Genomic DNA, 57,671 nt, shown 5'->3' with positions numbered 1-57,671 from the left:
CCGTTGTAGTCGGTAATACCTGAAACCGCACCGAGCGTGGCACCGGCCGCCGTGCTGCTGGCCGGATCGCTGAAGCTCACGGTCTGGCCCACAGCCGCGCCGCCGAACCGATCCTGCACGCGGACGCGCAGGTCGTTGAAGGCACTGTCGACCGGCGTCGACTGCACGCCGGTGCCGCCATGGGCAACGATCGAAGAAGGCGTGTTGTCGCCGCACAGCGCATTGCCGACCGGATCGGCAGCCAGCGGATCGGCAACGGCCATCGCCGTGCCTGCGGCGCTGGTCGCGCCGTCGTACCAGTTCGATCCGACTTCGACGACATTGGCATTGCCATTCACCAGCGACACACCGGCCAAGATGGCGTTGTGGAACACCCGGGCCTGATGCGTGCCAGCAGCGGAATGGAAGTACACGCCGCGGTTGTTGTCCGCGCCGATGGTGTTGCAGGACACCGCCGCGCCGACGCCCGGATAGATCCGGATCGCCGCCCTGTCCGCCGTGCCACTGGTATCGGCAAGATTCAGCGTATTGCGGTCGATGACGATCGACGTGCCACCACCGATATTGATGCCGCCCTGGGCGGTATTGGCGATGGCGTTGTTGCGCACCTGCGCACCGTTGTTGCTGCCGCCAAGCTGGACACCCTGATAGGCGATGTTGTCGAAGCTGTTGTCGATCATGCTCAGGTTGATCGAGCCCTCGGTCTTGACGCCGTTGTACGAGCCGCCGGCGAGGTTTCCGAAATGGTTCTGCTCCACCAGTACATTGGCGACGCCGCTGGTGCTCAGATAGACGCCATTGCCGTTGATGCCCAGCACCCGGTTGTTGCGCACGATGGCACCCGAACCGGTGATGTTGAATGCCGCGGAATTCGCGTTGGTTGATCCACTGACGCCGCTCACGGTGAAGCCGTTGACCTCGGCACCGGCACCCGCGGCCGGGATCTGGACGCGAACCGGCGCGTCCGGCGCAATGATGGTTTCACCGCCGACGCGCTCGGCAACCGCACCCTTGGCGGACACGTCCGCCTGCGCACCCAACAGACGTACGGCCTTGTCGACCAGCACGGTCTGGGCGAATGTTCCGGCTTCCACCTGCACCACGCCGCCAACGCTTGCGCCGGCAATGCCATTGTTGATCGTCGCTGCTGCGACATCATGGGTGGCGTTGGACGAGTCCGGACCATTCCAGACGTTGCTGATCTGCGCGGACTTCACCAGGATCCGGTCAACGCCGCTCACACCGTCGGCCATCCCCAGCGTCGCTTCCGGTCCCGACAGCGCGACCGGCCAGGTCGCCCCGGCGAAATCATTTCCGGCACCAACCGAGAGCCGGGCATTCCCCGTGAACGTGCTGTCCTCGACATGCAACGCGGTGCCGACGCCACTGAAGCTGACGCCACGGACCACGAAGTCATTGACCGGTCCGGTGAAATAGCCGGCATCGGTAGCCAACACGCCGATGTCGACGTTGCCGACGGTACCACCGCTGATGACGCGCGTGGTCGGCACGGCCGTGCTGGTGATGTTGTTCAGGTAGTAGCCGATGCGCGTGCGGCCCGACAGTCCGCTGCCATCGATTTGATTGTCGATGATCTGGATCTCGCGCGAACCGGTCAGACCCTGGATCCAGACGGCCTGCCAGGGCTCGACCAAGCCGGTTCCGGCAACCGCATGGAAGCTGTTGCCCTCGACCCGATGGCTGGTCGCCACTGCGCCGCCGTTCTGGTTCAGAAACACACCGCGGTACTGGGCATGGAACTCATTGCCGACGATGATCGGCTCCAGCGTGCCGGGATTGGCCAGCTGGAGCAGGTTGCTCTGCACGCCGATTCGTACCGTATCGAACAGATTGTTGCGGATCTGTGCGTACCAGTGGTTGGTGGACAGCACCGCGATACCCCATTCCGAGGGCGCAGGGATATTGCTGAATCGATTGAACTCGACAACGTTATCGCCAACGTGCGCGTAACCGAAAAGGCCGCCCGACTGCATGTTGCGGATGATGTTGTTGCGTACCTGCAGGCCCGCCGAATCGCCGTACGCCAGAATGCCGGACGCGTAATCGATATCGGCACCATTGAGGTCGACGCCCGAAGCCAGCGCCGGATTGTCGCCATCCAGCACAAACCCGTCGATGATCACGCCGGCGGCACCCACGCCGATCAATCGACTGGAGAAGTACGAGGCCATGGAGAGCCCTGCCTGCGTTTCCGGCGGCACCAGCACGGACTCTCCGGTGTCGCTGCTGTCGCTGTTGCGGGTGCGAGCATCGATACCGTGCCGGGCACCGAGCAGGGTGACCGGCTTGTCGATCGTCAAGCGCTCCGCATACACGCCCGGATCGGCAACCAGCACATCGCCGTCGTTGGCCATCGCGATCGCCGAGTTGAGGGTGCAGTAGCGTGTCCCGTTGTTCTGGTTGAGTACGCGCGAGCCGATCATGTCGGCATCGGCAGGGACGCTGCGCTGATCGGCGATGGTGCTGCCCATAATCGCATTCGCATCAACGCCTTCACCCACGCTTGCGCAGGTCAAGGGTGTGTTGCCGCGGTCGAACCAATCGCTGTGGATATCGGGATTTGCATTGCCCGGCAGGGAACCGGGCTGATTGCCCTGCTGGATCTGTAGCCCGACATCATTGCCCGTCAGGATGTTGAGGTAGACCGAAGACCCCATGCCCTCGACCACGATACCGTACGCTTCCGAGCCTGCCGGCACGCCTGCCTGCTTGGTGAAGTCGTTGACCTCGTTGCTGCGCACAACCACGCCACGGGTTACATCGATCTGGCCCTGCGAGGCCCCGCCGTAATAGGCACGGATGACCTGGATGCCGGCCCGGTCGTCCTCCAGCCATGCGCCCTGATTGGTGCCGCCTATGACCGTGTTGTTTTCGACCACGATCGAGCCGTCACCGGATTCCGCGCCGCTGCCGTTGGGGATCATCAGCGCGATACCGAAGCGACCCGGATCGAACACGAAGTTCCCGCGGATCAGGTTGCCGCGACCACTTGGCGAGCCGGAAGTCAGCTGCATTGCGGCAATACCCGTGTCGCCGCCGAGTGAGTGGTCGATCTGATTCCCCGTGACGTGGATACCTGTGGCCGTACCGTCCTCGAACGCGATCGCCGTGGCTCCCACCGGGCCGGTGATCAGGTTGTCGCTGACCGTGATGTCCTTTTTGAAACCGTTCCAAACCACGATGGCGCGGTTGTAGATGTCGTGCAGCTGGTTGTTCCGGATGGTGACGGATGCCAAGCCTCCTGCCCCGCTGGCATTGGCGTAGATACCATGCCGGCCGCAGTGATGGACATGGCTTTCCTCGACCAGCAGGCCGTGGTTGCCACCGACAGCCCGGACACAGTCGGAGGTGAAATTCCGCACTTCGATGCCGCTGACGGCTGCATTGGTCACGCCGCTGGCGATGGTGACGCCAATCGCCTGCGTGCCGCCACCATCGATGATGACCACCGGGGGCGCGACTGGGCCAGCCATGGTTCCGACCCGGAGGGCATTGCTCTTGACGCCCGCTGCGCTGCTGCCGGCCAGATGCACGGCCTTGTTCAGCACGATGGCGTCGGAGTAGGTGCCCGGCGCAACGTGTACGGTGTCGCCCGCAGCCGCCGCCGTGATCGCATCACGGATCGTGCAGGCCGTCGCAGGCGTCGCGCAGTCGTTGCCAAACACGCCATCCGTTGCGGCATACCGATCCGCCGCTGCCACCGGCGCGGCCAATCCCGCCAGCGCGACAAGCCAGGAGCCAAGCAGCGCAAACCTTCGGATGAGGGACCGGCACGGCTCGCAGGTGCAGGGGGGGTGGGAAGGATGCGACACATGGACTCGCATGGCAGACTCCTATGAAGGTGTGATGCGGGAAGCAAAAAACGACGACGGCCAGACACCGGAATCGGGCCTGGCCTTGGATTCGGAGCAATAACACGTGAGAAAACGGCCCGGCCCGCGCAGGCGCGAAGGCCCGGGTACCGCTGTACGGCTGTGCAAGCAAGGGAGAGACGCCGCGGCAGCCGCTGCGTCACGCGACAGGCCGGTGACGGAACCTGCAAGCGAGCCACGGGAAAAGCGAGGCGTCACGACCCGGTCATGCGCGTGCTGCGCAGTCGCGAAGACCAGCCCCGGATATCTGCACGAAGCCGGCAGAATGAAGGACACGTCAAGCGCACCTCCCGGCGCAGCGCCGCATGACGGTGCCTGTGCGCCAGAGACTGCCGCGCGCCAGTAGCCCAACGAAGGCATGCTCCCCAAGGGACACCCCCTGATTCTTGGCGGTCAAATCACCGCTCACGCTGATGCCCTTTCAGCGTATGAACCGCACCTTAGCGCGCCGCGCCGCACTCTGTCGTCCCCCATTTGGGGTACGCAGAGGGGAAAGGCACATTTCTTTACGTTGAACCACCCCGGGCTGTGTCCCACACAGTGGCCTGCCCCTGCCCGTCGGCGCGTCTCGGGACGGACTGGGCGGCTTTCGGTTCGCCATGGCAGGCGGTTCGGCAAAGTATGGGGCGAGCACATCCCGTCCGATCATGGCTCCGCTGGATAACGCAGCAGGCGGTGACCCCGGGACATCCAAATCCTCACTGGGCGTGGGCGCGCGATAAGAAGCATCGCCTGATCGACCCGATGCCCAGCCCGTCATTTCCACCAGAAGCACGCGAAAATTGCGAGCCAGGGTCATTCTCCGCCGAGATGCCAGCCGAAACGCGGGGATAACCAGATCAATCCTCGACCTCATCGAGATCGAGCCAGATGCCGCCGTCCGGGTCGCGATTGACCTCGGTAATCCCTGGACAATCTTCTTCGAGGCGCCGCATCTCGCGATCACTCGCTGCGGAGCGTGCGAAGGCGGGTGCGACCTGAGCCTTGCCGCGCGTCAGGATCGCAACAACGGCCTGTTGCAGCGCGGCGTCCTCCCACGGCTTCTCAATGAAGCGAGTCAATTGCGCATCATTGATCGCCGCGATGATGGCATCCCGGTCGGCAAAGCCTGAAATAATCACTCGCGGAGCGTCCGGCTGAATCGGCATCACCCGCGTCAGGAACTCCACGCCGTCCATGCGCGGCATGCGGAAGTCGGTGAGGATCAGATCGAACGTGACATCTTCACAGCTGCGGAGCGCATCCGCGGGCGAGCTGAAGGTATCAACCCTCAACGGCTCCCCATCCAGGTGTTGCGGGTCGATGGCGGCCAGACAACGCCGCAGGGCGCGCAAGATGTTTGGTTCGTCATCCAGCAGCAATACACGATACATTTCATGACTCCATGCCCCGCTCTCGGGGCTGCTCAATCGGCAACTCGATCAAAAACAGCGTTCCCTGGCCCGGCACGCTGGTCACCTCGATCGTGCCATGGTGTTTTGCCACGATGCCATAGGAAATCGCAAGGCCCAACCCGGTACCTTCGCCCACGATCTTGGTGGTGTAGAAGGGATCGAAGATCCGCGGCAGCACGTCCTCGGGTATGCCCTTGCCGTCATCACCGATGGAGACACGCACCTTGTCGCCATAGCGCTCCGTGGTAACCGTGATGACGCCGTAGTTTTCCAGCGCCTGCACCGCATTCATCAGCATGTTCATGAAGACCTGGTTGAGTTCCGAGGGCAGACATTCGATCAGCGGCAGATCTCCGAAGGTCTTGACGATGTGAGCCTTGTACTTGAGTTCGTTCCAGACGATGTTCAGGGTCGACTCGAGCCCGGCATGGAGGTCGGCCAGCACCCAGTTGTCGATCCGGTCCAGATGGGAGAAGTCCTTGAGGTCACGGACGATCTTGACGACGCGATCAACACCTTCGCACGATTCGGCGATCAATTCCTGAATTTCGGTCGCGACTTCGTCGATGTCGATCCCGTATCCCTCGCCCATGGGCTGACCGCGCAGGCGAGAGCGGATTTCGGACAGCAGCTGGAAGATGTCGTGCTGCAGCGTATTGAGATTGGACTTGACGTACGCTATGGGGTTGTTGATTTCGTGCGCCACGCCGGCCGCCAGTTGCCCGATCGAAGCGAGCTTCTCGGTCTTCAGCACGGCTTCTTGGGCGCTGCTGAGCCTGCTCAAGGCCACTTCGAGTTCGCTATTGCGCAGGTTGAGTTCCAGTTCGCGGTCGTGCTCGAGGGTGATGTCGCGCAATGACAAGCCGTATGGCCCGCCACCGTAATCGCCGAGCGCATGGATCTTGACCAGAAGCACGCGCGCCGCTCGATATGGAGAATCCAGCGCCACTTCGCCAGACCACATGCCGCGCGCACGGCACAGCTCCAGCGCGCTCGGAGGCACGAGACGTGGATGCCAGTCCTGCAAGCGCGTGCGCGGGGAGGCACCCTCATCCGGCGAGAGCACCTGCGCCAGGATCTTGGCGGCGCGATTGCTGTACAGGACGGATTGGTCGGCCTCGAACAACAGCACGGCTGCCGGCATGTGCTCGATCAGCCGCAGGACGTGCGAATCGATCTCCCCCGGATCACCCGATCGACCGAATGGCCTGGCCATGGTGGTCGCTGCTGGCGGGGCGGGGCGTTCGGCGTCCATCAGGTCCTCGGAACGGGTGCCCGGCATCTCGTGGCAGAACCCGCCCGCACATCCTTGCAGAAGGTCCGACAACGCCACCCGCGACGGGTCAAAGGGCACTCGGAAGATAAAGCGGGTGCCACGGTGGTTGCGTGCCGCAGTCCATGACTCCATCCAAAGAACATCTGATCGGCAAGCGTGTTGTTCCCGACCAGAGTCCTCGACGACACTTGCGGATACGCTGGAACGATGATAGGAAATGCACGCAGGCAACGCAATCGTGCGACACGGGTTTTCATGCGTCGATGCACGTCTTCGCGCGAGCCGGGATCGCTGCTCGATGCTCAGCCATCGGGCCTGCCTGCCGGGTGGTACCGGTCCTTGTCGAATTGAACTGCAGGATCGATCACGATGGAACACTCCCGCAGCGCAGGACCCGGGGCAGCCTCGTCGCATTGGCTCCACAAGCTGGCGGTGGCTGCCGGGGGCGTGGATGCCGTGACGCTTGCGGCACACGTCTGTGAACTCCCGATCGCACTGCTCTCGCTCGGCTCCGATGACCTCCAGACGCCGTGCGTGGCAGTGGGGCTGGATGCTGCCCAGATGGGTGCCCTGGCACCGGCATGCCTCAGCGTAGCCACCGGAGCGGCGGACGGAACGGTGCTCGACCCAGTGACGGACTCCGGACCGGCGGCGGTCACGATCGCGGCAGATACGCCAAGGCTGGCGTTTCTTGCCGGTGTGCCGCTGCTCGCGGAGGATGGCGCGGTTCTGGGCAGCCTGTGCGTCCTTGCCCGGGAGCCGGTGACCTGGGACGAACGGCGCAACGCGAGCCTGCACCTGATCGCCTCGCAGTTGGCTCGCCGCATTCCGGACGGCGCATCGCCAGGCATGCCGGAAGGAGACGTGATGGCGTCGCCCTGGGAGGACTGCGGCGAACTTCCGGCGGTATCGGACTGCGAACTGGACGCAATCATCCGCAGCGACGAGGCCGGCCGTGTCATTGGCTGGAATCCCGGGGCCGAACGCATCCTTGGATACTGCGCAGGAGAAATGCTTGGACAGCCGATCAACCGTATCGTTCCGGAAGACGCACAGGAAGAGCACGCGCACATGCTCCGGGTGTGTCGTGAGGAGGGTCGGGTCGCACCTCTCGAAACATCGCGGTTGCACAAGCGTGGCGACAGGGTGCGGGTGTTGGTCGGCTGCACGCCGATCCGGGACGACGATGGCCGCAGTGCCGGCGTGACCGAACGAATGCGTGACATAGCCGCGTTGCTCGCGCGGGAGAAGGAAGCCGTCCGGATCTCTCGACTGTATGCCGCGCTGACCCGGATTGTTCGAGTCGTGGCCAGCGAGCCGCCGCGCGACAAACTGTTCCAGGCGGCCTGCGAGAGCCTGGTCGACGATGCCGGGTTCTCTACGGCCTGGATCGGCTGGCACGAACCCGCGACGCAGCGGATCCTGCCCGTGGCATTCGCCGGGGATGCGTGGGCGCAGCTTGCGCGCGTCGCGGTCTTCGCAGATGAGCGTGCCGAGGGGCGCGGGGTGATCGGCACGGCGTTTCGTACTGGCTCGCATTGCGTCAGCAATGACATGCAGAACGACCCCGGATTGGCTCCCTGGCAGGATGCCATACGGAATAGCGCCTTGCGCGCGGCAGCCGCCATTCCGATCCGTGACGGCGGGATGATTGCCGGAACCCTCAATGTCTACTCGCGCGAGCGCGGGTACTTCCGCGAACAGGAAATTTCCCTGCTGGAACGCTTTGCCAACGGCGTCGGGTTCGGTTTGGAAATACTGGCGCGCAGCCAGGCAATGCGGCAAACGCAGCAACAGGTCGAACATGCGCAGCGCCTTGCCGATGCCATGATCGAAAGCATGCCGGGCATCTTGTACCTGTACGACAAGGATGGCCGGCTTCTCCGATGGAACCAGAACCTCGAGCGCCTCACGGGGCTTGGCCCGGAGCAGATTCGCGGCATGAGCCCCGCCGACTTCGTTGCGGAGTCGGATCAGGACCGGCTCAAGGCAGCGATTGCCAGGGTATTTGCAAACGGCGATGCCGCGATCGTGGCAGGCGTGCAATTGCGCGGAGGACGCATCCGGCAGCATATTCTTACCGGGCGACGCGTGCAGCTTGATGGCGTCGACTGCCTCGTCGGCGTGGGCGTAGACATTTCCGAAAGGATCGAGGCGGAGGAACAGCGTCGGCAAAGTCAGGAGCGCTACAGCCTGCTGTTCGAAAACGCACCGGCAGGCGTTCTGATTGCCGATGCCGACGGGATTTGCGTCGATATCAACCCGGTCGCATGCCGGATATTTGGCCGGGAACGATCCGCAAGCGTTGGCAAACACCTGTCAGAACTCGCCGGCGGAGAAAATTTCCCACCCGCTCCCGCAGGGTTGGCACGGTTTGCCGACGGCGGGCGGGTTCAGGAAGAGTGGCGATTGCCGCACGGCCCGGACAAGGACGTTTCCGTTCGCATCATCCTTGCAGGGATGCCCGACGGCACCATCCTGCTCCTGATGAACGATGTCACGGAGCGCAAGCTGCAGGAACACAGGCTCGCGCGCCTTGACCGGTTGCGGCGCATGATCGGCGCGATCCATTCGGCCATGCTGCGGCGCAAGGACCGCGCCTCGCTCCTTCGTGAGGCTTGCCGCATCGCGGTACGGGATGGCGACTTCGCGCTGGCGTGGGTGGAGGAGATCGATTCGTCGACTGGCATGTTGCGACGACTGGTGGGCAGCACGGCGTGCAGCAGTGCGGAATTTTCATCTGATGGCCTGACGTTCGACCCAGGCCGCTACAAAGACACCTTGGGCATTCGCGCCCTGCGGAGCGCCCGCTCGGTGGTTGCCAATACGCTCGCCGATTCAGACATTGCGCCTCCCGGGTTCGGCAATTGCATCGAGTCGCCGGAAAGGCCTTCGGGAGCCGCATTCCCGCTGCTGGCGGCGGGGAAAGTCGATTGCGCTCTGGTATTGATGGCACCGGAGTCCGGATTCTTCGACGAAGCGGAGATCGAGCTGCTGGAATGGGTCGCGCGCGACCTCTCATATGCCCTGGAACACATCGAAACCGCCAGCCGGCTTCGCCACCTGATCCACTTCGATCCTCTCACCGGCCTGATGAACGCCCAGTCGTTCCGCCAAAGCCTGGAGGCGCTTGCAAGCGAAGTACGCTCCCGGGACGGACAATTGGGTGTCATCGTGCTGGATCTGGAAGAGTTCGCCCAAGTCAACCGGCAGTACGGACACGCGGTGGGCGATCTGCTGCTGCGCGATATCGGCATCCGCCTGAGCGAATCGTTCAAGGATCCGGCGCTGATCGCGCGCATCGGGGGTGACACATTCGCAGTCGCCGAACCCTCCCTTGTTGCCGGCGAGGTTGATGTCTGCGAAGAAATGCGCGGCCGGCTTGTGTTGATCTTCGAACGTCTGTTCAGGATTGGCGAAAAGGATATACGGCTGCAGGCGCGATTCGGTGCAGCCAGGTATTCGGCCGCCACGGATGATGCGAACGAGTTGCCTGACCTGGAGCGCGCCGGTGCCGCCCTGCGCCTTGCCAAGGCAAGCGGCGAAAGATTCATGAAACATACGAGCGCAGGCGGCCAAGGGAGCACCCGGTCCTTGGAAGCGCAGCTGCGTGAAGCGCTCGACCGCGAGCAGTTCGCGCTCGTCTATCAGCCGCGAGTCGACCTTGTAAGTGGTGAAATCGTGGGCGCGGAAGCCCTGCTCCGCTGGCATCATCCGGAACGCGGATTGATCATGCCCGGAGAATTCATCAGTGCCGCCGAGCGCTGCGGACTGATTGTCCAGATCGGCAATTGGGTACTCGAAAAGGTGTGCTTGCAGCAGGCGCAATGGCGGGCCGCCGGAGTGCCGATCGTGCAGATCGGCGCCAACATTTCGGCCGTCCAGATCAACCGGGGCGACCTGTTCAAGGTAGTGGCAGAGACGCTCGCGCGGCATCGGCTGCCACCTGATCGACTCGAACTGGAGCTGACAGAAAGCGCGGTGCTGCAGGACACGGCCACTTCCGCACTCGTGCTCAAACAGCTGCGCGGACTCGGCGTCGGGCTGGCGCTCGATGACTTCGGAACTGGATACTCCTCGCTCTCGCACCTCAAGCAGCTGCCTTTCCACCGAGTCAAGATCGATCGAAGCTTCATCGTTGACGTCACCCGCAGCGTCGAGGATGCCGCGATCGCGCTGGCGATCATCGGAATCGCGCGCAGCTTGCGCCTCAAGGCGGTTGGCGAGGGTGTCGAAACGCACGCACAGCTCATGTTCCTGACCCAGCACCACTGTGACGAGGTGCAAGGCAACTTCTTCAGCCCGCCCATCGAGGCCGACGCCTTTGTCGCCAGCATCCTGAGCCGGCGCAAGGTCGCGATTCCGGGTGCTGAATCGTCCGATCATCGCAACCTGCTGGTGGTGGACGACGAGGTCGGTATCTGCAATGCCCTGACTCGCCTGCTGCGGCGCGACGGTTACCGCATCTTCACTGCCAGCAATGGTGCCGAAGCGCTGGACCTGCTGGCACTGCACCCGATCCAGGTGATCTTGTCCGACCAGCGCATGCCGGGCATGTCGGGCACCGAACTGTTGGGAAAAGTAAAGAGCCTTTATCCCGACACGGTGCGCATCATTCTGTCCGGCTACACCGACCTCAGCGTCGTCACGGAAGCCGTCAACCGAGGATCGGTATTTCGGTTCCTGACCAAACCGTGGGACGACGGACAGCTGCGCAGCCAGATTCGGGATGCCTTTGCTCACTTTCACTCGAATCGAAACTGAGCCGGCAAAGCGCTGGCATCCGTTACGCCTCCAGGATCAGTCCGCTGGTTTCCCTGGTGTCCGGCCGAGCGGCGCGGATTCTATTCGACGTCCGGCTCGACGACAGGTTCCGCATCGTCATCGGCTTCGCCGCGTTCCACGTCGAGCCGCTTGCGCGCGTCGGCACCGAGCTTGCGCAGCTTGTCGACGCGGCCGACGAGGTTGCCGCGGCCGGTGCTGATGCGCCGGACGGCGGCTTCGTGGCTGCGCTGGGCGCGGTTGAGCTGTTCGCCGACCTGGGTCAGTTCGGCTTCCAGCATCACGAAGGCATCGTGCAGGGCGCCGGCCTGGCGGGCGATTTCCTGGGCGTTGAGGTTGCGGTCTTCCATGCGCCACAGGTGGGCGACGGTGCGCAGGGTGGCCAGCAGAGTGCTGGGGCTGACCAGGGCGATGTTGCGCTCCAGCGCGTAGGCGTAGAGCGCGTCGTCGCGGCGCAGGGCTTCGATGTAGGCCGCTTCCACCGGCACGAACATGAGCACGAAGTCGAGCGTGCGCAGGTCGGGCACGGCGCTGTAGTCGCGCTTGCCCAGGTCATCGATGTGGCGGCGCAGCGAGGCGAGGTGCTCCTTCATGGCCAGCTCGCGCGGGGCGTCGTCGGCGCTGGCGACGGCGCGGTCCCAGGCGGTGAGCGACACCTTGGCGTCGATCACCAGGTCGCGTTCGTCGGGCAGGCGCACGATCACGTCCGGGCGCGGGCGACCGCCGTCCTCGCCCTTGTAGACCACCTGCATGTGGAAGGCGCGGCCAATCTGCAGGCCGGAGATTTCCAGCAGGCGCTCCAGCGCCAGCTCGCCCCAGGCCCCCTGGCTGCGGCTGTCGCCCTTGAGCGCGCGGGTGAGGTTGGCGGCTTCGGCGGTGATCTGCTGGTTGAGCGTTTTCAGCGAAAGGATTTCGGCGTTGGTGCGGGTGATGCTCTGGGTGAACTGGGTGAGCTGGTCGCGCAGCGGGGTGAGGAGCGCGCCAAGCTGTTTTTCGCTGCGCTCGTCGAAGTGGCGGGTCTTTTCCTCCAGCACGCCTTGCGCGAGCTGGGCCAGTTCGGCCTTGAGGCGCTCGTCGAACTCGCGCAGGCGCAGTTCGGTGGCCTGCTGCTGTTCTTCGAGGCGGGCCTGAAGCTCGGCCGCGCGGGCGCGGGCGGCGGCGCTGGATTCCAGCGCATCTCGCAGTTCGCCGTCGAGGCGGGCGGCGCGGGCTTCGTGCTGGGCGCTGCGCTCGGCCTTGACGGTGAGCGCGGCGCGATCGTCGGACAGGACATCGGCGCGTTCGCGCAGCTGCCGAAGCTCGCCCTCCGCTGCGACAAGGCGCTCGGCCAGCTCGCGCGCGCGGGCGAGATGCGCGTCGCGCTCGTGCGCGAGCGCCACCTGCTCGGCATCGCGCGAAGCGCGCCCCTGCTCGAAAGCGGCTGCGACGGCGCGGGCGCGGCGGCGCGCTCCCAGGATCAGGACGATGGCGAGCGCAATCGCCAGCAGCGCGGCGATGGCTGCAAGGAGCAGGCTGAGGTGGGTCGGTTCCATGGCGGCATTGTAGCCAGCGGCCGTCTCATGGCCTGAGACGGCAGGGCAAAGGCGTCAGGGTCTGGACCGGTGCTGTACGGCTGCGCTGCGGGAGTGGGAACGACTTGGAACGCCGTCCAGAAGCGCTTCGACGCGCCCTTCTCCGCCCATCACGCCCCGGAAACGCCGCGCCCCGGAAACCCGGGGCGCGATGTGGGGTGCCGGATCAGTTCACCGGCGGCGGCTCGAAGCCATCGCTGAACAGATTGTCTGCCGAAAGGCGACGATAGGTGATGACTGCCCCGTCTCCGCCGCTGGCCGCGACGTAGAGGAAGCGATCATCGCCGCTGGCCGCCATCGCGCCCGGGATGGACAGGTGGTTGAGGCCGTTGTCGCCCTTGAACACGGTGCGATGCACGCTGAGGGCACCGGCCTGGACCCCGGCCGTCGCGCGGTTGAAGACGCTCAGGCTGTCGTCCTGGGCCCCGGTCACGAACACCTCCCTGCCGTTGGGTGCCACCGCCACGCTGTGCGCGCCGCGCAGGCCGTACACGCCGGCATCGCCGTGTTTCCAGACGGCGCGATGGGTCAGGCTGCCGTCGGCGGCGCGGTCGAAGTGCACCAGGCTGTGGCTGGCGCTCGCAGCGACATAGAGCTGGTGCCCGTCGGGCGAGAGCGCCAGGCCGTGCGCGCCGAGGATGCCACTGACGCCGGCCAGTCCGTTCACGTAGCTGTGCTTGAGCGTGAGCTTGCCGAAATCGGCATCGCCGGCGCTGCCGTTGCGATCGAACGCGATCACCGCGTTGCCGCCGCTGGCGGTGACGTAAACCTGCGCGCCATCGGCAGACACCGCGATGCCGGAAGGCTGGACCAGATTCAGCAGGCCGGGGGCGTCCTTGCTCTGCGAACGCACGAAGCCGAGCTGACCGGTGACCGCATCACGGCTGAGGGTGACGATGGCGTTGGATCTGCGTCCCAGCGCATAGAGCTGCATGCCATCCGGACTCAGGGCCAGGCGCACGACTTCTTCCAGCCCCAGCACCGAGCCGCCGTGCACCACCGAGTGCACGAAGCCGAGTGCGCCGGTGGCGGCATCGCGCGAGAGCACCGTCACGGCGTTGTCGCGCAGCGCGGCCAGGTAGACGAAGGCACCGTCCGCGCTGATGCGGATGTCCTTCAGGCCCTTGAGCCTGGCCTGTTCGAAGCCGGTGGTGGCGATGGTATAGCTGGACACCGGGCTGAGCACGCCGGTGCCGGGATCGCGCTGGAAGTGCACGACCGCGCCGCGCGAATCGGAGGTGGCGTAGGCGTGCAGGCCATCGGGCGACAGCGCGATCGCGCTGGGCTGCGCCAGATCGGGCAGCATCGCGCCGGTCTGTGCATCCACTTCCTCCACTGCGGGATCATGCGTCGGGTCGACGATGACGCCGTTGGCGAAGGTCTGTGCCAGCACCAGGCTGACGGGGTTGCTGAACTGCAGGCGGAAGGTCTCGTCCGGTTCGGTCGCCGCGTCGGCCAGGATGGTGACGTCGATGTTCTTTTCGATGTCTCCCGGCTCGAAACTGAGCGTGCCGCTGGCCGCAACGAAGTCCGCGCCCGGCTGGGCGCTGCCACCCTGGGTGGCGTACTGGAACGACACCGTGCGGGTGTGGCTGCGGCTCAGCTTCGCGACGAAACGCGCCACCGAGCTGCCGCTCGGCGGCTCGGCCACACGCACGGCGTCCACGGCGAGCGTGGGCACATCGTCATCGTCCTGAATGGTGACGACGGCGGTGGACTTTGCGAACACGCCGAAGTTGCCGAGGGTCGAGAGCAGATCCACGGTGAATGTCTCATCAGGCTCCACCACGGTGTCGCCGCAAGCCTGCACCCGCAAGGTGGCGCTCGTGGCACCGGCCGGGATGACCAGCGCCTGGTTTGCAAGCTGGCGGAAATCCGCGCCCGAACCGCACAGGGGTCCGCCGATCGCGGTGCCGTTGCGTGTTTCCCAGTACACGGTCAGCGCCTGCGCCGCGGATGTGTTGAGCGTGATGGCGAGATCGACGTTGGTGAGACCGGTTTGCCCTTCGTAAACCTGCGCATCGGCAATGCTGATGGCCGGGCCGGTGCCGGTGTTCTGCGGATCGAGGTCGAGGCGGGTGGTCGCGCCCACCGCGCCCACGCCGCCCGAAACCTGGGCCGCCAGCTGTCCGCCGAGGTAAATGTTGAGCGGGTCGCCGGGGCGCGCCCGGCCCTCGGTGCGCGGCTCGACCTGGTCCATCAGGATGTCGATGCGGTAGCTGTTGCCCATGTGGCTGCTGCTGCCGATGACATAGCGTGCGAGCACCGCGCCGCTGCCCGGCGCGCGTGCTTCCACCACCGTGTTGGCCGGGGCCGGCACGCCGTACAGCGTGGCGCTGCCGTAGTAGATGTGGTTCGGCGCGTCGATGCTGGCGCGTGCCGGCAGCGCCAGGCACATCAGTGCGATGGCCAGGAACTGCATGAAGGCGAGGATCGGGCGGCTCATGGTCAGTTCCCCGAGTAGGAATAGGTCTTGAAGAAGATGCGGATGTCGTCCACGCCGTGGCCATCGCGCACCCCGTTTCCACCCGGAACCTTCGCCCCGTGGATGAAGGTGTCCAGGCCATCGTTCGGATCGGCGAGGAAAGTGCTGCCGGGGATGATGAGCAGCCAGCGGCGGTTCCATACCGAGCGGCCGATCAGGCGGCTGTCCGCGCTGACCTGGTTGTCGTCGAACGGTTCGCTGTAGTGGAACGCGCGCATCATCGGGTAGCGGATGAGGTCGGTACGCGCGCCGTCCAGCGACTCGGTCGGCACCCAGTCGTAGCGACCCAGCTCGGCCGCGCCGATCGGGAACGGCACCGGGATCTTCTGCTCCACCACCTGCCACTGGCGCACGGTGAAGTCGAGCGGATCGGGCGAGCGCAGCACGTCCTGGCCGACCGGGATCAGGTAGACGTTCGGGTCATCGGCCAGCGGCAGGCTGGCGTAGTTGCCGAACCAGGCACCGACCGAGCGGATGCGCGTGGCGAAGCGGCTCGGGTTGTAGGAGCTGTCGTTGGCACCCAGATCCCAGCCGAAGAAATTCAGCCCGGAGGTGACATTGGTGGAGAACTCGAACACCAGGCCCGGCTGGGGTCCGACGCTTTCCGGCGCGAACGGGCGGGCGTAGCGCCGGAATTCCGGGATCTGCCACAGGTCGGCCACGCGCGCGGCCTCCAGCGTGCTGCGCCAGCCCTCGTCGCCATCCGCACCGGCATCGATGCGGAACAGTTCACGCCGCAGCGAGAAGCGGTTGGTCTCCACCTGCGGGGCGTTGAAGCCCATCTGGCCCTTGAGCACGTCGAAATTGAGCTTGAGCTGGGCCATGGTGTCGGCCAGACCCGGCGAACCAGCCACCGGCACGCCGTTCAGCACCTGTCCCAGGCTGCGCTGCTTGACCACGCTGGTCAGGAATGCCTGCCCCGCCTTGCTGTCGCCGCCCAGCAGGTTGGTCTCGTAGTCATAGGCCGAGGCGGCGAGGTAGACATAGCGCGCCGCCAGATCGAACGCCGCGCGGTACTTCTGCAGCGCGTCGTTGCGGAAAATGCGGAAGGCCATGTCGCGGTAACGCGCTTCCTGCGTGGCGGCAGCGGCACCGCGGCGGAACTTGATCAACTGCTCGTAAACCCGCAGGCCTTCGGCGAGCGTAGCCAGATACTCGCCCCTGAGCTGCTTGATGGCCTCGGCCCGGGCGAAGATCTCCGAGCGCAGCAGCGGCTCCTGGCGCATGATCGCGTCGATCTCGCCGGCGAGGTTGTAGAGATCGAGGTTGGAGTCGTTGATCAGGGTGCGGATGCCCGACAGCTCGCTCACGTCCTCCTTGGAGGCATCGATGGCGTTGCCGGCGATTTCCAGCCCGTCGGCAATGCCGTCGGCCACCGAGGTGATGGTGGAGGCGGAGCCGTCGATTGCGCACTTGATGGTGGAAAACAGGTCGCCGCCGCCCGCCAGGCCGGCGATCACGTTGTCCGGAACGCAGTCCCCGGTGGTATCAAGCACTTCGCTCAGGATGTTGCCCACGCGCCGCGTGGCGATGGCCGAGTTGGTCATCACCTGTGCCGCGATGGTGAGGTTGCGCAGCTCGTTGCGCTGAGCGATGGCCAGGTTGATGTTGGCCTGGGCCGTCCCGAACGTGGCGCGCAGGGTTGAAATCCCGGCCTCCAGTTCCAGGCGCATCGCGTCGTATTCCAGAATGCCCTGCTTGAGCGAAATCTGCGCCATCAGGATCTCCTGCAGCGTCTGCTGCAGGCGGCCGGGCGCGCGGCGCGTACCGGTCCAATCATCCGGCTTGGTGAACAGCAGGCCGGTGCCGGGAGTATCGGTGGTGACGTACTCGACTTCGAGCAGCCTGGTGTTGTCGGTGTCGCCCAGCGCGCAGCCGGTGCCCATCGGCGACACGTCGCAGTCACCACTGGACACGCCGCCCAGGGTCCCGGTGCGGCTGGTATTGAAGAAGCCCACGCCGTTGGCGGCCGGCCGGTAGTAGCCCTTGAAGCGCTTGACGCGGCGCACCGCCATGTCGGCCTGCACCGGCGTATCGAAGTCGAAGGTCGTTCCGGCCAGGGCAGGTGCGTCCATGTACATGTAGTGGTAGAGGTCCGGGCCGTCGTAGCCGTCCGGATAGGTGCCGCCCGGACCGATGTCGTCGGCGTAGGGATAGCCGAAGATCTCGATCATCTGGTTGGTGAAGTCGGTCTCCTCGTCGATCGACATGTCCCACAGGTCGTCGGCGCTGTCCTGGGTCCGGCGCAGCTGATTGGACAGCAGATTGGCGTAGTCCCACACCTTGAGCGCGTTGTTGAGCGAGCCCATCGCGCGCTCCCAGACCTGCTCGAACTGGGTTTTGTTGAAGCGTTCGAGCTGGGCCGGATCGATGTCGAAAGACACCACGCCCTTGGCCAGACCGAGCGGATTGAGGCCGGCGTCGGCACGATCGACCTTGCCCTGGATGCTGGCGAACTCGGACGTGATCTGCGCCAGCTCGCTGATGTTCCCGCGCTCGATGCGCTGGATGCCGACATGCGCCGGATTCGGATCCTCCACCGGCAGGATGGCGTTGCCGGTCACCCAGTCGAAATAGGCACCCGTACCGGCACGACGCCCCCATTCGGACAGGCCCCAGGCGCGCTGCGCATTGGTGTCGTCATAGCCCTGGTACTGGCCGTTGGGATTCTCGACATAGGCCTTGCGATAGGTCAGGTCGACGATCTCGGCACCGGTCTTGGCCTTGGCCACGGCGGTCTCGACGAACTGACGCTCGTCGAGGAAGTCCACGTTGATCGGCACCCCGGCCACCTGCACCGCCTCGGACTGCGGATTCCACGAGAAGTACGGATGGCGCAGAAGGTTGTAGTAGGTGGTCATCGCGGTCAGGTAGTGGCCCCAGGCATCGCCGTGGCCCTGCGGGAACATGATGCGCGCGTCGTACTCGTTGATGACGCCGTTCACGTCCTGATCGGAAATGTTGTAGCTCAGCGCATAGGCGACTTCCCCGTCGCCGGTGGTGAAGTTCCAGAACAGGCGGTTGTAGACCGGCGAGGCCGCCACCGGGCCGTGGCTGTCGTCGCGCCCGCGCAGCAGCACCAGTTCCTCGTCGAGCAGGGAGGTGAGCTGGTTCTGGAAATTGAAGATCGTCGGCGACAGCGAATAGGTGCCGCCGTCGGAGTCGATCGCGATGGTGGGATCCTGCGCATCGGCGTAAGCCTCGTTGCCCAGGAGCGTGTAGAAATCTGCCAGGCGCGAGGCCACCAGCAGCACCGCGGCGTTGGCCGGGCCGTAGTCGATCGGCGGGGTGGAATCGGCCGAAAGCTGCAGCGCGCGGCGCATCACCGTGGCGTAGGCCTCGATCAGGCCGATGCTGTTGAGGTTGTCGGGATCGGAGTTGAGCGCGATCGGACCCGAGTAGCGCTCGCCGAGCTGGATGAGCATGCTGGCGTAGTTGTTGGTCTCCGAGGAGCCGAAGTCCTGCACCCGCGCCTCGAACGGATTGAGCCGGCCCAGGACGCGCTTGACCCAGCCTTCGGCCAGCTGCGCACGCGGCCCGGTCGGCGTGGCACCCGGCTGGCCTGCCCACAGGCTCCACTGTCCGGGCTGGTCGTTGCCGCAGGCCGACAGGCCGCGGTAGCGCGCCAGGTACCAGTTGTCCGACAGGGTCTGGATATTGGCTCCCTCGATGCTGATCTCCATCGCGCCGTTCGGATTGGCCACGGGGAACTGGATCCAGCCGTGCATCTGCCCGGTTTCCGGGCTCGGCACGGGCATCGGCGGCGTGCCGTTGGCATCGGGGTGGAAATACCACTCGAACTGCAGCGCATCGGGATTGCCGCCAAAATCGCCGCCGTGGCGCAGCACCAGCTGCTCGTCGAAGATGTCATCGGGCGCGATCACGTTGATCTGGCCCTGATAGGGCATCGGACCGGGCAGCGAGGACGATTCCAGGCAGCCGACGCGGATCACTTCCAGCGACACCGGCAGCGCGCCGAGCGAAGGATCGTTGTTGAAGGCGATGGTCATGTAGCCTGCGCCCTGCGCCGCACCGGCGGTCAGCGCGGAACCGCCGCCCACGGCCGAAAGCGGCTGCAGGAAGCCGGTGTTTTCGGGATCTTCGTAGGCGATCAGCAGCTCGCCCGCGGGGATATCGGTGACCATGTCATGGCACTGGCGCACGCGGTTTTCATCGAGGCTCGAGTCGCGGCAGATCTTCTTGATGCCGCTGGGATTGCGGGTGAGGCGGAACAGCGCTTCCACCGCCTGATCCCAGGTGCACGCGCCGCTGTCGCGGCAGTTGCCGGTGAAGGTTTCTTCCTCGGTGCCGTCACCGCCGTTGAACTTCTTGAGCAGCATGCGCTCGCGCTGGGTCATCACGTTGAGCAACAGCTTGGGATCCCCGGCACCGGTCTCGTCGAACACGCCGTGCATGACCAGTCGCTTGTTCATGCCGTCCCAGTACATGCGCTCGCCCAGCGACGCGGGCATCCGCTGGGTTCCGTCGGAGGAGCCGGTGATGTCCTGGAATCCGTCGGTGCGGAAGCTCGTCGCCACGCTTGCGGGAATCTGTGACAGACGCACCCAGCGCGTGCTGACCGGGTCGATCAGCTGCGCCAGCGTCTGCGACGGCTCAGGGTCGTCGCCTGCGGCATCGCGGGTCTGGTCGTAGACGATCTCCACCGCCGCCTGGCTGGAGATGTCAGGCAGGCCGCGCTTGGGTGCGAGCAGGGTTTCGCCCGCCACCAGCAGCGGCGGATTCTCCGGCCAGGCGATGGTGTATTCGACCGGAATCGGGTCCATCGGCGTCGCCGCGCCACCCTGCGACTGCGGCAGGCGCGCCAGCCACGGCGTGCACTGGCCGGGCTGGTAGTCGTTGACGTCGTTGTTGTCGTTGTCCTGGTAGAAGCCCGGCTGCATCGGATAGAAGTAATGCACCTTGCCGCTGCCGGCCGACTTGGCCCAGAGCTGGTTCTTGTGGTCCTGGAAGAACGGCGGCGGCGGCGGCCCGTCCACGGCCTGTCCCTGCACGAAGGTCTCGGCGCAGCCGGGCAGCAGGCGCACCGGATAGGGCGGCGACACCGTCGTGCCTGCGGTGCCGGTGTAGCGGAAGCGGTTGTAGCCGGCACCCGTGGCCAGCACGCGATAGAGCTTGAAGTTCCACTCCAGCGTGGTGCCGTTGTAGTACTTGAGCAGGACGTAGGGATCGGACGGTGCCGCCGGATCCAGATCGCCGCCGAAGTCCGAGCGCAGCGCGAACACCGCATCGGCACCGGTGCCGGTGGAGGACGGTGCCATCATCGCGTGCTCGTCGTTGGGATTGAACCCGGGCGCGGCGTAGTCGTTCTGCACGTAGATGTGCGCCTGCGGGAAAGACGCGGCACCAAGAATCTGCTGCCCGAAGACCTCGCTGCCCTGCTCGCTGGCGATGACGATGCGGTCGGGGTCATAGGGCCAGCGCGGCTGGTAGCGCACCGCGCGGCTGGGCCAGTAGACGCCCTTGCCATTGCTGCGGTACCAGGCCACCGCCAGCTCGCGGCCCGCGTCCTGGATGCGGCGGCTGGAGTAGCGGTTCACCGGGATGATGACGCCGGTGCGCGCGGCGCGGTTGTAGGCCGCGTTGACGCCGCTGCCGTCGTAATAGGCCAGTTCGTTCAGTACCCAGCCGGAACGGCTGGGTTCGTTGTGCGCGGTGCTGGTGATCTTCTTGCCGATCTCGACCGATACGTTGTCCTGGAAATTCACCGTCAGGTGATAGGGCAGCGAGCGCACCACCTCGATGAAGGTGGGGAACTGCATCTGGTCGGTGGAGGTGCCCTGCACGTACTGGATCACCGCGTAGCCGCTGCGCGGGGCGTTGAACACGCCGCCGTCGAGGGTGGCACCGCTGCTGCCGCCGGAGGGCAACACCAGATCGCCGAGGATCTGGTAGCCGGCCGGCTTGGCCTCGACCGGCGCGCCGATCACGTGGGCCTGGTAGCAGCCTTCTTCGCCCGGCATGCCGGGCAGGTCGATGTCGCCGCAGGCGCGCGCGGGCCAGACGCCGGCACCCTGCGTCACCACTCGCGCGGGCGAGGTCGGATCGGTATTGACGCGCCAGCGGACTTCGACCTGCGGCGTCGGCTGCAGGGGGATGAACTGCCAGGTTGCCGCCACGGAGGAAGTCGCGGGCCGGTAGACCCAGGTGAACCAGCGGTATTCGTTCCCGGTGGCCTGCACCTGTACGCCATCGAGGAACACCTCGGGCAGCATCGCGACCGTATCCACCTTCGCGCCGCTGGGCGGCGTCAGCGGCACGCCCACCGTCCAGGCCTCGGGCTGGAAAAACCGTCCGTCGTTGCTGAGCTTGACGATGAATCCGTCGGTCGCACCCTGCGCCACCAGTTGGTCCACCGGGCCGAACTGGGCGATGCCCTGGAAACGCCCGGAGACGTAGAGCTGCCCACCAGCGGTGGCGATCATCGAGCGTGCGGAATCCACGCCCGTGCCGCCCGCCGCCGCGGGCGGATTGCCCACGGCCGGCGCGCCGCCCGTCAGCCAGGCCCACTGCCCGTCGTCGAGGTCGAGGCCCGCGATGTAGGCGTCCGCGCCCCCCGCATTGCCGCTGATCAGGTGCGGCCCGAGGCCGAGGCTGCCGCTGAAGGCACCGGCGACGAAGACCCGGGTGCCATCGGAGGCTACGGCGTAGGCGTCGCCGCTGCCGGTGGCCTTGAGGTGATCGCACAGATAGGTGCCGCTGCCGGGGCGCAGGACAGCGACGAAGCCCGCGGTGGATCCCGGAACGGCGGGGCACGAGGTCAGCGGAATCGACACGCCGGCGGGTGCCTTGCCAACCACCGCGATGCGCGTCTGGCCGTTGCTGGAGAAGGCCAGGGCGTCGGAGATCGCAATCGAGCCGTGGAAACGCCGCAGGGTGCCAAAGACCGGCGAACTGCTGCCCACGTTGGAAATCGAGTGAATGTAGCCCTCGTTGAAGTAGGCCTTGGCCGTCAGGCGCTCGACGAACCACCAGTCGAATTCGCCACCGCTGCCGCCGATCATCCGCACCCGCAGCTTGAGGTTGGAATGACGGATCGCCGGATCACCATTGGTGATGCTGGCGCTGATCCGCTCGCCCGCAGCCCCCCCGGCCGTGAAGCGCTGCAGCTCGCGCCAGTCACCGGTGGCGGACAGGTACTCCAGCACCAGGTCTTCGGTGCCGGACCAATCCGGATGTTCACTCAGATATGACGAATAGTTGTATCCACCCGATGAAAGCGGAGGCGCGGGGTACCGGAGGATGGTGTTTCCGCGAATGATCACCGCCTCCACCGTGACCGCGCTGGCCTCGGTGGTGTCCAGAGCCGCCTTGCTCTGCACCGCGACATGGCCGCTGCGCAGGGCAAGGCCAGGCGACCCGCCAAAGTATGCGGTCAGAATATCGAAGTGCTGCTGCGAGACAATGTGCGCCGCCCCGCCCCAAGCCTCGGCGACTTCCCAGTTGTCTGCAAGATTGGTGCCTGGACCGAAGGTCTCGCTGCGCAGGGTGGTCTGACCCTGGGCCTCCTCGCCCAGCATGTACAGGCCGCCCTCCTGATCCAGCAGCAGGCGCCGCCCGATCTCCGACACGCCCGCTCCGGGGCGATTCACCGCCCAGAGCCACGCCGACCCGTCGGCCTGCATCCGCGCCAGGAAGTCGTCCTGTGCTTGGCTGCCGCCGGTGAGCGTCACACTGTTGCCGCTGCCGGGCGCATTGAAGGTCACGTTCTGCCGGTACGCGCCGGTCAGGATCAGCGAGTCCGGGATCGGCGGCACCACGGAAGAGTTGCCCGGCAGGACCACCACGTCGTTGACGCTGGAGGGATAGCTGCCTCCGTGGTTCGCGCGCCGCACCCAGTCCCAGGTGCCTTGGGCGCTGATCCTTGCCACGAAACCGTCCTGGCGCGTGTTCGGACCGCTGGTGGTTACCCCCACCCCGAACGAAGCGTTGCCGTAGAGGTTGCCCACCAGATAGGCGTTGTTGGACGCATCCAGCGCCAAGCCCACGGCGGTATCGGTGAGGATGCCCCCGGCGGACTTGGCCCACAGCACGCGTCCTCCGGCATCCAGGCGAGCCACGAAGATGTCCTGCAGCCCGGCGGCGTTGAGCGTGAAGCTGCCCATCACCGTTTCGCCGGTGAAGTTGCCGGCGATCAGGATGTCGCCGTTGGGGGCGGCAACGGTGCGCACCACCTCCGCGTTGGGAAAGCCGTGCGGCCAGGCAGCCTGGGCCTGCGGGGCCAGTGCACCCGCGAGCAGGGCCGCGGCTCCGAGCACCAGGCCGCGCGAATCAATCGACTGAAGGAAAGCCATGGTCTGTCCCCTGATCACTGGTTCAGCACCGTCACCGGCGAGGCGCGGCGAAGGTGGAAGGTTCCGGAAGTGAAAATCGGATTGCGGTGCAGTCCGGTGATCGATTCGGCGAAAGTGCCGCCGATCACCGTGTCGCCCCAGCCCGGCCCGTTGCTGCCCGATGGGTCATCCGGGGTGAAGGCCATCTGGACGTTGCGCACCACCTGGAACGCCTCGGGCAGGTAGTTGAGGAACTGCTCGTCCAGGTTGTCGTGATCGGGGTGGTAGCGGTGCAGGAATGGATTGGTCGGCAGCTGCGGCTCCATCACGATCGTGGTGGAGATTTCCCCGCCGGGGCCGAATACGCCGGTGAAATCCAGCGTCTCGCCGCTGAAGTCGTAGCCGATGGAACTGAAGCGCAGCCCGACCGGCACGCCATCGCGGCCGGCGACGCCGCTGTAGAGACTGATGAGCTGCTTGTTGGTCAAGAGCACGTAGCGACCCGGCTGGTCCACTTCCTGATAGGAGGGGTCGATGCTGCTCGGGCGCATCGTGCCTTCTTCCCACATCTGGATCACGTCCTTGAGCAGGCGCGCCTGGCCCTGCGCGTTGACGTGCACCAGGAAACGCTGGGTGAATGTGCTGGCACCGACCGTCTTGGGTGCGGTGCCGGCGTTCTGGGCTTCGCTGACCTTGTCGATCACCACCTCGCCGATCCACAGGCCGGCGAACAGCAGCGGATTGTCGCCGCCCGCCTTCGCGCCGGCGGGTCGCTGCGCCAGCGCACCCGGCTGGACCACGTCGCCGCCGACATGCAGGACGATGCGGTCGCCCAGTTCGTCGGTGATGGCGATGAGCTGTTCCATTCGCGCCTGGGTGAACTGCGGCCGCTTGATCGCCAGGGTGACGAAGACATCCTGGTTGGCCGGAGCGTCGATGACTTCCACGTCCGGCAGGTCCGGCCAGCCCACCTCGCCCGTTTCCGGATCCTCCAGTCGCATCGACAGCGGAACGCGCATCGTGCCGAGCCGCTCGATCTGGAAGCTGCTGTTGACGCCACTGAGGTTGCGCAGCACGAAGCGCATCTGGTCGAACGCGGTGCCAAAGGCGAGCGACTCGCCCTGGTCGAGCACCAGGTGCATGCGGCCCTGGTAGCGCGAGTTGCCCTGGGTGTGGATCCAGTAGGCCTCGTTGGCATTGATCGGCGTGGTGCCTGAAACCAGCTTCCAGCGCCCGTCGGCATTGTCGAGGCGATAGATCGGCTGCCCGGTGTGGCCGGGCGACTGGGAGAAGAATTCGTTGAAGGTCGGCGGATTGCTCGCCGTCACCGACAGGCCGGTCAGGGTGAAGCTGTCCGGCCGCCACTGGGTGGGGATGAAGCGCGGCTTGCCGCTGATGGTGAGCTGGCGAATACCGGCATCGTCGGGCAGACGCACCAGATAGGCGGTGTTGCCGTCGATGGTGAACAGATTGGTGAGCATGGCGTCGGGGCGCGATTCGGGGAACCAGGCGTACCAGCCTTCGATGTTCTCCAGCCCGTCGGACGGATTGCGGATGAACTGGACCTGGTCGCGATTCGGAATCCAGCGCCAGACGCTGCGCACCGGGATGTTCGCGAAGACCGATTCGATGTCGTTCTGGGCCGGTTGCAGCGCGACGTGGATCGCGTTCCAGCCCGGCTTCAGGGTGATGGTCTGGGTCATGTCGGCCGCCCGCGGTGCCAGCGGGAACAGCAGCAGGGCCAGCGCGGCGACGCGCACGAGGAGCGAGGTGATTGAACTGGACATGGCGAGATTCATCCCTGGTCCTGGGGCATGGCGGGTGGCTGTGGCGGCGTGGTGTTGGCGGGTGGTCCGACGGGCGCGATGGCGGCCAGCGCCGACTCCCGCACCTCGACCCCGACCTGACGCATGAGCTGCTGGCGGAACTGCGTCTCGGCGGCCTGCAGGCGATCCTGCATCAGGCGTTGGCGGATGCCGGCGGCAAGCTGTTCGAGCGTGCGCGACTGGCGCGGCTCGCTCTCCACCAGGCGCACCAGATAGACGCCGTCGGCACCGCGCAATACCGGCGAAAGGTCACCGGGATTTTCCAGTTCGCGCACCGCGTCGAGCACGGCGCGGTCGTAGGCATAGCGCGCGCTGCTGCCTTCGGCGATCCAGCCGATCACCCCGCCGCGATAGCGCGTGGCGTCGTCGTCGGATACCTCGATCGCCAGCGGCCCGAAGTGCGGCACGCGGGCATCGAGCCCGGCGGCCTTGGTGCGCGCCGCCTGCATCCGCTGCGTCGCATCGACCCAAGCCGCGTCGCCCGCGTTCGCGGCCACGGAAATCTTCAGCATTGCGGCGCGCTTGCGCGCCGGCACCGTGTAGTCGGTGGCGTGCTCGGCGTAGTACTTCGCCACCTCGTCATCGGTGACGCTGACCTCACGCTGGGCGTCGCGCAGCGTGCTCTGCACGTAGCGGTTGGAAATCACCTGGTCCACGGCCAGGCGCACGTCCGGTTGCACCGTCAGCCCGGTGCGCTCGGCCGCCGCCACCAGCGCGGCGCGATAGACCAGGTCATCGAGCAGGCGACGTTTCTGCTCCATGTCCTGGAACTGCCCGGGGCGATCGCCGCCGCGGCGCTTCATCTCGTCCACGAACGCATCGACGCTGATGTATTGGTCGCCGATCCGCGCAACCCACTGCGCCGGAGCGGCCTGCCCGGCCGGGGCGTGCATCATGCGTGCGCCGAGCCAGCCGCACGCTCCGCCGGCCGCGAACATGCCCAGCAGTGCGAGAGCCGCCGTTTTGGCTGGAACCTTCATGCTGCGCCCTCCCCGTCGTACAAGGCCCGACGCACCGATGCCGGCTCCGGGGAGGAGGAACGTGCGGCATCGGGCGTCGAACGGAGGAACCAGGGCACCAGCCAGCGCAGCGGCGCGGCGTCCGCACCCGAATAGGGGCGATTGGAGTCCTCGAAGCCGTCCTTGAAGATGACCTTGAAGACCTCGTTGGTGTCGCTGGCGAAGTTGTTTTGCGTGCTGACCTCGACCTGGGCCGGATCGGCCGTTGCCTGCACCGATTGCACGATGGTCTCGTGGACCATCACGTTGATGGCCGGATCGACGGTCGCGGTGAGGGTGAAGGTGACCACGGCACCGGCGGGAACATCGACCAGTTCGTCGATGCCGCCCACGCCGCTGGCAGTGCCGCAGGTCGCGCCGCCGCTCGCCGCGCACTGCCAGGCCGCATCGATCAGTTCGGCCGCGAGCGGCGATTCCACGCGCGCATCGATCGCATCCACCGAGCCGTCGTTGCGCACGCGGATGACGTAGACGCTGGTGTCGGCAGGTGCCAGGCCAATGCGGCCATCGTCGATCGACACCGCCAGATCCACACCCGTGAACATCAAGGTGCTGGTGCTGTCGGTATTGTTGGCCGGTGCCGGATCGCCGGTCTGCGAAGCGACCTGGACGGTCGAGGTCAACGTGCTTCCCACGGCCGGAAGCTGGGTCAGAGCCAGCGACGCGGTGGCCACGGTACCGGCGGGAATGCTGGCGAAGCTGCAGTCCACGCGTACCGGCGTGACCTGGCTGCAGCCGGAACCGACCGCCTGTATCGGATGGCTGAAGGAATAGGCCGCCACGGTCTGGCCCGCGTCCGACGGCCCGCCGTTCGCGATTTCGACCCGGTGCTCCATCGCCACCGGGCTGCCCGGGTCGTAGGCGTCCGGCGCATGCGCGGTCACCGCCAGATCGGCGCTGGTCTGGATGGTGTCGGTGTCGGTGGCCGCGTTGTCGGAGGTGTCCGGATCGAGCGCATCGCCCAGCACCTGCACGCTCGCGGTGTTGACGAGCATGCCGGTGGCCGAGGAGACCAGGGTCGCACTGACCTGGTAGACCAACGATTCGCCCACCGGAATATCCACGGTATCGTTGATCGAACCCTCGCCCACGGACTGGCAGCTGCCGGTACCGAGCGTCGGCGTGCAGGTCCAGGTCGCACCCACCAGCACCGCCGGCAGGATGTCCTGGACCAGCGCGTTGGGCGCATCCGATGGCCCGACGTTGCTGACCGTGATGGTGTAGCCCAGCGGCAGGCCCGCCATCGAGCTGGATACGCCGTTGGTCTTGGTGATCGAAAGATTCGGGCGACGCAGTACCTGGGTGGTGACCGGTACCGCCACCTGATCGCCGGGCGTGGGATCGACCGATCCCGGCTCGGGCTGGACGTAGGCGGAATTGAGCAGTGGACCGACCCAGCGCGGATGGACGCGGGCGCGCAGGGTCACGGTGACGCTGCCGCCGACCATGACATCGGCCTGCGCATCGAGCGAGGTGCCCGAGCCGCTCGGTGCCGTACAGATGGATCCACCCGTGGCCGCACAGGTCCAGGTCGCACCAGCGAAGCGGCTCGCCTCCAGCGGATCGACGATGTGCACGCCCAGTGCGTCGCTCGGCCCGAGGTTCTCGACCGTGATCACGTATTCGGCGATTTCGCCGGCGATCGCGCCGGCCGGGCCGGTCTTGGCGATCGAGATGTCGGAGATGACGTTGATCTGGGCCTGGTCGCTGCCGTCGTTGTTGGCCGCGTTCGGATCGCTGCCCGAGCCGGGCACGGCGCGCGCGACGTTGACGAGGTTGCCGCGCGCGCTGGGATGGACGGTGGCACCGTAGTCCAGCTCCGAGCTGCCGCCCACGCCCAGATCGATGCCGACCGGCAGGCCGGCGTCGCCGCCGCTGGCCGCAAGGCAACGCGAGATCGGCTGTTCGTCGATCCGTGCCAGGCCACCATCGACACCCGGCTGTGCCAGCAGCAGCTGGCCCAGCGCGGGCACGTGCAGCAGTGCCGTTGCGTCGACCGCGCTGGCCGCAGGCAGGACGAAGCGGGCTTCCAGCGCACCGTCGCTCCAGCGCCGCGCGTACAGCTGCACGACGCCCTGCGCATCGGCCAGATACAGGCGCGACCCCCAGGTGTCGATGGCCAGCGCACGGGCGGCCGCCGGATCGGGCACCGCCCAGGTATCACCCGGCGTCAGGCTGCCGTTGAGGGCGCGCGAGAATGCGCTGATGCCCGCGTTGCCCAGAACGTAGAGCTGTCCATCGGCAGGCGTCGACACCATGTCGCGCACGCCCGCCAGGGCCGGCAGCGCGCCGCTGCCGGTGCCGCGCTGCACGCCGAGGTAGCGCAGCACGCCGGTGTTGGCGTCGATCTCGAAACGCGACAGCGCCTGCGACACCGTGGCCAGGGCGTACAGGTGGTGCCCGTCATCGCTCAGGTGCAGGCGCTTGACGCCGCGGATCACGTTGCTGTCGGGCTGGAAGGTTCCCAGCCCATCCTGGATGCGTTCGACAAAGCCGAGCGTGCCGGTGTCGGTATCGCGGCGGAACAGGGCGATGGCGCTGTTGGCAGCCGAGGACGGCACGGCGGCGGTGTAGACGAAGCGCCCGTCACGCGAGAGCGTGACGAAGCGCGCGCCGATCAGGCCGGTGACGCCGTCGGTACCGGAGGTGAGCTTGTGCAGGAACTCCAGGCCGGTGGCGGTGATGCGGAAGGCAAGCAGGCTGTTGCTGCCCGCGCCGGTCACGTAAAGGTGCGCGCCGTCCGGTGACACCGCCAGGTGCGAGGCACCGGCCAGGCCGGCGATGGTCCCCGCTCCCGCGCTGTCGCCATCCACATAGCGCGTCAGGCTCGCGATGTCGCCGGCGGCATCCAGCGCCACGTCCACCAGCGCGCTGCCGCTCTGGCTCACGCCGAACCAGCGCCGGCCATCGGGCGTGGCCGCCAGGGCGGACAGGTCGGCCACGCGCGGATCGAGGCTGCTGGCGATGCCGCCGGCATCGGCCAGGGGCAGATTGGCGGCACAGCTCCAGGCACCGGAGTCCGGAACCAGGCCCGCCGGCTCCGCCGGGAACAGCGGCAGATCGTCCTCGATCCATGCCCCGAGCGCATCGGACACGCCATGGTTGACCGAGGTGATCCGGTAATTCACCGGAAGTCCGGCCACCACGTCGGCCGCAGCGGTAAGGCGCTCCTTGACCGTTTCCAGGTCCGGAGCCGGCACCAGCTGATCGGTGTCGCTGGCACGGTTGTCGACCGGATTGGACTCGTGGGCCAGGACGCGCGGATCGATGCCGACCGCATAGGTGAGCGGCCCGCTCGCGTTGGCGAACACGCGGGCCGTGAGATCGAACCGCACCGAACCATTCCGTGCCACGTCGACCCGGGTTCCGGCCAGGCCGCCGACGCCGCTGAGCGGACAGCGTGAGCCGTGCTCGCGCGCCAGCGTCGCCACGACGCCATCGGCGGAAGACGCCAGGTAGAGCTGGCGCGATTCGGGTGCCAGCACCATCGCCGACGGCTGGTTCATCGCCACCGACAGCGCGGTGGTGTAGCTCGCCAGACGCTCGGCCTGGGTATCGAGCAGGCTGTAGAGATGCAGCTGGCTGCTCGCGGCCGAGGCCACGTAGAGCCGGGCCTGGTCGGCCGCGTAGGCCAGCGCGACCGGCTGCTGGGTGCCGTTGGCTCCGTCGGTATCCAGCGCGATCACTTCATCCAGCTCGAAAGTCGGGCTTGCACCATCGACGAAGCGCAGCCGGTTGACCGCATCGCCCAGCGCATCGGCGACGAACACCTGGTCGCCATCGACCGCCACGGCGGACGGCGCAAGCAGCGAAGCGCCGACTCCCACCTGCCCGTCTTCGATGCCGACGGCGTAGCTGAGGGCACCATTCGCCACGGCGCGGCGGAATGCGGTGATCGAGCGGTTGGTGGTGGCGGTGGCGAACAGCACCGCGCCTTCCGGCCCGAACGCGAGATCGGAAATGCCGTTCAATCCGTTGACGCCGCCCTGTCCCTGGCGCAAGAGCGCGATCTGGACCAGCGCGCCGCTGCCCGCATCCAGCGCGAACCCGGCCAACGCCTGCTCGGCGGCACCGCCGGCGTAAAGGTGGCGGCCATCGGGTGCCAGCGCCAGCGTGCTGATGCCGCCGATGCCGTCCACGCCCAGTTCGCCGTCCTGCACCTTCGACAGCCAGGTCAGCAGGCCGGTGGCCGCATCGCGCGAGAACACCGCGATGGCGTCGGCATCCCGACCTGCGACGTAGACGAAGCGCCCGTCCGGGGATATCACGATATCGACCGCGCCGGTGATGCCGCGCACCATCGGTTCGGCACTGCCGTCGGGGGCGGTGCCGGCGACGCCGTCGATATACGCATGCAGCCACGACAGCGCGCCGGTGAGGGGATCGCGCACGAACACGGCCACGGTGTCACGCGGGCCACTGCCCTCATCGACGCGACCGACCGCGTAAACGTGCAGTCCCAGCGCATCCACCGCCACGGCGGTGTAGGCGACATCGTTGTCGGGCGCGGCGGTGGACACCTCCGCCAGCAGGCCGGCCTGCGGGGTCGGCGTGCAGACCCAGGCCACGTCGTAAAGCGCGGCCGGCAGACTGTCGTCGAGAATGGCACCGGCGGCGTAGGTCGGACCGGCGTTGGCGGCGACCACGCGATAGGCGATGGAACCGCCCGGCGTAGCCTGCGTGACTTCGGTACAGCCCGGATCGCCCAGGTCGCAGCCGTTGTCGTCCGCCTGGATCGACAGGTCCACGGCGGGTGAGAGTACGGTGTCCGAGTCGGTCGCCGAGTTGTTGGACTGGTTCGAATCGAGCACGCCGATGGCTTCCACCGTGGCGGTGTTGGCCAGGCGTCCGGTGGCCTTGGCCCGAACGGTGCCGGTGGCAAGGAACCGGACCTGGCCTCCGGCCGGCAGGTTCACTTCCAGATCGATGTTGCCCTGCCCGCTCGGCGCGCAGTTGCCGCCGGCATAGCCGACACAGGTCCAGGAAACCTGCTGGAACTCGGGCGGGAACTGGTCGGCCACGCGGGCGCGCGACACGCTGCTCGGGCCGTGGTTGGTGACCTCGATGGTGTAGGTGACCTGATCACCCGGTGCCACACCGCCCAGGCCGTCGAACAACGCGCCCAGGTAGTCCGGCGTCGCGCCGGCCTGGGCAAAGGCCGCCAGCGCGGAATCGCCGCCGCCGGCCGCATAGAGCCAGCCCTGCCCGTCGTTCACATAGGCCACGTCCGCGGTCCCGCCCAGACCGTCCACGCGCGGCAGCGCCGGATCGGCCGGGATGTCGCCGTTCCTGACCACCGCGGCGAGCGCGGGAACCCCATCGGTATCCAGCGACAGCACCACGATGCCGTCGAACGCGGTGGCCGCGACGTAGAGGTTCCCGTCCGCGCCCAGACGCAGGCGCGTGGCCCCGACCAGCTCGGGGGCCTGGAACACGCTGCTGGCACCCGGATGCGGGGCGAACTCCAGCCGGCCGTCGGCCGGATTGCGCAGGAAGCGGACCAGGGTGCCGGCCTCGCTGCCCAGAACCCAGAGCACCGTGCCATCGGCCGACAGGGCGAGCGAACGCAGTCCGTCCATGCCCACGATGGCACCGGTGCCGTTCTGGTACGTCGGGTTCATCTGCGTGAGGAGGCCGAAGTTGGCGCTGCCCGCGATGGTGTTGCGCTTGAAAGCCACCAGCGAACCGCTGTCGCCCACCACGTACAGGTGCTCGCCGTCGCCGCTGACCTCCAGCGCGCGCGGGGATTCGATGCCGCTGACCCCGCCGATGCCGGCCTGGACCACGCCCGCGAACGCCAGGGTTCCGGCATCGGCGGCGGCGGGGTCGGACTGGCGGCGGAAGACCGCCACGGCGTTGGAGAAGGCGCTGGCGACATAGACATGCTCGCCATCGGGCGACAGCGCCAGGGCGCGCGCGCCGGACAGTCCGGTGACGCCGAGCAGGCCGTTCCGGTCGATGTCGATCTGGGTCAGGCGACCGTCGCCCGCGTCGCGCGCAAAGCTGGCGACGGCGTTGTCGACCGGGCTTGCCGCATACAGGTGCAACCCATCGGCGCTGGCCACGATGTCGCGCACGCCGGAAATGCCCGAGATCCCCGCGCTGCCGCTGCGAACCGCCCCGATCTGGCGCAGCCCGACGTTGCCCGAGGCACCGGCCTGGCGCAGGAAGGTGCCGATGGCGTTGTCCGAGGGTGCGGCAACGTACACGTTGTTTTCGTCGGCGGCCAGCGCCACCGCGCCGGCCAGGCCATCGAACTCGGCCAGGCCATCGTCCTTGGTGATACCAAGATCGGCGAGGTTCGACGGGACATCGGTGTCCTGTGCGCTGAGGTTGCAGCCGCCCAGCGCCGTGCCCTGCCCGCCACTGCAGCTTGCCGATTCCCACTTGACGGTAGCGAGGTTGGTCAGGTTCCCGACCAGGCCGCTGGCGACGCGCGCGGTGAGGTGGAACACCACCCGCCCGCCGGCGGCGATGTTGACCGGTACGCCACCCGGATAGGTAACCGACGGCCCGAGCGGGCCGGTACCGCTGGCGGGACACCACGAGTCGGACTGGCGCTGGAAGTGCGCTATGGCGCGATCCAGGGTGCCGGCCACGTAAACCTGGTCGAACTGCGGATCGAGCACCAGGCCGGTGGCGCCGCCCAGCCCTGCCACGCCGCCGCTGTTGTTGGAGCGGATGCCGAGGTAAGTGAGCGCGCCGGTCTGCGGATGCACCGAGAACCAGGCCAGGGTGGCACCGGCCTGCGAGGTGACATAGAGGTGCTGGCCATCGCCGCTGAGCTGTGAACGGCGCGGATTGAGCAGGCCGCGCGCGCCCTGCTCGCCCTGGCCGAGCGAGGAGGCCAGCGTGAGGGTGCCGAAGTTGCCCGCGCCCGGATCGTCGACCCGGTTCAGCACCACCACGCGATTGGCATCCGCCGCAGTCAGGTACAGGCGCTTGCCGGCGGCATCGAACGCGGCCGAGGATGCGCCGTTCATCGCCACGCCCAGGATGCTGCCGCTGAAGCGCGCGCCAAAGGCGAGCTTGCCGAAATCCGGCGAGCCGGAGGTGCGGTTGCGCAACAGCAGGGTCGCGCTGCCGGTGCTGCCGGAGATCGCATAGACGTGCGCGCCGTCGGGGCTGGCGACGAGATATTCCACATCCGCCAGGCCTTCCACGCCGCCCTGCCCGTTCACCAGGCTGCCGAGGTGGCTCAGGTTGCCGGTGGCGCGGCTGTAGACGAAGGCCGCCACCGCGTGATCGTTGGCACCGGCCACATACACATGATCGGTATCGGGCGTGCCGTCACCGTCGCCGTCGGCCGCCAGCACCGCCAGGTGCAGGGCCTGATCCAGCCCCGGCAGGGCGGGATTCTTCATCGCGGCGCGGTGGGTGACGATCAGCGACTCGGTGTCACTGCCGGAAAGGGAGAACACGTTGAGGCTGTCCGAGCGCCGGCTGACCACGAACAGCAGGCGGCCGCCGCCGCCCACGGCGACCGCACGCGCGCCTTCCAGCGGCACGCCGGCGGTGTGGTCGATGCGCGAGTGATAGGTCAGGGCCCCGGTCTGGGCATCGCGTTGGAAGAAGACCAGGGCGTCGTCGTCGACGCTGGCCCCGACCAGGAAGCTCGCGCGCACCGCCTGCGGATCGGCGCTGTCGCCGCGCGGGATGATCGCCAGCGAGCCCACGCCCGCCAGTCCCTCCACGCCGCCCACGCCATCGGTATAGGCAGACAGGAAGTCCAGCGCACCCGACCCGGAGGCCGCACAGGTCCAGGAAATCGATCCGGGCACGAAGGGCGAGGCGCTGCAATCGAAGCCGCCGCCAACGCTGGTGCAGCCGAACAGATCCTCCACGTTGGCCAGGGACGGATCGCCCAGTCCGGCCACGTTGCCCGGCCCGGTGTTGCGAATCGTCAGGTCGTAGGTCACCTCGGTGCCGGGGATGACCGCGGCCTGGTTATTGGTCTTGGTGAGCTCGAGTCGCGCCGAGGTCAGCAGCGTGGTGCTGTCGGCATCGAAGTCGGTGCTGCCTGTGCCGCTGGCTTCGGCCAGATTGACCAGCGTGCCGGTGGCATCCGGGCGAATCTTCGAGTTGACGGTGTAAACGACCGCGCCACCGGCGCGGATTGTCACCACATCATTGATGTCGCCCGCGCCCGACGCGCTGCAGCTCGACCCGGTCCCGACCGAGAAGGACGCGACCGCATCGCTGCCGAAGCCGGCCATGTACACGTTGCGCGAATCTCCCGAGACGACCACGGCATAGGGCGAGCGGATGCCATCCACCGCATCCACGTCCTGGGTGCGCACCTCGGAGACCACGAGCTGGCCATAGAGTGCGCTGCCGGAATTGTCGTAGCGGTCGAAGGCCACGAGGCTGGAGCCGAATTCAGCGGCGACATAGAGGCGCTTGCCGTTGGCGCTGACGGCCACGTCGCGCGGCCCGGTCATCAGCGCGGGCGCGTCGACGCCCGCCTTCAGCGTGCCGATGAGGCGCACTCGGCCGGCCTGCGGGCTGCTGGTATCGAGCACGCGCTGCAGGATGTGCAGGGACGAACTGTTCTGCGCGGCGACGTAGACGTGGGTGTTGTCGCTGTCATTGATCGAGGGCGACAGGGCCAGCGCCATCGGACGCTGGTTGGCACCCAGGCCCAGCGCATGCACGAACGCCAACTGCCCGCCCGCCACCTGGTCGAACACCACGACGGTGTTTGCCGTCGCGGCCACGCCCAGCAGCTGGTACTGGCCGTTTCTGCCGGCCACGACCAGGTCGCGGATGCCGCTCATGCCGGTCACGCCATTCTGCCCGCCCGCCACCGAACCCACGTAGGACAGGCGGTCGGGTGCCGTCGGCTGGTACTGGAAAATCGCGATGCTCGCCTCGTAGGAGCCGGCGACATAGAGATAGCCGGCGTCCGGATCCATCGCCATGCCGTAGGCACCCAGCAGACCCGGATGGCCGGAGCCGGAAGTGCGGGTGAAGCTGGTGGCGAACGTCAGCAATCCCGTGCCCGCATCGCGGCGGAACACGGTGAGCGAATCGCCGTCGAGGCTGGTGACGAACACGGACAACCCATCGGCGCTGATCAGGATCCGATCGGGCCGCTGCATGCCGCTGACCCCGCCCTGCTGGTTGCGCCACACCGCGTTGAATTCGAGGTGGCGGCCATCTTCGTCGGTACCGATCAGCGCAGGACGCCGCTTGAACAGGCTGATGGAGGAATCGACCTGACTCAATACGTAGACATCACCATCCCGGATCGCCAGATCGGACGGCCCGGTGAGCGCATCGATCGCCCCTTCGCCCTGCGCATCGCGCTCGATGAAGCCCAGCTGCGGCGGCGGCGCGCGGCGCGCGAACACCACGATCGGGCCGACGGTGCCGGTCTCACTGGCCGAGGCGACAATGACATGGCGGTTGTCGTGGGTCACCGCGACCGCCGCGGGCATGTCGAGGCCACGGGCCTCGATCGCGCCCGGGACCGCGGTGCGGCGCAGCACGTCCTGGAACTGCAGGATGCCCGCACCATCGACGGCCAGGCCGCCGCTGACGGGATTGCGGCGCACGCTGAACATGGCATCGCTGCCCTTGTTCACGCCGATCAGGTGCTCGCCGTCCGGCGACAGCGCGAGACTCAGCGGATTGCCGAGGAGCCCCGTTCCGGTCGCGTCCAGGACGGGAATAAGACCGACCGACATCCCGACGGCCTCGGACTTGACGTAGCCGATGCGCCCCGCCGCGCCGCTGCCGGCGTGGACGTAGAGATCGCGGCCGTTGCCGGCCAGGACCATGTCGTTGATGCCGACAAGACCGGCGACGGCAGCGCCGAGCGGGCTGCCGTCGGCGCTCAGCGCACCCGCGTTTGCACCGCTGGTCGCAATGGCATAGCGCGCGACCGCCGAGGTCGTGGTCGAGGCCACGAACAGACGCGTCCCGGCCGCATTGATCGCCATCGGGCCCGCGTTCACCGGGGCGTCCGCGCCTGCCGCGGGAACGGCGATGGGAAGCTGGTTGCTGCTGTCCGGGCGATACGCTTCGATCCGATGCTGGCTGCCGCCGTGCGATCCGGACACATAGATGCGCGTCGGGCTGACCACGAGGCGGCGCGGCGTGTCGATACCGGTCGCCACGGATCCGGCAAAGGACAGGCGGCCGTGCTCGGGATCCACCGGGCTGGTGACGCGGTGGAACACCGCAATGCTGCCGCCGCCGGCCCCCGCCGAGAGGACATAGAGCACCGCGCCATCAGGGCGCAGCGCCAGATCGATCGGGTTGGCCATCCCGGCCACGACCGAACCGGTATCGGAGAGGTCATCCACGCCGTCGACTTCGATATCGATCGGGTCACGCGCGATGCTGCCGTACCCCAGTCCAGGCGTGGCCTGGCGTGCATAGGTGTAGATCGAGGCAACATTGTCGGCATTGCGCCCGATCGCATAGACGTGACGGCCGTCGGCGGACAGCGCCAGCGCGCTGCCCGGACGTCCGCCCGGGCTGACCATGAGCGGATCGGAGGAATCCTGGCCCAGGTACTCGGTCAGGTCGCCGGGCACCGGCGACGTTGCGGCACAGGTCCACTGCACGTTCTGCAGCGCACTGGGCATGACATCGCTGACCTGCACGTCATAGGCATCGTGGGGCCCTTCGTTGGCCACGGAGATGGCGTACGTGTGGTCATCGCCGGGGTGCGCGAAATCCGTTCCATCGTCCTTCTCGACGTTGAGCGTATAGGTGGTCTGCAGCGTGGTGGTGACGCTTGACTCCTTGGTAATGCCACCCAGGGTCAGCCGCGCGGTGTTGGTCACCTGCGCACCGGCGCTGGTGGAGACCGGGACAGACAGCGCGACCACGGCGCGACCGCCGGGCATCAGGTCGAGTGCCAGACTGCCTGGCGCGATGGCACCGGTACCGGTGCCTGGTGCCGCAATGCACTTCGTGTCTTCCGGTGCGATCGCAGGCGCGGGTGCGGGAATCGCGGCACAGTTCCAGGTCGCCGCGGTGAAATCGAAGTCGGTGGTCGGAGATGCCGGATCGGTCAGGCCGACCTGCGGCGCGTGGCTGGGACCATTGTTGGTGGCGGTGATCTCGTAGCTGAGCGTGGCGACGCCACCGGCATCCTGACGCCCCACGAGCCGTTTGTGGATGGTCAGGTTGCGAACTGGCGCGAGGGCCGTATCGACGTGGCTGGTCGCGGTCCTGGTGCCCCACGCGGCGCTGGCATCCAGGCCGAGCGTATCGGCCTCGGTGCCGCGCGGATCGAGCATGCCGGTCACGGTATAGACGACCTGCGCGTTGGTACCGGCTGGCAGCATGGCCGTGGCCGCGAGCTGGTCGCCGTAGGCCGCAGGCGTATCGGCATTGGTACCGCAGGCACCTCCCACGTTGCAGCATGCCCCGCCCGACGCACGGCACTGGTAGTAAACCGTGCCCGGGATGAAGCCGGCCAGGCTGCCTCCGCTGGCCATGGGGTACTGCCCGCTCACCGCCACCGAAGGCAGGTTCTCGAATGCCGTGTTCTTGACCGTGATCTTGTAGCTGCGCAGGGTGCCGGGTACCGCGCTGGCGGCACCGACGTTCTCGGCCTGGATCGTGGCCAGCGAGGCTTCCGTCAGAGCGACGGTCGCGGTGTCGGTGCGATCGGTCGCAAGGCCAACTTCCTGCACCGCCTGGCAGCCGGCGGGCGGCGTGTCGCACGTCTGCACAGCCACCGTCGCGGTATTGTCCACGCTGGTGATGGTGCTGTCCGAGGGCACGACCACGCGCGTCAGCAGGCGGCTGCCGGTTCCGGCGCGCAGCGCGAAGGACTGCGAGATCGCGCTGCCATTATCCTTTACAAGCTCCACTGGGCAGCCGGCGGGGCCGGTACCTGCCACTGGCTCGCCTTCCTGCGGAAACCAGCCCAGGGTCGAGGGGCACAGCGACCAGCAGGGAATTTCGCCCGTGCCCTGCTCACACAGCGAGGTGGCGACACCCCTGAGCGCAGGGCTGAACGCGTCGGCCAGCAGCGCGCCGGGGCCGCCGACCGGGGGCGTCCCGGTACCGGTTGCCGCATTGCCGATATCGCTGGGGCCGTCGTTGTAGACCGTGATTTCGTAGTCGAAGGCCACGTTCTTCGAAACCGAGGTGATGGTCAGGCCGTTTTGCGTCGCGCGCTTCTCCACGCGCAGGGCGGCACGGCGGTCGATGGTGCGCGACGCTGCCGCAGCGTTGTTGCCCAGGTTGATGTCGACGGGCGGCGAGGTGCCGGCAGTGGGCGCGGCGATGCTTGCCGACAGCCCGACGCTCGCATCGAGCTCGCTGGACGCGTGCGGCACCGTGACCTGGTAGGTCAGCTTGCCGCCGGACGGGAAGCTTGCGATGGACACCGCATCGAGCGGGGTCGTTCCTGATGCGGCGGGACACGCGGCACTACCGCTGGCGGTGCAGGTCCAGGAGAAGTCCGCCGCGGCGGCCTCGCTGCGCTTGAGCGTGAACGAAGCTCCATTGGCCGCATCCGGGCCGTTGTTGCTGACCTCGACCGTGTAGCTTGCCGCGCAGCCCGGGGTGTAGAGCGTCGCTTCACCGGGGCAGTGCGTGGCCGGACTGGCGATCGTATTGGCCGTCGTCGTGACGGCCAGGTTCGCCGAGGCGCGGCGCGGGCGCGGAGTGGCAGCGGTGTTGCTGGTGGCCGAATCGTTGCCGGGACCGAGGTCCACCATCCCGGCCGGCGTGGCCGGAAGCGCAATGCCGCCGGTGACGCCGACATCCGGGTAGGTGTCGCCCACCGCATGTTGCACGATCACGGTGTAGGTGAGCGTTCCGCCGGTCCTGAACTTCGTCACCGTGGTGTTGCTGAACGCACCGCTGCCGCTGCTCGCCGGGCAGGTGGCCTTGGCGTTGTCATTGGCAGCGCAGCTCCAGGTGAGCGCACCGGAGGCCGATTCGCTGCGCGCAAGCGAAATCTTCGCGCCGTCCGCGTCATCGGGGCCGCTGTTCTCGTACACCACCTGGTACTCGGCCTTGCAACCGGGCGTGTAGGTGGCGGCCTCCGCCGGGCAGTTGTTGACCGGCAGCGTGGTCGCCACGGCGGCGGCGCTCACCGCCAGATCGGTGGCGGGGGTTCGGGTGAACGTGGCGCTGGCGCTGACGCTGGTCGCACCGGTCGCGGTCGAGGAACCCGTGGCGTCCACCTGTTTGCTGCCGCTGGCAGCGAGATCGAACTTCAGCGTGGCAACGACCTCGAGACTCCCGCCGGCGGCGATCGAGCCCCCCGAAGGCAGGCCGCTGGTCGTTCCGCAGCTCGATCCGGTGCTTGCGTTGCAGGTGGCACTCTCCAGCGAAACGCCAGTCGGCAGGGCCAGCGACAGTGCCGCACCGCTCGCCGCATCTGCACCGACCGCATTGGCGAAGGTGAAGGTCAGGGTCTCAGTCTGGCTGGGCACGTAGCTGCTGGAGGACGGCACCGCGCTCAGGCTCATGGACGGTGCCGCGATCACGGCCAGCGGCGCACCCGCCAGCAGGAGGCCCGCAGCCAGCAGCCAGCCCGTGCGGTGCCTGGACGAAAATTGCCGCGGTGCGCAGTCCTCGCCCCGTGCCGACGGCTCTCGCCCAGTGCATGACTGCGTGCGGGCAGCCCTACGCACTTCGCAGCGGCTCGCCCGGCTGAAAAAATGATTGCTCACGTCGATGTGCCCCTGCTTTGATCGTCCCCAGGCCGCACGGTTGCGGCCTCCCCATGTCGCGTCCCCGCCGTTCACCCCGGACCGAAGCCGAGGGACGCGAAGAAAATTCGCCTTGCCACGTTTAATTGAGCGGACATTGGGCGTGAAACCCATCACACTTTAAGATGAGCGGCGGATTTCAGCCGACAAGCGGATTTCCGCTGAAAGATTCTCATTCGCGGAAACGTCGCGTGGCGCAAGCCGACGCGGGGCGGCCAAGGCACCGCACGGCAAGCCCCCGAAGCGCGGAGCTTCAGGTCCGGGATCGGGTTTCGGGAAACGCCCAGGCCCGGGCAGGCGCGCTGCGCCGCGCCTCGGCGGCGCAGGGGATCAGCCGCGCGCGTCTCGCGCGCGGCACATCAATTGCCGGTGGCGACGTCCTGGTGCCCGGCCACGACCCAGGCCACCAGCTGCGCGAGTGCGTCTGCCAGGGCCGCATCCAGCGCGGTGACGGCAGCCGCCGCATCGCGCGCCGCGGCGGGAGCGCGGGTTTCGAACACGCGGCTGACGACGGCTTCGCCGCGCGCGGCGTCGATCAGGCTGGCCTTGATCCGGATCACCGCCACCGGGCCGCCTTCCAGCTCGATCTGGAAATCGCGCAGCTCGGTGGCCAACTCGACATCGTGCGCCAGGCCGCTGGCGGCGCGCTCGACGCCGGCGAACCGGCCGCTGGCCTCGAACGCCTCGACGAGCGCATTGTCCACCAGCCCGGGCAAGGGTTCGCTCCACTGCGCCGCGGGATAAACCTCGATCTGACCGGAAACCGGGCGCACCAGGATCCAGGCCGTGGCGAGCGGGCCGCTGGCCTGCGGTCGCGCCACCGCCAGCCGGACGTCGATGCGTCCGCGCGCCGAATCCTGCGGCGCGGGCTGGCTCAGGGCGTACAGGGCCACCGGCCGCTTGGCCGGCAGCACGCTGCAGGCGGCGAGCGCAAACGCGGCGCAGGCGAACATCCAGCGAATCATCACGGCTTGAACTCCCGGGGTTGCGGATTGCCCAGCAGCGGGCTGTCCGAGCGCGAGATCTGCTCGGAAAGTGCCCGCAGCGAAGTCAGCGTGGCGCGCAGCTCATCCAGCGCCGGGCCGACCTGGCGCAGGCCCTGCTGGCTGAAGCTGTTCACCGCGGAGCGGTTGTCCTTCACCAGGCCATCCAGGCTGGCGGCCAGCGCATCGAGCTTTTCCACCGTCTGGCGCAACTCCGCCACGAGCGGCCCGCCCTGCCCGCTCATCAGCGACTGTGCCGAGCGCGCGGCACCTTCGATGCTGGCCAGGGTGGACTGAAGCTGGCCCGAGGCGGCCGACAGCTGCCGGATGGCCTCGCCCAGCGCCTGGCGCTCTTCGCCCAGGGTGGTCGCCAGCGCGTCCAGATTGTTGAGCACCGTGCTGACGTGGGCGCGGTTTTCCGTCGACAGCAGTTCGGATATCCGGGTGACCACCTCGTTGATGTTCACCATGATGTCCTCGCCCGAGGCGGTGAACTTGGCCAGCGGCGAGAGCGTGGCCATGATCACCGGCACGCCCTTGTCGCTCGCCAGCTTCGGGCTGTCGAGCGAGCCACCGGACAGGCGGATGTCGGCCACGCCGGTGACCGCGGCAAAACCGAGCGTGGCCTGGGTGTCGCGCCGCATCAGGCCCGGATCGCCGATGCGCACCCGCACCACCACGCGGGCCAGGTCCTTGGGATCCACCGCGAGCGAGACCACGTCGCCCACCGGCACGCCGTTGTAGGACACCACCGAGCCCTTGCTCAGGCCGATCACCGATTCGGAAAACACGATGTCGTAGAAGGCGACGTTGCGGTCGCCGCCGAACTTGCCCAGCCACAGCAGGCTGGCCAGGGTGACCAGCACCACCGCGATGGCGAATCCACCGATGAGCAGGTGATTGGCGCGGGTTTCCATGTCGTCAGAGTCCGTGGCGCTGGGCGGAGGACTGCGCGGCGCGGCCGCGCGGCCCGTGGAAGTAGTCCTGGATCCACGGATCGGGATGCTGCGCCACCGCGTCGAGCGTGTCGATGGCCAGCACGCGGCGCTGCGACAGCACCGCGACCCGGTCGCAGATGGTGTACAGCGTATCCAGATCGTGGGTGATGAGGAACACGGTCAGGCCGAGCGCATCGCGCAGGGTGAGGATGAGCTGGTCGAAGGCGGCCGCGCCGATGGGATCGAGCCCGGCGGTGGGTTCGTCCAGGAACAGCAGCTCGGGATCGAGCGCCAGCGCGCGCGCCAGGGCGGCGCGCTTGACCATGCCGCCGGACAGCTGCGACGGGAACTTGGCTCCCGCGGACGCGGGGAGTCCGGCCAGCGCCAGCTTGAGCGCCGCCAGGCGCGCCATCAGCGGCGCGGGCAGGCTGCGCAGCTCGCGCATCGGCGCCTCGACGTTCTCGGCCACGGTGAGCGAGGAAAACAGCGCGCCGTACTGGAACAGCACGCCGCTGCGCCGGTCGATGCGGGCGCGCTCGTCCTGCGCCATCGCGGTCACGTCCTCCCCGAACAGGGACACCTCGCCCGCCGCCGGGCGGTTGAGGCCGATGATCGAGCGCATCAGCACCGACTTGCCGCTGCCCGAGCCGCCCACCACGCCCAGGATCTCGCCGCGCCGCACGTCCAGATCGAGGTTCTCGTGCACCACCTGCGCGCCGAACTGGTTGCGCAGGCCGCGCACCCGGATCACCGGGCCACCGGCGTCCACCGCGCTCACCAGTCCATCTCCATGAAGAACACCGCCGCCAGCGCGTCGATCAGGATCACCACGAAGATCGACTGCACCACGCTGGAGGTGGTGTGCCGGCCCACCGATTCCGCGCTGCCCGAGACCTTGAAGCCCTCCAGGCAGCCGATCAGCGCGATCATCACCGCGAACACCGGCGCCTTGGACAGCCCCACCCAGAAATGGCGCAGCTCCAGCACGTCCTGGATGCGGCTGAAGTACATGGTCGGCGAGATGTCCAGCGCCAGCGCGCACACCGCCGCGCCGCCGAAGATGCCCGACAGCATCGCCAGCACGGTGAGCATCGGCAGCGCCAGCACCAGCGCCAGCACGCGCGGCACCACGAGCACGTCCATCGGACTCATCCCGAGGGTGCGGATCGCGTCGATCTCCTCGCGCGACTTCATCGAGCCCAGCTGCGCGGTGAAGGCGCTGCCCGAGCGCCCCGCCACCATGATCGCGGTGAGCAGCACGCCGAACTCGCGCAGGAAGGAATAGACGATCAGGTCCACCGTGTAGAGCGCGGCGCCGAACTCGCGCAGCACCGTGGCACCGAGGAAGGCGATCACCGCGCCCACCAGGAAGGTCAGCAGCACGATGATCGGCACCGCGTTGAGGCCGGTCTGTTCGACCTGCACCACCAGCGCCGTCAGCCGCCAGCGCCGCGGCGAGGCCAGCACGCCCGGAAGGATGGCAAGAAGATGCCCGAGAAAGGCCACCAGGCGCAGCGCGTTGCGCCAGACCTCGACCAGCGCGGCGCCCATGCCGGCCACGACGCGCACGATGCCGGGCGCAGGCGCTGCGGACGGCGCGGCCTCCTGCCGCGCGTCGGCCACCGCGCCGAGCAGGCGCGCATGGGGCGGCGCCAGGCCGCGCAAGGCATCGGGCGGCGCATCGACCACCAGGTCCAGCAGCAGGCTGGCTCCGGCCGTATCCAGCCGGCTGACGCCGCTGGCGTCCACGCGCAGCGCTCCGGCCGCACGGTTCCGGACCGCATCCACGGACCGCTCCAGCGCGGGCGCGTGCGCGAGGGTCCAGTCGCCCGCGAGGCGCACTTCGCCCTGCGCATCGGGGCCGTCGATCCTGGGCGCGCTCATCGCGGGAGGCTCATCGCTTCAGGCACCAGTGCCAGGGCTCGTACACGATGCCGTGCGGGTTGCCGCGCGGATAGCTCATCGTGAATCCGAAGCGCGCGGCGTGGGCGACGAGCCAGGCGAAGGCGGGCGTGGCCTCGAAGCTCTCCTCCGCCGGCGGTTCGCCGGGCGTGCCGATGTCCAGCGCGCCGCCGCCGTGGTGTTCGCTGTAGCCCGGCGCGGCGTTGACCCTGAGGATGTCCTCGAGCGCCTGTCCGCGCGCGAGCTTCCTGCGAAAGATGCCGAGCTGGTAGGCGTGGCTGCGGTAGCCGGAAATGGCGTCGAGCGCGACGCCTTCGTCCCGCGCCGCGGCGCGCATCGCGCTCCAGCCCCGCGCCGCGGCCGCGGTCAGCCAGAGCGGACGGCGGTAGCGGTCGAATCCGGCGAACGCCAGCCGCGCAGGCTCGGGCACCAGCGCAAGACCGCGGGTGCGGCCGTAGTCCGCATCGACGCCCAGGCCCGCCAGCAGGGCGCGCAGCGGCGCCAGCGGCAGGGTGCGCGGTACGCCGGGCCGAAGCGGGCGCGCAAGGCATTCGACCAGACGCGCCTCATCCATGCGGCCACGCGCCGCGCGCAGCGCCCCCGGGCGCAGCGCGCGCACCCGCGCACCGGCCACCACCGCCAGCCAGCGGCCGTCGGACTTGCGCCGCAGCAGCCAGTCCGCCCCCGCCAGCGCCCGCACGCCGACGCTCCCGCGCCCCGCCACCAGCGCCGCGGGCAGCGCTTCCAGATGGTCAAAGTTGATCAGCGTCGGAGGGGCATCGCGCATGCGATCAGGGTAACCCGGAAGGACGGATCGGGTGCAGGCCAAGGTTCCACAGCGACAACAGGCCGTCGCATCCGGCCGGAAGCGACGAGCGATCGCCGGCCCATCCCGTGCCTTCCGGGCTATCATCGCAGGCTCATCCGCCCGGAGTCTTGCGCATGCTGCGCCACGCCGCGTTCCTGATGTCCGTTCTGGTGCTTGCACTGACCCTCGCCGCCTGTTCGAGCGGCCCGCGCAAGCGCATCTTCCCGCCCACGGCCAGCATCCAGGAGCTGCACGTCACGGCCGAGGGCCAGTGGCGCGTGCAGCTTCGCATCCAGAGCTTCAGCAACGTGCCGCACACCGTCTCCGCGCTTTCGGCGCGGCTGCGCGTTGGTGGTGTGGAGGCGGCGACCCTGCAGCTCGCGCCGGATCTGACGATCGGCCCGCAGAATGCGGAGGTCGAGGAGCTCCTCCTCACGCCTTCCGCCGACGCCGCCGCACGCGTGTCGGCGGCGCTGGACGCGGGCCGCAGCATCACCTATGCGCTGAACGGCACCCTCACCAGCACGGCACCGGACAAGCGCCGCGACGACTTCACTTTCGAAGGCCAGCTCTGGCCCCAGCCCGGCCTGCCCGGCGTGCTGCGCTGAACCGGCCCCACCAGGAGTTTCGCCATGCATCCCTACACCGCCCCGCTCGCCGACATCCGCTTCGTGCTGCACGAGGTGCTCGACGTTCCCGCCCTCTACGCCCGGCTGCCCGGCAGCGACGCGGCCACCCGCGAGCTGATCGATGCGGTGCTCGACGAGGGCGCGCGCTTCGTTGAAACCGTGCTCGCCCCGCTCTACCAGAGTGCGGATGCCGAAGGCTGCCATTTCGATCCGGCCACCGGCGCGGTCACCACGCCCAAGGGCTTCAAGGCCGCCTACGCGCAGTGGGTCGAGAATGGCTGGGGCGGCCTGACCGCGCCCGAATCGGCCGGCGGCCAGAACCTGCCGGAAACCCTCGGCGCGGTCATCAAGGAGCTGGTGGACGCGACCAACCTGGCCTGGGGCAACTATCCGCTGCTCTCGCACGGCGCGATCGAGGCGCTCAAGCACTTCGGCAGCGACTGGCAGAAGGAGGTGTTCCTCAACCGCATCGTGAGCGGCGAATGGTGCGCCACGATGTGCCTGACCGAACCCCACTGCGGTTCGGACCTGGGCCTGCTCAAGACCCGCGCCGAACCCGGGGCCGACGGCAGCTTCGCGGTCACCGGCACCAAGATCTTCATCACCGGCGGCGACCACGACCTCACCGACAACATCGTCCACCTGGTGCTGGCGCGCCTGCCCGATGCCCCGGCCGGCACCAAGGGCATCTCGCTTTTCATCGTGCCCAAGCGCAAGACCGGCCGCGACGGCGTGGCCGGCGAGGCCAACGCGGTGCGCTGCGGTTCGATCGAGCACAAGATGGGCATCCACGGCTCGGCCACCTGCGTGATGAACTTCGACGGCGCGCAGGGCTGGCTGCTCGGCGAACCCCACCGCGGCCTCATGGCGATGTTCGCGATGATGAACTCGGCGCGCCTGGGCGTGGGCCTGCAGGGCCTGGGCCTGATGGATCGCGCCTACCGCTGCGCGCTGGCCTATTCGAAGGAGCGCCTGCAGATGCGCGCGCTCGGCGGGCCGAAGTTCCCCGAAAAACCGGCCGATCCGATCCTGGTACACCCCGACGTGCGCCGCATGTTGCTCACCTGCAAGGCGCTGTCGGAAGGCTCGCGCGCGCTCGCCCTGCACGGGGCCAGCCTGCTCGACGTGATCGAACGCAGCAGCGATGCCGCCGAGCGCAAGCAGGCCGATGAACTGCTCTCCTTCCTCACCCCGATCATCAAGGCCTGCCTGACCGAATGGGCGGTGGAAGGCACCTACCACGCGCTGCAGTGCTTCGGCGGACACGGCTACATCCGCGAACAGGGCATGGAGCAGCTCGCGCGCGATGCGCGCATCACCACCATCTACGAAGGCACCACCGGCATCCAGGCCATCGACCTGCTGGCGCGCAAGACGCTTCAGACCCAGGGCATGGGGCTCAAGCACATGCTGACGATGATCGTGGAGTTCTGCACCGCGCAAACCCGGAACACCGCGCTGGCCGAATTCGTCGCGCCGCTCGCCAAGGCGGCGCAGGACTGGCAGCAGCTCACCCTGGAAATCGGCCGGCGCGCGGGCCAGAACCCGGAGGAGATCGGCGCGGCCTCGGTCGATTACCTGTTCTACTCGGGCTATGTCGTGCTGGCCTACTGGTGGGCCAGGAGCGTGGCCACGGCCGACGCCGGCGCGCACCCGGATGCCTTCAAGACCGCCAAACGCGAAACCGCACGCTTCTACTTCCAGCGCATCCTGCCCCGCACCCAGACCCACGCCGCCGCCATCCTCAGCGGCGCAGGGAACCTGATGGCGCTGGAGGCAGAGGCGTTCTGACGAGAGAAATCGCGAGCAAGCCCGCTCCCACAAAATCATCCTGCCCACGTCGGGGCGTGATGCTGCCGCGCAGGAGCGACCTTGGTCGCGATGGGGCCGCGACTCGTCGCGGCGCGTGCGCGGTGCCGGCCGGGTGGTTTATGCTCAGGCTTCCAATGACCACCTTGCCCGCCTCGTCATGTGAACCCGCACTCGCCGCCGGTCCGGCGATCTGGCTGGTTTCCGGCAGCGAGCGCAACCTGCCGCGGGTGCTCTCGCTCGATGCCTACGGGCGCATCGTCGATTGGATCACCTGGCGCGAAGCCGCCCACCTGTACGCCCGCGATGCGGTCGCCTGGACCCTCGGCGATCCCTGCTTCATCCTGCGCGGCGGCATCAACCGCATCACCGGGCAGCAGAGCCGCCTGGACCTGCACCCCATCGTCGCGGCGCGCGGCCACGCGCGGGCGAGTGCCGCACCGCCCTCGCCGGCGCTCAACAACGCTGCGCTGTTCGCCCGCGACACGCACCTGTGCCTCTACTGCGGGCAGGAGTTTTCGCGCTACCAGCTCACCCGCGACCACGTCGTGCCGCGCTCGCAGGGCGGGCGTGACATCTGGGAAAACGTCGTCACCGCCTGCCTGTCGTGCAACACCCGCAAGGGCGGGCGCACGCCGGCACAGGCGCACATGCCGCTTCTGGCCGTGCCCTACCGGCCAAGCTGGGTGGAACACCTGATCCTCTCCAACCGCAACATCCTGGCCGATCAGATGGATTTTCTGCGCAGTCATCTGCCGCGCCGGCCGCGACGGGCGATCCTGCAGTAGGCGATCCGGATACGTGCGCATCACGGCACATCAGCCGTGCCGCCGCGCCCTCAAATTGACCAGAACCGCCGCGTCGCCAATAATTTGCGGTCGGTCCTGCGCTGCCGTGACAGGGCGCGTCCGCAGCCACGGCGGTGCCGCCACGCCATCCGGCCGATCCCGCTGCACCGCAGCTTGCCTCAGGGGACAACATGAACCAGCCCGCCTCGGTGTTCTTCACCGGCATGGACGCTTCCGATGCCGAACAGCTCGCCGCCCTGTTCCAGGAAATCAACCGCCGCAGCGGCAACCGCTGGACGCTTGCCGGCGATGCCGACAGCGCCTCGGTGCTGGTGATCGACGTCGACACCCTCTACGGCCACATGACCTGGCTGCGTGCGCAGAGCTCCGGCCAGACCATCGTCGCGCTCACCGGTGGCGAGACCGCGGACGCGGATCACGTGCTGAATCGCCCGGTCACAGCGGAGGCCATGCGCCGCGTGCTGCACGGCCTCTCCGCCGCGCACCCGCCGACGTCCACGCCGAGCGAACCGGCACCAGCACCTGCACCGCCCCCTGCGGCCCGCGCCGCTGAAACCATCACTGACGCTGCGCCGGCTCCGGCGAAGGTGCCCGAAGCGCAGACGCCCCCTGCCGTCGAGCGGCCTGCGCCCGTGCCTGTGCAGACTCCCGTGCCAGACCGGCCGACCGAGCGTCGCCTGATCGACCTGATGCTGTCGGGAGAGGCCGGCGACGGCCCGTGCCGGCTCGAACTGCCGGGCCTGCCGCCGCTGCTATTCGACCTGACGCGAAAGGTCTTCCTGTGCGGCAGCGGCATCAAGACCTACCTGCCGCACGCCCAGGCCATCCTCGGGAACGGCGCAATCGAGCGTATCTCGAACGACGAGTTCGACACGCGGCGGCGCGAGATCGGCGACGCCCAGCCGATCGGCCGCCTGCTGTGGCTGGCGGCGCTGGGCGGCAGCGGCGGGGAAATCCCGGACGCCGCGCCCGATGCGCGCTATCGCCTCAACAAGTGGCCGCAGATCGAACGCGAGTTTCCCAGGCACTTCCGCATCGCCACCGCGATGATGAAGGGCTTCCAGGCCCCGTCCGAGCTGGCCGAGCAGAGCGGCGCGGCCGTGGCGGAGGTCAACGACTTCATTGCCGCCAGCCTCGTGTCGGGGCATGCGGAAGTCGAGGCGCCGGCGAGCGCCGAGGCTGCGGCACCGGCGCAGAAGAGCCTGCTGGAGCGCCTGCGGGGAGCACGCTGAAGCGGGCGCAGGCTCCCGGACCACCCCGTCGTGCCCGCACAGGTGCACGACGGGCCACGGCTTCGCCAGCATGCGCCTTGCCCCGGCCACGACGGGGCAGGACAATCAGACTTCCGCCCGGACGGCTGCCCGCAGCCCCGGGGCTTTTCGCGCCCGCGCAGCCGCGGGCCATGGCAGACCGATGACCGATCCTTCCCGCTACCCGCGCCTTTCGCGCATCACCACCCCGGCCGACCTGCGCCAGTTCGCGGAGGACGAGCTGCCAGAGGTCGCCGCCGAACTGCGCAGCCACCTGATCGACACCGTGGCGCGCGCCGGCGGCCATTTCGGCGCGGGGCTGGGCGTGATCGAACTCACCTGCGCCCTGCACTACCTCTACGACACGCCCGAGGACCGCATCGTCTGGGACGTGGGCCACCAGACCTATCCGCACAAGATTCTCACCGGACGGCGCGACAGCATCCACACCGTGAAGCAGAAGGACGGGGTGGCACCGTTCCCGCGGCGCGAGGAGAGCCCCTACGACACCTTCGGCGTGGGCCACTCCTCCACCTCGATCTCCGCCGCGCTGGGCATGGCGATCGCGCTGCAGCAGCGCGGCGAGACGCGCCAGGTTGTCGCGGTGATCGGCGACGGCGCGATGACCGCCGGCATGGCCTTCGAAGCCCTCAACCACGCCGGAGGCATGGAGTCCGAGCCCAACATTCTGGTGGTCCTCAATGACAACCGGATGTCGATCTCGGAAAACGTCGGCGCCCTGACCAAGATGCTCGGCCGGCTCTCGGGCAACCGCACGCTCAACGCGCTGCGTGAAGGCGGCAAGAAGCTGCTGGGCGACAAGCGCGGCGGCCCGGCGCGCTTCGTGCGGCGCTGGGAAGGCCACTGGAAGGGCATGTTCGTGCCCTCGACGATGTTCGAGGAAATGGGCTTCCACTACACCGGCCCGATCGACGGCCACGACCTGCCGGCGCTGCTCACCACGCTCAAGACGCTCAAGGAACTCAAGGGGCCGCAGCTGCTGCACGTCATCACCACCAAGGGCAAGGGCTACGACCCGGCCGAGGGCGACCAGATCCAGTACCACGCGGTGGGGCCGTTCGACCCCAGCGTCGGCGTGGTGAAGAAGCCGCCGCCGGCCAAGCGCACCTACACGGAAATCTTCGGCGACTGGCTGTGCGACATGGCCGCCGCCGATCCGCGCCTGATGGGCATCACCCCGGCAATGCGCGAAGGTTCGGGGCTGGTGCGCTTCTCGCAGGAGTTCCCCGAGCGCTACTTCGACGTCGCCATCGCCGAACAGCACGCGGTCACGCTCGCCGCCGGGATGGCCTGCGAAGGTGCAAAGCCCGTCGTTGCGATCTACTCCACCTTCCTGCAGCGCGGCTACGACCAGCTGATACACGACGTGGCGATCCAGAACCTCGACGTCACCTTCGCCATCGATCGGGCCGGTCTGGTCGGCCCGGACGGCGCCACGCACTCCGGCAGCTTCGATCTTTCCTTCCTGCGCTGCATCCCGAACCTCGTGGTGATGGCGCCGTCGGACGAGAACGAGTGCCGGCGCATGCTCAGCACCGGGCTCCGGCATTCCGGCCCGGCGGCGGTGCGCTATCCGCGCGGAACCGGACCGGGGGCGGCGCTGGAGGCAGGTCTGGAACCGCTTCCGATCGGTCAGGCCAACGTGCGCCGGCGCGGACGCGCGCTGGCCATCCTGAGCTTCGGCACCCTGCTTCCCGCCGCCGAAGCCGCCGGGCGCGCGCTCGACCTCACCGTGGTCGACATGCGCTTCGTCAAGCCGCTCGACCACGACCTCCTGCTGGAGCTGGCGCGCCACCTCGAGGGCTTCGTGACCCTCGAGGACAACGCCATCGCGGGCGGCGCGGGCAGCGCCGTGGCCGAATTCCTCGCCGAGCAGGGCATCGCCATGCCGATCCTGCACCTCGGCCTGCCCGATGCGTTCCTGGAACATGCCACCCGCGAAGAGCTGCTGGCCCAGTGCGGTCTGGACGCCAGCGGGGTGCAGTCCGCGATCCAGAAGCGCTGGCCCGACCTGCTGCAGATCGCCAGCCAGCGCGCCACCGGCTGACCTGCATCGATCGGGCCCGGCGCGGATGGCCCGATCGCGCGAAGCCGGAATCACGCGAAGCCGGAATCGACACCTTCCACTGCACTCACGATCGCATGAGCCACGCCACTCCCGCCACCCGCGCGCTGGACACCGCCAGGCAGCCCTACCGCCTGCATGACTACGCCTACGATCCCGCCGCCGCCAACATCGGCCGGCACGCGGCCGCCGCGCTGGGCGCGGACCCGGCGCGGATGTTCAAGACCCTGATGGTGGCGCTCGACGGCAAGCCGGCCTGCGCGATCCTGCCGGTGGACCACGAGCTGAGCCTCAAGAAATTCGCCGCGGCGCTGGGCGGCAAGCACGCGACGATGCTGCCTGCGGCAGACGCCGAGCGCATCACCGGCTACCGCATCGGCGGCATCAGCCCGTTCGGGCGCAGGAAGGCGGTTCCGGTTGCGCTCGATGCCAGCGCGCTTCCGCACGCCACCCTTCTCTGCAACGGCGGTCAGCGCGGCCTGATGATCGAAGTGGTGCCGCAGGTCGTCGTGGAGATGCTTTCCGCGATCGTTGCCCCGATCGCCGCCGACGCCTGAGCGGGATGCCGCTCAGTCCGGTACCGCGGCATCCGCCGCCGCGTACAGCCGCTTGCGCGGCGCGCCGCTGATCTCGGCCGCCAGGCGCGCGGCCTGCGACGGCGGCAGGTATTCGCGCAGCAGCGAGAAGGCGCGCCGGCCCAGTGCCAGCGCCTCGCCGCCGTCTTCTTCGGGCGCGCCTTCCACGATCAGCACGAATTCGCCGCGATTCTGGTCGGCGTCTTCCGCCAGACGCTTCGCCAGCGCCGGCAGGCTGCCGTCGAGCACGGTCTCGAAACGCTTGGTCAGCTCCCGCGCCAGCGCCGCATGCCGCTCCGGCCCGAAGGCCTGCGCCGCATCGGCCAGGGTCTCGGCGATGCGGTGGCTGGATTCGTAGAAGATCAGGGTGCGCGGCTCGGCCGCCAGCGCCTGGAGCCGCGCACGGCGCGCGGCGGCCTTGCTCGGAAGGAAGCCCTCGAAGGCGAAGCGGTCGCTGGCGATGCCGGCCACCGACAGCGCCGCGATCGCGGCGCAGGCGCCGGGCACCGGGCTCACCGCAATGCCGGCATCGCGCGCGGCGCGCACCAGGCGGAATCCCGGATCGGAGACCAGCGGCGTGCCGGCGTCGGACACCAGCGCAATGTTCTCCCCCGCCAGCATCTGCGCCACCAGCTGGGCCGACTGCGCGGCCTCGTTGTGCTCGTGCAGCGCCACCAGCGTGGCACGCGCACCAAACGCGGCCAGCAGCTGCTGGGTGTGTCGGGTGTCCTCGGCGGCGATCCTGTCCACGCCGCGCAGCACGTCGAGCGCACGCGGCGAAAGGTCTCCGAGGTTGCCGATCGGGGTGGCCACGACGTGCAGACGGCCAGGAATGGTGCGGGACATGGATTCTCCTGGCGAGGCGGCGGGCGAGGATCGCGACGACGACCGGGCGCGCCGGAATGATTGGGTATCATTCCACCTTCGCCTTCCCAACGTCCACGCCACCATGCCGCGAATCCTCACGCGTCTCGTCCCGCTGCTCCTCGCCTGCGTCCTGCCGCTGGCCGGCTGCGACTCCGTTCCGACCCGTGCCATGCCCGATGCGGCGCAGGTCGCCGAACGCGATTTTGCCGCCGGCGAGTACGCGCGCGCGGCCGAAGGCTTCCTGGAGGCCGCCGCCTGGAGCCGCAGCCAACGCGACGCACTGCACCTGCGGGCGGCCGAAGCCTGGCGCGAGGAGGGTGACCTGGAGCGCGCCGGCAAGGTGCTCGATGGCATCTCCGCGCGGCGCTTCGACGCCGACGCGCGCGAACGCTTCCTGCTGCTGCAGGTCGAAGTCGCGCTCGCGCGCAGCGATGCGCCGCGCGCGCTCGGCCTGCTGGAAGAACTCGGGCCGCAGGTCGGCGAGCGCCACGCGCTGCGCCGCCTGGAGCTTTCCGCACGCGCCGAAGAGGCCGACGGCAACCGGTTCCAGGCTGCGCTGCTGCGCGCCGAACTGGGCGAACGCCTGCCTGTGGCCGAACGCCGCGTCAACGCGCGGCAGATCCAGAATCTTCTTACGCGCGTGGATGACGCGGCGCTGGCCTTCGGTGCCGCCTCGCTGCAGGCCCGCCACCCGCTGTATCCGCACGCGGCGCGGGCGCTGACCAAGCGCGGCCTGCCGCTGCCGCATCCGCTCGCCGATGCGCTGGCGCAAAGCGATGGCGATGGCTATCGCCCCTACGCCCGCATTGCCGTGCTGCTGCCGCTGGGCAGCGGCATCGATGCCGCCGCGCAGGCGGTGCGCGACGGCTTCATCGCCGGCTATCTGGAGGAAACCCGGAGCCGACCCGAGGTGCGCATCTATGCCACCGGCAACGACGCTGAAAGCGCCCTCGCCGCGCTGCAGGCCGCCCGCCGCGACGGTGCCCAGGCCATCGTCGGCCCGCTCGGAAAGGAGGAAGTGGCATCGGTGTTCGAGACAGAGCGCGAAGGAACGCTCCCGATGCTGGCGCTCAACCGCGGCAGCAGCGCGCCGCCGCCGCCGGGCAGCCTCAGCTTTGCGCTGGCACCCGAAGACGAAGGCGTGGCCGCCGCCAACCGCATCGCGCGCCGCGCGGGGCTGCGCGTGCTGGTGATCCGTGGCGATGACGAGTACGGGCAGCGCGCCGCCGCGGCGCTCGGTCAGCGCATGGAGCAGCGCGGCGGACAGGTCGCCGCCACCGTCCGGATTCCCGAGGACAGTCCCAACTATGGCCCCGCCATCGCGGCGGCGCTGCCGCAGCTGGGCGCGCGCGCCGTCGCGGCCGATGGCGACACGCGGATCGAGGAAAACCGGCTGGCGCTGGATGCCGACGCCATCTTCTTCGCCGGCCGCGCCGACCAGGCGCGGCTGCTGGTGCCACAGCTTCGGGTAGCCGGCATCTACGACCTGCCGATCTATGCCACCTCGCAGATCACCGCCGGTGCCGGCAACGCGCGCCTGGATCGGGAGCTGGACGGCATCGAGTTCACCGAATCACCCTGGCTCTTCGGCGAGGTGGCGGGCACCCCGACGCACGAATCGCTTGCCGGGCTTGATACCGCGCACGGCGGCGCGATGCGGCTGTTCGCCTTCGGGCTGGATGCATTCCGCCTGATCGGCTACCTCGACCACCTGGCAGGCGACCCGCGCGCCTCGCTCGATGGGGCCACCGGACGCCTGCGATCCGACGGGCTGGGCCAGATCATCCGCACGCCGGCCTGGGCGCGATTCCGCGGCGGGCGCATCCTGCCGGCCGTCGATGCCCGCGGCCTGATCGGCGACGAACTCGAGTTCGACCCGCGCTGACCGGCACCGTGACCACGCGCGATACCGGCCAGGCATTCGAGCACGCCGCCCGCGCGCATCTGGAGCGTGCGGGCCTCAGCGCCATCGCCAGCAACGTCGGCTACCGCTTCGGCGAGCTGGACCTGGTGATGCGCGAAGGCGACGCGATCGCCTTCATCGAGGTGCGATACCGCCGCGATGCCCGTTTCGGCGGAGCACCGCTGTCGGTGACGGCAGCCAAGCGCCGCCGCATCGCGCAGGCCGCCAGTGCCTGGCTGGCGGCGCACCCGTCCGAGGCGCGCCGCCCCTGCCGCTTCGACGTGGTGGCCATCTCGGGCACGCCGCAGCAGCCGCAGATCGAATGGATCCGCGGCGCGTTCACGCTCGACGATCTGGGCTGATCAACCGACCAGCCAGCCCAGTCCCTGCACCGCCGCCAGCGCGTAGAGTCCGGCCAGCACGTCATCGAGCATGGTGCCGAATCCGCCCGTCAGGTTGCGGTCGGCCCAGCGCACCGGCCAGGGCTTGGCGATATCGAAGAAGCGGAACAGGAGGAAGCCGGCCGCAGCGAAATGCCAGCCGTCCGGCAGCGCGGCGAGCGCGATCCACAGGCCGACGAACTCGTCCCAGACCACCAGCCCGGGGTCTTCCACGCCGAGCCGCCGCATCGCCCAGCCGCAGGCCCAGCAGCCCAGCGCGAAGGCAAGCGCGAGGGCGATGAGGTAGTACGGCAACGGCAGCTCGCGCAGCGCCAGCCACGGAATCAGCGCCGCGAGCGAACCGAAGGTGCCCGGTGCGGCAGGCACCAGACCCGAGCCGAAGCCGCTGGCGATCCAGCCCGCCGGATGCCTCAGCAGGACGCGCGCCGCGCCGGGGATGCGTCGGCTCATGGCACCTTGTCCATGAAGTGCTCCCAGCCTGCGCGATCGAAGTCGACCGGCACACCGTCGGCATCCAGCACGCGCACGCCTTCGCCGGCAACGACGCGGCCGATGCGGGTAACAGCAGGGAAAGCCCCCCTCACCCCAGCCCACTCTCCCGCCAGCGGGGGAGAGGGAGTGATGGGCAGTGCACCACGGAACTCCGGCGGGAAAATCGCTCGCAGCGTCTCCCAGCGCTCCGACGGCACGGTGAATACCAGCTCGTAGTCGTCGCCACCGGTGGCCTGACAGCGCAGCCGTTCAGCGGGATCGAGCAGCGTCCGCAGCGCGGCAGAGGCCGGCAGCGCCTCGGCGTCGAGCTCGATGCCCACGCCGCTGGCGCGTGCGATGTGTCCCAGGTCGGCGAGAAGGCCGTCGGACACGTCGATCACAGCATTCGCCACGCCGCGCAGCGCCTGCCCCAGCGCGATGCGCGGCGTCGGACGATGCAGGCGGTCACGCAGGGACATCGGAAAATCATCGTCGCTGCGGCCTTCGCCCGGATGGCGCGGGCCCATCGGCCGCAGGTGTTCCAGCGCCGCCGAGGCATCACCCAGCGTACCGCTGACGAACACCGCATCGCCCGGTCGCGCGCCTGCGCGCGTGAGCGCCTGCCCGCGCGGCACGCAGCCCAGCGCGGTCACGCAGATCGACAGCGGCCCCGAGGTCGTGTCGCCGCCCACCAGCGCCGTGCCGGCCGCATCGGCCAGCGCCGAAAAGCCGCGCATGAAGGCGTCGACGAAGTCCGCATCGGCGCGCGGCAGCGTCAGCGACAGCAGCGCCCAGGCCGGGCGCGCGCCCATCGCGGCCAGGTCGGAAAGATTGACCGCCAGTGCCTTCCAGCCGATGTCGGCCGGATCGGTGCCCGGCAGGAAGTGGACGCCCTCGTTGAGCGCATCGCAGCAGGCCACCAGCTGTTCGCCCGCAGGCACCTCCAGCAGCGCGGCATCGTCGCCGATGCCCAGGGCCACGTCGCCGCGCGCGCCGGCGCGCGCCGTGAGCCGCGCGATCAGGTCGAACTCGGCCATGGCGGCCGCCGTCAGCGCCCGCTGCCCACTTCCGCCCCGCGCCACTGCGCGGCGGCGCGGTCCAGCACGCCGTTGACGTAGCTGTGCCCGTGATCGGCACCAAAGCGCTTGGTGGTCTCGATGGCCTCGTTGAGCACCACGCGATACGGCACATCGACGCGAAACAGCAGCTCGTAGGCGGCCAGGCGCAGCACGCCGCGCTCGATCGGGTCGATCTGGGCAATGTCGCGATCCACGAAGCGGCGCAGCTCCTCGTCGATTTTCGCAAGGTTGGCGTCCACCCCGCGCAAGAGGTCCTCGAAATACGCGAGGTCGGCAATGTCCATGTCCTGCTCGCTGCGGAACTGTTCGATCACCTGGGCAATGCGCTGTCCCGACATCTGCCAGGCGTAGATCGCCTGCAGCGCGCGGCGGCGGGCGCGCGAGCGCGCGGCCGGGTCGATGCCGTCGGGTCGCGCGCGGCGCGTCGGGGTGCCTGTCATGCCAACTGCTCCAGAAGATCGGCCATTTCCATCGCGGCCAGCGCCGCCTCCTCGCCCTTGTTGCCGTGCTTGCCGCCGGCGCGTGCCACGGCGTCCTCGTGGTGCTCGACCGCCAGTACGCCATTGGTCACCGGCACGCCGTGATCCAGCGCCACGCGCATCAGCGCCTGCGCACAACCGTCGGCCACCTGTTCATAGTGCCGGGTATCGCCGCGCACCACGCAGCCCAGCGCGATCAGGGCATCGTACTCGCCCTGCATCGCCAGCCGCGCGGCGACCTGCGGGATTTCCCACGCGCCCGGCACGCGGATCACCGCCACCCGCGCGTCCGCCACGCCGTGATCGCGCAGCGTCACCCGCGCCGCTTCCACCAGCGCATCGACGATGCGCGGATTCCAGCGGCTGGCGACGATGGCGAAGCGCGCGCCGGCGCGAACACGGATCTGGCCTTCGATGGCGGGCATGGCAGGAACATCACGGGAAAGCGCCATTT

Annotated in this window: 28 protein-coding genes and 2 pseudogenes (2 of these 30 cut by a window edge); 10 read left to right on the top strand and 20 right to left on the bottom strand. The window is 68.3% G+C overall.

The genetic code is table 11. The features are described 5' to 3' along the window. The 3 genes from WB794_RS08470 to WB794_RS08460 all read right to left on the bottom strand — a co-directional run. A protein-coding gene (locus WB794_RS08470) for an MBG domain-containing protein (RefSeq protein ID WP_337335416.1) crosses the window boundary here: on the bottom strand, positions 1–3,686 show its beginning. 5,086 nt of this gene lie to the left of the window's left edge; the window shows 3,686 of its 8,772 coding nt (coding positions 1–3,686); it begins with the start codon at positions 3,684–3,686; its stop codon lies off the left edge, out of view. Positions 3,687–4,732: 1,046 nt separating this feature from the next. Further along, complete coding sequence (locus WB794_RS08465) at positions 4,733–5,266, bottom strand: response regulator (protein ID WP_337335415.1); 534 nt, start codon at positions 5,264–5,266, stop codon at positions 4,733–4,735. 1 nt (position 5,267) lies between these two features. Beyond that, positions 5,268–6,542, bottom strand: a complete 1,275-nt coding sequence (locus WB794_RS08460; protein WP_337335414.1) for an ATP-binding protein — start codon at positions 6,540–6,542, stop codon at positions 5,268–5,270. Between the two features lie 390 nt (positions 6,543–6,932). Between WB794_RS08460 and WB794_RS08455 the strand changes: the two are divergent. Both WB794_RS08455 and WB794_RS13530 read left to right on the top strand, forming a co-directional pair. Next, positions 6,933–10,859 (top strand): annotated as a pseudogene (locus WB794_RS08455) (EAL domain-containing protein); the annotation flags it as partial. 102 nt (positions 10,860–10,961) lie between these two features. Continuing rightward, a pseudogene (locus WB794_RS13530) lies at positions 10,962–11,327 on the top strand (response regulator); the annotation flags it as partial. Positions 11,328–11,407: 80 nt separating this feature from the next. Here WB794_RS13530 and WB794_RS08450 read toward each other — a convergent pair. The 11 genes from WB794_RS08450 to WB794_RS08400 form a co-directional block, all read right to left on the bottom strand. Continuing rightward, positions 11,408–12,877 (bottom strand): DNA recombination protein RmuC, encoded by a 1,470-nt coding sequence (locus tag WB794_RS08450; RefSeq protein WP_337335412.1) that lies wholly within the window; start codon positions 12,875–12,877, stop codon positions 11,408–11,410. Positions 12,878–13,082: 205 nt separating this feature from the next. Next, the gene (locus tag WB794_RS08445) at positions 13,083–15,362 is read right to left on the bottom strand and encodes a Calx-beta domain-containing protein (RefSeq protein WP_337335411.1); all 2,280 of its coding nucleotides are present in this window, start codon (positions 15,360–15,362) and stop codon (positions 13,083–13,085) included. A 2-nt stretch (positions 15,363–15,364) separates the two neighbouring features. Then, positions 15,365–23,713 (bottom strand): hypothetical protein, encoded by an 8,349-nt coding sequence (locus tag WB794_RS08440; RefSeq protein ID WP_337335410.1) that lies wholly within the window; start codon positions 23,711–23,713, stop codon positions 15,365–15,367. Between the two features lie 14 nt (positions 23,714–23,727). After that, on the bottom strand, positions 23,728–25,479 hold the full coding sequence (locus WB794_RS08435) for a hypothetical protein (RefSeq protein WP_337335409.1): 1,752 nt from the start codon (positions 25,477–25,479) through the stop codon (positions 23,728–23,730). An 8-nt stretch (positions 25,480–25,487) separates the two neighbouring features. Further along, entirely contained in the window at positions 25,488–26,498 is a 1,011-nt protein-coding gene (locus WB794_RS08430; protein WP_337335408.1) for a peptidylprolyl isomerase, read from the bottom strand. Then, positions 26,495–39,985, bottom strand: coding sequence for a beta-propeller fold lactonase family protein (locus WB794_RS08425; protein ID WP_337335407.1), 13,491 nt, complete (start codon positions 39,983–39,985; stop codon positions 26,495–26,497). Before WB794_RS08425 ends, WB794_RS08430 begins: the two co-directional genes overlap by 4 nt. Positions 39,986–40,587: 602 nt before the next feature. Beyond that, positions 40,588–41,193, bottom strand: a complete 606-nt coding sequence (locus tag WB794_RS08420) for an ABC-type transport auxiliary lipoprotein family protein (protein ID WP_337335421.1) — start codon at positions 41,191–41,193, stop codon at positions 40,588–40,590. Continuing rightward, positions 41,193–42,128 carry an MlaD family protein gene (locus WB794_RS08415; RefSeq protein ID WP_337335406.1) on the bottom strand — a complete coding sequence of 312 codons (936 nt, stop codon included), beginning with the start codon at positions 42,126–42,128 and terminating at the stop codon, positions 41,193–41,195. Before WB794_RS08415 ends, WB794_RS08420 begins: the two co-directional genes overlap by 1 nt. A 4-nt stretch (positions 42,129–42,132) precedes the next feature. Continuing rightward, on the bottom strand, positions 42,133–42,927 hold the full coding sequence (locus WB794_RS08410; protein WP_337335405.1) for an ABC transporter ATP-binding protein: 795 nt from the start codon (positions 42,925–42,927) through the stop codon (positions 42,133–42,135). Next, entirely contained in the window at positions 42,924–44,033 is a 1,110-nt protein-coding gene (locus tag WB794_RS08405) for an ABC transporter permease (protein ID WP_337335404.1), read from the bottom strand. The genes WB794_RS08410 and WB794_RS08405 overlap by 4 nt, the downstream gene beginning before the upstream one ends. Before the next feature lie 10 nt (positions 44,034–44,043). After that, on the bottom strand, positions 44,044–44,838 hold the full coding sequence (locus tag WB794_RS08400; protein WP_337335403.1) for a M15 family metallopeptidase: 795 nt from the start codon (positions 44,836–44,838) through the stop codon (positions 44,044–44,046). Positions 44,839–44,993: 155 nt separating this feature from the next. Between WB794_RS08400 and WB794_RS08395 the strand changes: the two genes are divergently transcribed. The 6 genes from WB794_RS08395 to ybaK all read left to right on the top strand — a co-directional run bounded on the left by WB794_RS08395 (position 44,994) and on the right by ybaK (position 51,999). Then, positions 44,994–45,467, top strand: a complete 474-nt coding sequence (locus WB794_RS08395; RefSeq protein ID WP_337335402.1) for a hypothetical protein — start codon at positions 44,994–44,996, stop codon at positions 45,465–45,467. Positions 45,468–45,491: 24 nt separating this feature from the next. After that, entirely contained in the window at positions 45,492–47,279 is a 1,788-nt protein-coding gene (locus WB794_RS08390; RefSeq protein ID WP_337335401.1) for an acyl-CoA dehydrogenase C-terminal domain-containing protein, read from the top strand. 155 nt (positions 47,280–47,434) lie between these two features. After that, a complete protein-coding gene (locus WB794_RS08385; RefSeq protein ID WP_337335400.1) occupies positions 47,435–48,085 on the top strand; it encodes an HNH endonuclease in 651 nt (216 codons plus the stop codon). Between the two features lie 191 nt (positions 48,086–48,276). Continuing rightward, positions 48,277–49,338 (top strand): hypothetical protein, encoded by a 1,062-nt coding sequence (locus tag WB794_RS08380; RefSeq protein WP_337335399.1) that lies wholly within the window; start codon positions 48,277–48,279, stop codon positions 49,336–49,338. 181 nt (positions 49,339–49,519) lie between these two features. After that, positions 49,520–51,424: a 1-deoxy-D-xylulose-5-phosphate synthase gene (gene dxs / locus WB794_RS08375; protein WP_337335398.1), complete on the top strand. Its 1,905-nt coding sequence runs from the start codon at positions 49,520–49,522 to the stop codon at positions 51,422–51,424. Between the two features lie 95 nt (positions 51,425–51,519). Then, complete coding sequence (gene ybaK / locus WB794_RS08370; protein WP_337335397.1) at positions 51,520–51,999, top strand: Cys-tRNA(Pro) deacylase; 480 nt, start codon at positions 51,520–51,522, stop codon at positions 51,997–51,999. A gap of 12 nt (positions 52,000–52,011) precedes the next feature. Here ybaK and rsmI read toward each other — a convergent pair whose 3' ends face one another. After that, complete coding sequence (gene rsmI, locus WB794_RS08365; protein ID WP_337335396.1) at positions 52,012–52,863, bottom strand: 16S rRNA (cytidine(1402)-2'-O)-methyltransferase; 852 nt, start codon at positions 52,861–52,863, stop codon at positions 52,012–52,014. On the opposite strand from rsmI, the gene WB794_RS08360 reads away from it, so the two are divergent. Beyond that, positions 52,862–54,769: a penicillin-binding protein activator gene (locus tag WB794_RS08360; RefSeq protein WP_337335395.1), complete on the top strand. Its 1,908-nt coding sequence runs from the start codon at positions 52,862–52,864 to the stop codon at positions 54,767–54,769. The two genes, rsmI and WB794_RS08360, sit on opposite strands and share 2 nt — an antisense overlap. An 8-nt stretch (positions 54,770–54,777) precedes the next feature. Continuing rightward, entirely contained in the window at positions 54,778–55,149 is a 372-nt protein-coding gene (locus WB794_RS08355) for a YraN family protein (protein WP_337335394.1), read from the top strand. Here WB794_RS08355 and WB794_RS08350 read toward each other — a convergent pair whose 3' ends face one another. The 5 genes in view from WB794_RS08350 to ribB are tightly spaced (at most 28 nt apart) and all read right to left on the bottom strand, a layout consistent with a single transcriptional unit that may run on beyond the window. Next, positions 55,150–55,638 (bottom strand): phosphatidylglycerophosphatase A family protein, encoded by a 489-nt coding sequence (locus WB794_RS08350; RefSeq protein WP_337335393.1) that lies wholly within the window; start codon positions 55,636–55,638, stop codon positions 55,150–55,152. After that, complete coding sequence (gene thiL / locus WB794_RS08345) at positions 55,635–56,696, bottom strand: thiamine-phosphate kinase (protein ID WP_337335392.1); 1,062 nt, start codon at positions 56,694–56,696, stop codon at positions 55,635–55,637. The genes WB794_RS08350 and thiL overlap by 4 nt, the downstream gene beginning before the upstream one ends. Positions 56,697–56,707: 11 nt before the next feature. After that, entirely contained in the window at positions 56,708–57,178 is a 471-nt protein-coding gene (gene nusB / locus WB794_RS08340) for a transcription antitermination factor NusB (RefSeq protein ID WP_337335391.1), read from the bottom strand. After that, the gene (gene ribH, locus WB794_RS08335) at positions 57,175–57,642 is read right to left on the bottom strand and encodes a 6,7-dimethyl-8-ribityllumazine synthase (RefSeq protein ID WP_337335390.1); all 468 of its coding nucleotides are present in this window, start codon (positions 57,640–57,642) and stop codon (positions 57,175–57,177) included. The genes nusB and ribH overlap by 4 nt, the downstream gene beginning before the upstream one ends. A gap of 28 nt (positions 57,643–57,670) precedes the next feature. After that, a protein-coding gene (ribB, locus tag WB794_RS08330) for a 3,4-dihydroxy-2-butanone-4-phosphate synthase (protein ID WP_337335389.1) crosses the window boundary here: on the bottom strand, position 57,671 shows a 1-nt sliver of it. Its footprint extends 1,100 nt past the window's final position; a 1-nt sliver of its 1,101-nt coding sequence is all that appears in the window; the start codon falls outside the window, past its right edge; only part of the stop codon is in view: it crosses the right edge, with 1 base visible at position 57,671.

The organism is Denitratimonas tolerans, assembly GCF_037203605.1.
Lineage (GTDB): Bacteria > Pseudomonadota > Gammaproteobacteria > Xanthomonadales > Xanthomonadaceae > Denitratimonas > Denitratimonas tolerans.
Note: the sequence above shows the minus strand (reverse complement) of the source record. Positions and strands in the feature narration are given on the sequence as shown.

Bases quoted from the DNA above. Each gene is read 5' to 3' on its own strand.
- WB794_RS08415 (WP_337335406.1), bottom strand. From the start codon at position 42,128: ATGGAAACCCGCGCCAATCACCTGCTCATCGGTGGATTCGCCATCGCG.
- WB794_RS08395 (WP_337335402.1), top strand. From the start codon at position 44,994: ATGCTGCGCCACGCCGCGTTCCTGATGTCCGTTCTGGTGCTTGCACTG.
- WB794_RS08445 (WP_337335411.1), bottom strand. From the start codon at position 15,362: ATGAGCCGCCCGATCCTCGCCTTCATGCAGTTCCTGGCCATCGCACTG.
- WB794_RS08450 (WP_337335412.1), bottom strand. From the start codon at position 12,877: ATGGAACCGACCCACCTCAGCCTGCTCCTTGCAGCCATCGCCGCGCTG.
- WB794_RS08425 (WP_337335407.1), bottom strand. From the start codon at position 39,985: ATGAGCCTGAGCGCGGTGCCGTCCTCCAGCAGCTACGTGCCCAGCCAG.
- WB794_RS08350 (WP_337335393.1), bottom strand. From the start codon at position 55,638: ATGAGCCGACGCATCCCCGGCGCGGCGCGCGTCCTGCTGAGGCATCCG.
- WB794_RS08385 (WP_337335400.1), top strand. From the start codon at position 47,435: ATGACCACCTTGCCCGCCTCGTCATGTGAACCCGCACTCGCCGCCGGT.
- ribH (WP_337335390.1), bottom strand. From the start codon at position 57,642: ATGCCCGCCATCGAAGGCCAGATCCGTGTTCGCGCCGGCGCGCGCTTC.
- ybaK (WP_337335397.1), top strand. From the start codon at position 51,520: ATGAGCCACGCCACTCCCGCCACCCGCGCGCTGGACACCGCCAGGCAG.
- dxs (WP_337335398.1), top strand. From the start codon at position 49,520: ATGACCGATCCTTCCCGCTACCCGCGCCTTTCGCGCATCACCACCCCG.
- WB794_RS08380 (WP_337335399.1), top strand. From the start codon at position 48,277: ATGAACCAGCCCGCCTCGGTGTTCTTCACCGGCATGGACGCTTCCGAT.
- WB794_RS08360 (WP_337335395.1), top strand. From the start codon at position 52,862: ATGGATTCTCCTGGCGAGGCGGCGGGCGAGGATCGCGACGACGACCGG.
- nusB (WP_337335391.1), bottom strand. From the start codon at position 57,178: ATGACAGGCACCCCGACGCGCCGCGCGCGACCCGACGGCATCGACCCG.
- WB794_RS08430 (WP_337335408.1), bottom strand. From the start codon at position 26,498: ATGAAGGTTCCAGCCAAAACGGCGGCTCTCGCACTGCTGGGCATGTTC.
- WB794_RS08440 (WP_337335410.1), bottom strand. From the start codon at position 23,713: ATGGCTTTCCTTCAGTCGATTGATTCGCGCGGCCTGGTGCTCGGAGCC.
- WB794_RS08460 (WP_337335414.1), bottom strand. From the start codon at position 6,542: ATGGACGCCGAACGCCCCGCCCCGCCAGCAGCGACCACCATGGCCAGG.
- WB794_RS08435 (WP_337335409.1), bottom strand. From the start codon at position 25,479: ATGTCCAGTTCAATCACCTCGCTCCTCGTGCGCGTCGCCGCGCTGGCC.
- WB794_RS08405 (WP_337335404.1), bottom strand. From the start codon at position 44,033: ATGAGCGCGCCCAGGATCGACGGCCCCGATGCGCAGGGCGAAGTGCGC.
- WB794_RS08400 (WP_337335403.1), bottom strand. From the start codon at position 44,838: ATGCGCGATGCCCCTCCGACGCTGATCAACTTTGACCATCTGGAAGCG.
- thiL (WP_337335392.1), bottom strand. From the start codon at position 56,696: ATGGCCGAGTTCGACCTGATCGCGCGGCTCACGGCGCGCGCCGGCGCG.
- WB794_RS08390 (WP_337335401.1), top strand. From the start codon at position 45,492: ATGCATCCCTACACCGCCCCGCTCGCCGACATCCGCTTCGTGCTGCAC.
- WB794_RS08465 (WP_337335415.1), bottom strand. From the start codon at position 5,266: ATGTATCGTGTATTGCTGCTGGATGACGAACCAAACATCTTGCGCGCC.
- WB794_RS08420 (WP_337335421.1), bottom strand. From the start codon at position 41,193: ATGATTCGCTGGATGTTCGCCTGCGCCGCGTTTGCGCTCGCCGCCTGC.
- rsmI (WP_337335396.1), bottom strand. From the start codon at position 52,863: ATGTCCCGCACCATTCCTGGCCGTCTGCACGTCGTGGCCACCCCGATC.